This is a genomic window from Escherichia sp. MR (assembly GCF_005280595.1).
Lineage (GTDB): Bacteria > Pseudomonadota > Gammaproteobacteria > Enterobacterales > Enterobacteriaceae > Escherichia > Escherichia ruysiae.
Map to the genome: position 1 here is coordinate 1 of NZ_SZVK01000030.1, position 50,845 is coordinate 50,845.

The 50,845-nt window shown below is 48.8% G+C and carries 45 protein-coding genes and 1 pseudogene; 21 read left to right on the forward strand and 25 right to left on the reverse strand.

The window, feature by feature from the left end; all coding sequences use genetic code 11:
- The 3 genes from FC814_RS23185 to gadW all read left to right on the forward strand — a co-directional run.
- The coding region (locus FC814_RS23185) for a hypothetical protein (RefSeq protein ID WP_250190263.1) at positions 1 to 125 on the forward strand (125 nt) is incomplete at its 5' end.
- A 368-nt stretch (positions 126 to 493) separates the two neighbouring features.
- Positions 494 to 1,294, forward strand: coding sequence for a DNA-binding transcriptional regulator GadX (gene gadX / locus FC814_RS13835; protein ID WP_105290302.1), 801 nt, complete (start codon positions 494 to 496; stop codon positions 1,292 to 1,294).
- A gap of 382 nt (positions 1,295 to 1,676) precedes the next feature.
- Positions 1,677 to 2,405, forward strand: a complete 729-nt coding sequence (gene gadW, locus FC814_RS13840) for an acid resistance transcriptional activator GadW (protein ID WP_000951545.1) — start codon at positions 1,677 to 1,679, stop codon at positions 2,403 to 2,405.
- Positions 2,406 to 2,769: 364 nt separating this feature from the next.
- Here the strand turns inward: gadW and mdtF are convergent, their stop codons facing one another.
- Both mdtF and mdtE read right to left on the reverse strand, forming a co-directional pair.
- Positions 2,770 to 5,883, reverse strand: coding sequence for a multidrug efflux pump RND permease MdtF (mdtF, locus tag FC814_RS13845; RefSeq protein ID WP_000024839.1), 3,114 nt, complete (start codon positions 5,881 to 5,883; stop codon positions 2,770 to 2,772).
- A gap of 24 nt (positions 5,884 to 5,907) precedes the next feature.
- Positions 5,908 to 7,017 (reverse strand): multidrug transporter subunit MdtE, encoded by a 1,110-nt coding sequence (gene mdtE, locus FC814_RS13850; RefSeq protein ID WP_367643732.1) that lies wholly within the window; start codon positions 7,015 to 7,017, stop codon positions 5,908 to 5,910.
- 107 nt (positions 7,018 to 7,124) lie between these two features.
- Here mdtE and FC814_RS23525 point away from each other — a divergent pair.
- Positions 7,125 to 7,391: pseudogene (locus tag FC814_RS23525) on the forward strand (hypothetical protein).
- A gap of 37 nt (positions 7,392 to 7,428) precedes the next feature.
- Here the strand turns inward: FC814_RS23525 and gadE are convergent.
- Both gadE and hdeD read right to left on the reverse strand, forming a co-directional pair.
- Entirely contained in the window at positions 7,429 to 7,956 is a 528-nt protein-coding gene (gadE, locus tag FC814_RS13860) for an acid resistance transcriptional activator GadE (RefSeq protein WP_000576683.1), read from the reverse strand.
- A gap of 732 nt (positions 7,957 to 8,688) precedes the next feature.
- Complete coding sequence (gene hdeD, locus FC814_RS13865; RefSeq protein WP_000965661.1) at positions 8,689 to 9,258, reverse strand: acid-resistance protein HdeD; 570 nt, start codon at positions 9,256 to 9,258, stop codon at positions 8,689 to 8,691.
- A gap of 254 nt (positions 9,259 to 9,512) precedes the next feature.
- Here hdeD and hdeA point away from each other — a divergent pair, with 254 nt between their 5' ends.
- From hdeA to FC814_RS13880, 3 genes are all read left to right on the forward strand, one after another.
- Complete coding sequence (gene hdeA / locus FC814_RS13870) at positions 9,513 to 9,845, forward strand: acid-activated periplasmic chaperone HdeA (protein ID WP_137326061.1); 333 nt, start codon at positions 9,513 to 9,515, stop codon at positions 9,843 to 9,845.
- Positions 9,846 to 9,961: 116 nt separating this feature from the next.
- Positions 9,962 to 10,288: an acid-activated periplasmic chaperone HdeB gene (gene hdeB / locus FC814_RS13875; RefSeq protein WP_016158878.1), complete on the forward strand. Its 327-nt coding sequence runs from the start codon at positions 9,962 to 9,964 to the stop codon at positions 10,286 to 10,288.
- A gap of 63 nt (positions 10,289 to 10,351) precedes the next feature.
- Entirely contained in the window at positions 10,352 to 10,999 is a 648-nt protein-coding gene (locus FC814_RS13880; RefSeq protein WP_024165148.1) for an MgtC/SapB family protein, read from the forward strand.
- 52 nt (positions 11,000 to 11,051) lie between these two features.
- Here FC814_RS13880 and FC814_RS13885 read toward each other — a convergent pair whose 3' ends face one another.
- Genes FC814_RS13885 through shuT form a run of 6 tightly spaced genes read right to left on the reverse strand, consistent with a single transcriptional unit; the run spans position 11,052 to position 16,273 of the window.
- Positions 11,052 to 11,822, reverse strand: a complete 771-nt coding sequence (locus FC814_RS13885; protein ID WP_000622313.1) for a heme ABC transporter ATP-binding protein — start codon at positions 11,820 to 11,822, stop codon at positions 11,052 to 11,054.
- Positions 11,819 to 12,811 (reverse strand): heme ABC transporter permease ShuU/ChuU, encoded by a 993-nt coding sequence (gene shuU / locus FC814_RS13890; protein ID WP_000910410.1) that lies wholly within the window; start codon positions 12,809 to 12,811, stop codon positions 11,819 to 11,821. Before shuU ends, FC814_RS13885 begins: the two co-directional genes overlap by 4 nt.
- A 51-nt stretch (positions 12,812 to 12,862) precedes the next feature.
- On the reverse strand, positions 12,863 to 13,486 hold the full coding sequence (gene chuY / locus FC814_RS13895) for an anaerobilin reductase (RefSeq protein ID WP_137326062.1): 624 nt from the start codon (positions 13,484 to 13,486) through the stop codon (positions 12,863 to 12,865).
- The gene (gene hutX, locus FC814_RS13900; RefSeq protein ID WP_000020032.1) at positions 13,486 to 13,980 is read right to left on the reverse strand and encodes a heme utilization cystosolic carrier protein HutX; all 495 of its coding nucleotides are present in this window, start codon (positions 13,978 to 13,980) and stop codon (positions 13,486 to 13,488) included. The genes chuY and hutX overlap by 1 nt, the downstream gene beginning before the upstream one ends.
- A gap of 12 nt (positions 13,981 to 13,992) precedes the next feature.
- A complete protein-coding gene (gene hutW, locus FC814_RS13905) occupies positions 13,993 to 15,330 on the reverse strand; it encodes a heme anaerobic degradation radical SAM methyltransferase ChuW/HutW (RefSeq protein WP_137326063.1) in 1,338 nt (445 codons plus the stop codon).
- A 19-nt stretch (positions 15,331 to 15,349) separates the two neighbouring features.
- The gene (gene shuT / locus FC814_RS13910; RefSeq protein WP_024165147.1) at positions 15,350 to 16,273 is read right to left on the reverse strand and encodes a heme ABC transporter substrate-binding protein ShuT; all 924 of its coding nucleotides are present in this window, start codon (positions 16,271 to 16,273) and stop codon (positions 15,350 to 15,352) included.
- 775 nt (positions 16,274 to 17,048) lie between these two features.
- Between shuT and chuA the strand changes: the two genes are divergently transcribed.
- The gene (gene chuA / locus FC814_RS13915; RefSeq protein WP_307723224.1) at positions 17,049 to 18,938 is read left to right on the forward strand and encodes a TonB-dependent heme/hemoglobin receptor ChuA/ShuA; all 1,890 of its coding nucleotides are present in this window, start codon (positions 17,049 to 17,051) and stop codon (positions 18,936 to 18,938) included.
- A 48-nt stretch (positions 18,939 to 18,986) separates the two neighbouring features.
- Positions 18,987 to 20,015 (forward strand): hematinate-forming heme oxygenase ChuS, encoded by a 1,029-nt coding sequence (chuS, locus tag FC814_RS13920; RefSeq protein WP_085461366.1) that lies wholly within the window; start codon positions 18,987 to 18,989, stop codon positions 20,013 to 20,015.
- A gap of 61 nt (positions 20,016 to 20,076) precedes the next feature.
- Here the strand turns inward: chuS and FC814_RS13925 are convergent, their stop codons facing one another.
- The 5 genes from FC814_RS13925 to arsR form a co-directional block, all read right to left on the reverse strand.
- Positions 20,077 to 20,607, reverse strand: a complete 531-nt coding sequence (locus FC814_RS13925; protein ID WP_000478613.1) for a helix-turn-helix transcriptional regulator — start codon at positions 20,605 to 20,607, stop codon at positions 20,077 to 20,079.
- A gap of 142 nt (positions 20,608 to 20,749) precedes the next feature.
- Positions 20,750 to 21,316 (reverse strand): outer membrane lipoprotein Slp, encoded by a 567-nt coding sequence (gene slp / locus FC814_RS13930; protein ID WP_001044201.1) that lies wholly within the window; start codon positions 21,314 to 21,316, stop codon positions 20,750 to 20,752.
- Between the two features lie 389 nt (positions 21,317 to 21,705).
- The gene (gene arsC / locus FC814_RS13935) at positions 21,706 to 22,131 is read right to left on the reverse strand and encodes a glutaredoxin-dependent arsenate reductase (protein ID WP_137326064.1); all 426 of its coding nucleotides are present in this window, start codon (positions 22,129 to 22,131) and stop codon (positions 21,706 to 21,708) included.
- Between the two features lie 12 nt (positions 22,132 to 22,143).
- Positions 22,144 to 23,433 (reverse strand): arsenite/antimonite:H(+) antiporter ArsB, encoded by a 1,290-nt coding sequence (gene arsB, locus FC814_RS13940; protein ID WP_137326065.1) that lies wholly within the window; start codon positions 23,431 to 23,433, stop codon positions 22,144 to 22,146.
- A 54-nt stretch (positions 23,434 to 23,487) separates the two neighbouring features.
- Entirely contained in the window at positions 23,488 to 23,841 is a 354-nt protein-coding gene (arsR, locus tag FC814_RS13945) for an As(III)-sensing metalloregulatory transcriptional repressor ArsR (protein WP_032226715.1), read from the reverse strand.
- Between the two features lie 739 nt (positions 23,842 to 24,580).
- On the opposite strand from arsR, the gene dinQ reads away from it, so the two are divergent.
- Positions 24,581 to 24,664 carry a damage-inducible type I toxin DinQ gene (gene dinQ / locus FC814_RS13950; protein WP_001295215.1) on the forward strand — a complete coding sequence of 28 codons (84 nt, stop codon included), beginning with the start codon at positions 24,581 to 24,583 and terminating at the stop codon, positions 24,662 to 24,664.
- 53 nt (positions 24,665 to 24,717) lie between these two features.
- Here the strand turns inward: dinQ and gorA are convergent, their stop codons facing one another.
- Positions 24,718 to 26,070, reverse strand: coding sequence for a glutathione-disulfide reductase (gene gorA, locus FC814_RS13955; protein ID WP_137326066.1), 1,353 nt, complete (start codon positions 26,068 to 26,070; stop codon positions 24,718 to 24,720).
- Positions 26,071 to 26,141: 71 nt separating this feature from the next.
- Entirely contained in the window at positions 26,142 to 26,984 is an 843-nt protein-coding gene (rlmJ, locus tag FC814_RS13960; RefSeq protein ID WP_032226712.1) for a 23S rRNA (adenine(2030)-N(6))-methyltransferase, read from the reverse strand.
- 262 nt (positions 26,985 to 27,246) lie between these two features.
- Here rlmJ and prlC point away from each other — a divergent pair, with 262 nt between their 5' ends.
- A complete protein-coding gene (prlC, locus tag FC814_RS13965) occupies positions 27,247 to 29,289 on the forward strand; it encodes an oligopeptidase A (RefSeq protein WP_032226711.1) in 2,043 nt (680 codons plus the stop codon).
- A 7-nt stretch (positions 29,290 to 29,296) separates the two neighbouring features.
- Positions 29,297 to 30,049 carry a 16S rRNA (guanine(1516)-N(2))-methyltransferase RsmJ gene (rsmJ, locus tag FC814_RS13970; RefSeq protein ID WP_032226709.1) on the forward strand — a complete coding sequence of 251 codons (753 nt, stop codon included), beginning with the start codon at positions 29,297 to 29,299 and terminating at the stop codon, positions 30,047 to 30,049.
- 48 nt (positions 30,050 to 30,097) lie between these two features.
- Here the strand turns inward: rsmJ and dtpB are convergent, their stop codons facing one another.
- Together dtpB and uspA are read right to left on the reverse strand one after the other, a co-directional pair.
- Positions 30,098 to 31,567, reverse strand: coding sequence for a dipeptide/tripeptide permease DtpB (dtpB, locus tag FC814_RS13975; RefSeq protein WP_032226708.1), 1,470 nt, complete (start codon positions 31,565 to 31,567; stop codon positions 30,098 to 30,100).
- Between the two features lie 312 nt (positions 31,568 to 31,879).
- On the reverse strand, positions 31,880 to 32,314 hold the full coding sequence (uspA, locus tag FC814_RS13980) for a universal stress protein UspA (RefSeq protein ID WP_000323571.1): 435 nt from the start codon (positions 32,312 to 32,314) through the stop codon (positions 31,880 to 31,882).
- Positions 32,315 to 32,704: 390 nt separating this feature from the next.
- On the opposite strand from uspA, the gene uspB reads away from it, so the two are divergent.
- Positions 32,705 to 33,040 (forward strand): universal stress protein UspB, encoded by a 336-nt coding sequence (uspB, locus tag FC814_RS13985; RefSeq protein ID WP_000626187.1) that lies wholly within the window; start codon positions 32,705 to 32,707, stop codon positions 33,038 to 33,040.
- Between the two features lie 245 nt (positions 33,041 to 33,285).
- Here the strand turns inward: uspB and pitA are convergent, their stop codons facing one another.
- Positions 33,286 to 34,785, reverse strand: a complete 1,500-nt coding sequence (pitA, locus tag FC814_RS13990) for an inorganic phosphate transporter PitA (protein WP_000902771.1) — start codon at positions 34,783 to 34,785, stop codon at positions 33,286 to 33,288.
- 230 nt (positions 34,786 to 35,015) lie between these two features.
- Between pitA and FC814_RS13995 the strand changes: the two genes are divergently transcribed.
- Positions 35,016 to 36,215 carry an NAD(P)/FAD-dependent oxidoreductase gene (locus FC814_RS13995; protein ID WP_137326067.1) on the forward strand — a complete coding sequence of 400 codons (1,200 nt, stop codon included), beginning with the start codon at positions 35,016 to 35,018 and terminating at the stop codon, positions 36,213 to 36,215.
- Positions 36,216 to 36,282: 67 nt separating this feature from the next.
- On the opposite strand, the gene FC814_RS14000 is transcribed toward FC814_RS13995, so the two are convergent.
- The gene (locus FC814_RS14000; protein ID WP_137326068.1) at positions 36,283 to 37,170 is read right to left on the reverse strand and encodes a LysR substrate-binding domain-containing protein; all 888 of its coding nucleotides are present in this window, start codon (positions 37,168 to 37,170) and stop codon (positions 36,283 to 36,285) included.
- 133 nt (positions 37,171 to 37,303) lie between these two features.
- Here FC814_RS14000 and FC814_RS14005 point away from each other — a divergent pair, with 133 nt between their 5' ends.
- From FC814_RS14005 to FC814_RS23190, 6 genes are all read left to right on the forward strand, one after another.
- Positions 37,304 to 38,314, forward strand: a complete 1,011-nt coding sequence (locus FC814_RS14005) for an aldo/keto reductase (protein ID WP_137326069.1) — start codon at positions 37,304 to 37,306, stop codon at positions 38,312 to 38,314.
- Between the two features lie 19 nt (positions 38,315 to 38,333).
- Positions 38,334 to 39,131, forward strand: coding sequence for an SDR family NAD(P)-dependent oxidoreductase (locus FC814_RS14010; protein WP_000762716.1), 798 nt, complete (start codon positions 38,334 to 38,336; stop codon positions 39,129 to 39,131).
- 25 nt (positions 39,132 to 39,156) lie between these two features.
- Positions 39,157 to 39,573 (forward strand): SRPBCC family protein, encoded by a 417-nt coding sequence (locus FC814_RS14015; protein ID WP_001140837.1) that lies wholly within the window; start codon positions 39,157 to 39,159, stop codon positions 39,571 to 39,573.
- A 157-nt stretch (positions 39,574 to 39,730) separates the two neighbouring features.
- The gene (locus FC814_RS14020; protein ID WP_000848789.1) at positions 39,731 to 39,943 is read left to right on the forward strand and encodes a DUF1471 domain-containing protein; all 213 of its coding nucleotides are present in this window, start codon (positions 39,731 to 39,733) and stop codon (positions 39,941 to 39,943) included.
- An 18-nt stretch (positions 39,944 to 39,961) separates the two neighbouring features.
- Positions 39,962 to 41,059, forward strand: coding sequence for an alkene reductase (locus FC814_RS14025; protein ID WP_137326070.1), 1,098 nt, complete (start codon positions 39,962 to 39,964; stop codon positions 41,057 to 41,059).
- Positions 41,060 to 41,227: 168 nt separating this feature from the next.
- Complete coding sequence (locus FC814_RS23190) at positions 41,228 to 41,359, forward strand: hypothetical protein (protein ID WP_274541215.1); 132 nt, start codon at positions 41,228 to 41,230, stop codon at positions 41,357 to 41,359.
- A gap of 466 nt (positions 41,360 to 41,825) precedes the next feature.
- Here the strand turns inward: FC814_RS23190 and FC814_RS14035 are convergent, their stop codons facing one another.
- Both FC814_RS14035 and FC814_RS14040 read right to left on the reverse strand, forming a co-directional pair.
- A complete protein-coding gene (locus tag FC814_RS14035; protein ID WP_137326071.1) occupies positions 41,826 to 47,684 on the reverse strand; it encodes a DUF3320 domain-containing protein in 5,859 nt (1,952 codons plus the stop codon).
- A gap of 575 nt (positions 47,685 to 48,259) precedes the next feature.
- Positions 48,260 to 49,258, reverse strand: a complete 999-nt coding sequence (locus FC814_RS14040; protein WP_000464434.1) for a permease — start codon at positions 49,256 to 49,258, stop codon at positions 48,260 to 48,262.
- A gap of 105 nt (positions 49,259 to 49,363) precedes the next feature.
- Here FC814_RS14040 and FC814_RS14045 point away from each other — a divergent pair, with 105 nt between their 5' ends.
- Complete coding sequence (locus FC814_RS14045; RefSeq protein ID WP_000418114.1) at positions 49,364 to 49,660, forward strand: helix-turn-helix transcriptional regulator; 297 nt, start codon at positions 49,364 to 49,366, stop codon at positions 49,658 to 49,660.
- A 42-nt stretch (positions 49,661 to 49,702) separates the two neighbouring features.
- Here the strand turns inward: FC814_RS14045 and FC814_RS14050 are convergent, their stop codons facing one another.
- Positions 49,703 to 50,755, reverse strand: coding sequence for a DUF2776 family protein (locus FC814_RS14050; protein WP_105290305.1), 1,053 nt, complete (start codon positions 50,753 to 50,755; stop codon positions 49,703 to 49,705).
- Positions 50,756 to 50,785: 30 nt separating this feature from the next.
- Positions 50,786 to 50,845: IS1 family transposase (locus FC814_RS23530; protein WP_071528444.1), on the reverse strand; the 60-nt coding region annotated here is incomplete at its 5' end.

The window sequence follows — 50,845 nt, forward strand, 5'->3', positions numbered from 1 at the left end:
GTCGTGGTTTCGAAATGGACTTCGCTGAACTGTTGCTGGAAGACTACAAAGCCTCCCTGAAATATCTCAGCGATCACTCGAAACTGCAGGGTATTGCCCAGCAGAACAGCTTTAAACATACCTGATAACAGGATGTTATAAGGAATCTCAGCCCCGGCTAGCAAGCCGGGGCTGAGAGTTCGACCAGAATATAACCCGGAAATATTGGTTTATATTCATATTGTTATTAAGTTGTATAATGTATGAATGTTTATAAATTATAATGATATAAGTGAAATATCACCTTAAGATATTATTCGCCTGGTATTCATTATCTTGCATTTTTATCTATTCATTTTTTGTATTATAAACACCATAATTCTGCGTAATTTATTCCACTCATTATCATTTTTCTCACCGCTTCGTTTAAATTTATATGCCAGTAAATTTGACTTAGATATAATGCGTGCTACATTAATAAACAGTAATATGTTTATGTTATATTAAGTCAACTATGCAATCACAACATGGCACTTGTCTCATTGCGTACGCAAGACATAAATATATTCTCACCATGGCTGATGGTGAATATCGCTATTTTAATGGCGGTGATTTGGTCTGCGCGGATGCAAATCATGTTTTAGTTTCTAATTCCTTAGAAAATATAGTATTTGTCACGAAGGAAACGCTTTCATTATTCCTCCAGATTCTCAAGGAGGAGGCGTTAAATTTTCATGCTCATAAAAAAGTACCTTCGTTAATTATTCACCACTGTGCCAGAGAAATTCCATTTTTTCAGGAAGTTATGCAACTCTCGCAGCAAACTAATCTCCGCTATGGTGAGGTATTGCGCAAAAGAGCATTAATATTTGCATTATTGTCCGTTTTTCTTGAGGATGAGCAGTTTATACCGCTACTGGTGAACATATTACATCCCAATACGCGCACGCGAGTTTGTACAGTTATCAACAATAATATTGCTCATCAATGGACATTATCACAGATCGCCAACGAGTTACTGATGAGTCAGAGTCTGTTAAAGAAAAAATTGCGTGAAGAAGATACGTCTTATTCACAACTGCTCACCGCATGTAGAATGCAGCGTGCATTACAACTTGTTGTAATGCCTGGTATTCCAATAAAACGCGTGGCAATGTCCTGTGGCTATAACAGCATGTCATATTTTATTTACGTTTTTCGAAATTATTATGGGATGACACCCACAGAGTATCAGGAACAAATAGCACAAGGAAAGTTCAATGGCGACTCAATGACAAGACTTGTTACAGAAGAAAATTTTAGAGTTCGGCTGTAAGAATAAGATTACAACGTCTGCCCGAACATAAAAAAAACCCGGCATAGGGGACCGGGAAGAGGATAGTCTGCCGTCTCCAGACTAATAAACCGTTATAACACTCCCTGTTGGCACGGGAAACTTTTGTGCTCTCAGTAAGTTAAATATAACGTTTGCTGGAGATAAGATCAGCCAAATTTTTATAAACATAGGCTATACGATTTTTAAAAATATATTATTATTGTATTTACTTATTTCTAATTAACTGTTATGCAAATTTGCGTAATAGGTAAAGTATGATCCTACTAAATATGGCAGTTTTAGTCCTGAAGAACAGTCAGGCATCATTTCATCAGTATACTGAAATTGAAATAATCGCAGTAATGGAATATAAGGGATAGTCATGGCTCATGTTTGCTCGGTGATCCTCGCCTGCCGTTCGTTTGATATTTATCATGAACAACAAAAAATATCGTTGAACAAAGCGAGTATTCTACTACTGGAGAAAAATTTGGCAGACGATTTTTCGTTTTGTTCACATGATACGCGACGTTTGGATATCGATGAGCTGACGGTTTGTCATTACTTACAAAATATTCGTCAGGCACCACATAATTTGGGGCTACATAACAAAAATCGTTTATTAATTAACCCAGAACCGCCAATGCCTCTGGTGATAGCGATTTTTGATAGTTTTGCTAAATCCGCTGTAAATTCTCCTATATTGAGCAATATGCTCTATCTTTCCTGCTTATCAATGTTTTCTCATAAGAAAGAGCTTATCCCTTTACTTTTTAACAGTATCAGCACTGTATCGGGGAAAGTTGAACGTATTATTAGCTTTGATATAGCCAGGCGTTGGTATCTGCGTGATATCGCAGAAACAATGTATACCAGTGAGAGCTTAATCAAAAAAAAGTTGCAGGAAGAAAATACTTGCTTCAGTAAAATATTACTCGCCTCGAGGATGTCGATGGCCAGAAGACTACTTGAGTTACGGCAAGTTCCTCTACATACCATTGCTGAAAAATGTGGGTATAGCAGTACGTCGTACTTTATAAATACATTTCGACAATATTATGGCGTCACACCACATCAGTTTGCACAGCATTCGCCGGGAACCTTCTCCTGATTGCATATCTCATTTGGGTATTGGTCAGGATCTCATACTCGCTGCATGTAAAAATCTTTCCTGATTATCTCTGCCGGAACCAACGGCAAGTTCTCTTTGGCAGTTCGCAAACGGGTATTAGTATTTTCAGGAGGAAAAGACGCGGCATGTTTGGGATTATTAAGCTAACAATTCATATAATTACGGGAATGCTGGTCTGTATTGTGCTGTTCAAATTGATGACCAATGGCTGGAGTGGTTTCTACTTTCACTGCTGTTTGTTAAGTCTGGTATTCCTCACGATTAGCTGGTTGTTGAGTAGTGAGTGGTTGCGAGGAAAGAGTAAGGCTGAACGCTCATGTTCAACCTTACTCTCATTCATACGTTACGCTTTTTTAAAGCGGGCAAAGAGATGTTCCACAACGACAAAAAAGACGGGAACGAAGTAAATTGCCAGCACAGTTGCTGCAAACATCCCCCCCATAACGCCTGTACCTACCGCGTTTTGTGCGCCGGAACCTGCGCCATGACTGATAACCAGCGGCAGTACGCCGAGAATAAAGGCCAGAGAGGTCATGAGGATTGGGCGTAAACGCATCCGCGCCGCTTCGATAATCGCTTCTACCGGTGTTTTGCCTTCTTTCTGCATCATCTCAACCGCAAATTCGACGATCAGGATGGCGTTCTTGGCGGAAAGCCCGATAGTGGTCAGCAACCCGACCTGGAAGTAGACGTCATTGCTTAAGCCGCGCAGGTCAGTTGCCAGTAATGCACCAATGACACCCAACGGTACAACTAACATCACCGAGAACGGAATTGACCAGCTTTCATACAGCGCGGCGAGGGCGAGGAACACCACGACCAGTGAAATGGCATACAGTGCGGGTGCCTGGTTGGATGATAACGCTTCCTGATATGACAACCCGGTCCAGGAGTAGCCGACGCCCGCCGGAAGTTTAGCGACCAGATCCGCCATAAATTTCATTGCGTCACCGGTACTTTTCCCTGCAGCGGCTTCCCCTAAAATCTCCATCGACGGAATGCCGTTGTAACGTTCCAGTCGCGGCGAACCGTAGGTCCATTCTGTTGAAGAATAGGCAGAAAGCGGCGCCATCGTGCCAGAGGCGTTGCGTACATACCATTGGTTGATGTTGTCCGGCAGCATACGGAACGGCGTTCCTGCCTGGACATACACTTTTTTCACACGCCCCTGATTGAGGAAGTCATTGACGTAGCTACTGCCGAAGGCGGTAGAGAGGGTCTGGTTGATATCAGACAGTTCCACGCCCATCGCTTCGGCTTTCGCGGCGTTGACGTTCACTTTGAACATCGGTGTATCTTCCAGGCCGTTCGGGCGAACCGCTGTTACCTGATCGGGTGATTGTGCTGCCAGCGACAACAACTCGTTTCTCGCCTGGGTCAGCTTTTCGTGCCCCAGGTTGCCGTTGTCCAGTAGTTCCATATCAAAACCTGATGCTGTACCCAGCTCCGCTACCGCAGGTAAGTTGAACGGGAAAATCATCGCTTTATTGATACTGCTCAGAGCCACCATTGCCCGCTGAATGATTGCGGTCACTGAGTTTTCCTCGCCGACACGTTCAGACCACGGCTTGAGGCTGATAAACGCCAGACCGTTGTTTTGCCCCTGACCGCTGAAGCCAAAGCCGCCAACGGTAAACACCGACTGGACATTATTTTTCTCTTTTGTCAGATAGTAATCTGTCACCTGTTGCAGCACTTTCGTGGTGTTAACCATGGTGGAACCTGACGGTAACTGCGCGGTGGTCATAAAGACCCCCTGATCCTCTTCCGGTAAGAAAGAGGTCGGTGTACGCAGGAACAGCACCGCCATCCCCGCACAAATCAGCAGGTAAACCACCATGTAACGACCAGTGCAACGCAGCAGTGAGCGGGTGCTGTCGGTATAGTGCTGAGTCGATTTTTCAAACAGATGGTTGAAGCGTTCGAACAAGGCGTTCGGTTTGTGACCACCTTCCGGTGCGGCTTTCAGAATGGTGGCGCAAAGTGCTGGGGTCAGGCTCATCGCCACAAACACCGAAAGCAACATGGATGAAATCAGCGTAATGGAGAACTGGCGATAAATTTCCCCGGTCGCGCCGCTCATAAAGGCCATTGGCATAAACACGGCGGACAGAACAACGGCAATCCCGACCAACGCACGCTGGATTTGCCCCATCGATTTATGCGTCGCTTCCTGCGGCGGCAGTTTATCTTCCGCTATCACGCGCTCGACGTTTTCCACCACCACGATGGCGTCATCTACCAGAAGCCCTATAGCTAACACCATCCCGAACATGGTGAGGGTGTTGATGGTAAAACCGACCGCCGACAAAATCGCGAACGTACCGAGAATAACCACCGGCACGGCGATAGTCGGGATAATCGTAGCGCGAATGTTTTGTAAAAACAGGTACATGACCAGGAAGACGAGGATGATCGCCTCAACCAGCGTTTTGAAAACTTCCTGAATTGAAATTTGGATAAACGGTGTGGTGTCGTAAGGATAAACCGTCTTCAGGCTGGCGGGGAAATAGGCTGATAAGCGGTTGAGTTCTGCTTTTACTGCCCGCGAGGTATCGAGCGCGTTTGCCCCGGTAGCCAGTTTGATGGCGATACCGGCAGCAGGTTTGCCGTTATAGCGCGCCACGGTGGAATAATCTTCCGCCCCCAGCTCGACGCGAGCAACGTCGCGCAGCAATACTTGCGAACCATCTTGCTGAACTTTTAGCAGGATTTTGCCAAATTCTTCCGGCGTTTGTAGACGCGTCTGCACAATGATTGAGGCGTTCAGTTGCTGGTCTGCCGCCTGTGGCATCCCCCCCAGTTGACCGCCGGAAATCTGGTTGTTTTGTACTTTGATTTGGGAAATAACATCAGAAGGAACGAGATTGTATTTATTGAGTTTTTGCGGATCCAGCCAGATACGCATGGCGTACTCTGAACCAAAGAGCTGTACGCTACCGACGCCTGCGGTACGGCTTAGAGGGTCTTTAATATTAGACGCCACATAGTCCGCGATGTCGTACTGGTTGAGGCTGCCGTTATCAGAGATAAACGCCGCCACCATCAGGATATTGCTGCTCGATTTATTGACGCTAATTCCTTGTTGCTGTACCGCTTCGGGGAGCGATGGCATGGCGAGTTGCAGTTTATTTTGTACCTGAACCTGCGCGATATCGGGCGATGTTCCCGTCTCAAAGGTCAGGGTGATGGATGCATTACCTGCTGCATCGCTGGTTGATGACATATACATCAGGCCATCAAGCCCATTCATATTTTGCTCAATCACCTGAGTGACCGAGTCTTCTACTGTTTGCGCATCAGCGCCCGGATAGGTGGCGCTGACGGTGATGGTTGGCGGTGCAATCTGCGGATATTGCGCAACCGGTAAGTTCATGATCGCCAGACCGCCTGCGAGCATCAAAATAATGGCAAGTACCCAGGCAAAAACCGGGCGATCAATAAAATAGTTAGCCATGAAAGTCCCCTTAAGCCTGCAACGTTATTGTTTCGATTCGGTGCTGGCGTTTTCCTGGCTGGAGGAAATTGCGCGTGCTTTGATACCCGGATGTATGCGTTGCAAACCGGAAACGATCACCCGATCGCCAGCTTGCAAACCAGAGGTAACAACCCACTGATTTCCGATAGCTTTGGTAGCGTTAATTTCGCGTAACTGCACGACATCGTCTTTATCCAGAATGAGTGCCGTCGCTTTACCCTGAGCGTTGTGAGTAACGCCTTCCTGCGGCACCAGTAACACATTCTGGCGACTACCTTCATCCACTAACGCTGTGACGTACATGCCTGGCAGTAAGTCACCATTTGGATTGGGGAAGATCGCGCGCAACGTGACGGAACCCGTGGTTTCATCTACTGTCGGGTCGGAAAATTTCAGCGTGCCGGTCTGGCTGTAACGTTTGCCATTTTCCAGATTAAGCTGCACAGGCGTACTGCCCTGAACCTGCTTGATCTGCCCACTGGCGACCTCTTCTTTCATGCGCAAAAAATCCTGCACCGACTGCGTGAGATCGACATAAATCGGATCCAGACGCTGCACAGTGACCAGGGAATCAGCTTGATTAGCAGTAACTAATGCGCCGACGGTTACCGACGATTTTCCGCTGACGCCCGTAATCGGCGAGGTGACATTCGCGTATTGCAGATTGATCGTCGCCTGCTCAACAGCCGCTTTGGCGACGGTGACATTGGCTTCTGCCTCATTCAGTTGGGTGCGCGCGGTGTCGTAATCCTGACGGCTAACGTAGTTGGTCTTCAGCAACAATGCCTGGCGGTTAAAGGTGATGCGGGCATTGCTGGCGGTGGAGAGAGCTTTCGCCAGCGAACCTTTGGCAGAGTTCAGCTCTGCCTGTAAGGGTGCAGGATCAATCTGATACAGCGAGTCGCCCTGGTTAACTTTATCGCCTTCGATAAAGTTGCGTTTAATGATAATGCCGCCCACCTGGGGACGTATCTCAGCAACTTCATAAGGAACTGTTCTGCCGGGCAGTTCGCTCATCACATTGACCGAACCGGGAGAGAGTGTCACCACACCCACTTCAGGTGTCATGGCGGCGGCATTTTCCGTCGATTTGTCATCGCAGGCGGTGAGTATCGCGCCGCAGAATAACAACGGTATTAACAGTATTGTTTTTCTGTTCATTTTAGTCCCTGAAAACTCGTGAGAAATAACGGTTCTTTGAATTACGCGTGGGGTGAGGTATGAGGGATTTACAGACCAGCGGCATAATGCAAGTCATGAGGTTGTAAGCCAGCGAGGAAGCATGTAGGCAGAGTGACCAATATTGTGACGTTAATGGCAAAAAAAATGTTGCCGTTCTGCCGACAGTCTCTGTCTGCATCCGGGCAACGAAGGTTTCTACTGGTGGATACATAAACCAGGGGAATAAGTTCGTTTTCGCTTCTCCTTGGGTTATCACCGGGAGTAATGGAGTCAGCATTTGCATCCCTCGTCATGCCAGCCATTAATTTCAGACAATTATCGCTGGGTCACATCGGCTCCTTATTAAAAATAAGAAGAAATTCCCAGAGTCACGATGTCGCTCATACGTCTCAGTTTCAGCTTGTACATGATATTGAATTTCTGGATCTTTAACGTTTGCTGCGAAATATTCAGTGTTGATGTGATATTACTTTCATTTTTGTTTTTCAGAATCAGTTGCATAATTTTGAATTGATTATGCGAGAAACATAATTGAGAATTCTTATGGGGTAAGTGTTTTCCATAAGTAATATCAATCAGGTTTTTAATACTTTCTTTGCGGCTGATAAAATAAATAGGCGACTGACTTTTCAGTTTACTGATGTGATAAGGTGCCAGAACAATGATTCTTTCGGCATCTAATTTCTCAAGAAACTTAATAGCTTCTTCATCAAGGATATGATTATGATAGGTATCAATGATCACCTTGAATGGTTTGTTGCCTATGCTTTTGAGCTCTGACAGGGAATTGATTTTTATCATTTCGTGATTATCTTTCAACTGCAAAAAGCCCTGTAAAAGAAAAGAATCCTTCGTCATGAGAAAAATCATAACTTGCTCCTTAGCCGTTATCGTTTCGAACATGTTGTCCCTTTCATTATTTACATCCATGTCCGAATATGGTGTTCAATATAGTAAACGCCTATAAGAACCTTGCCCTTCGTGAACTAATACGTCTATTAACACTAATCAAAACTTCAGATTTAGCCATCATCTGGTCCATATATTGATCCTAGGTAAGATTCCTGGTTGTTATTGATTTGTAATTAATAAACAAAACATTAACATGCTGCGGACTTCTACCCAAGAATAAGTTATAAATAATCCATTTGTGATCTCTGAAGAATATTACTAAAGTTAAAGTGTAATCCGATTTAAATATTGAGTCTCCTTGTTTCTATTTAAGCTGGCAATTGGATTGCCAGCTTTCTTTTAGCGCATTGATAGTGAAAAAATAAACTCTGGAATATTTGTTTATCTACCCATAGCATCGATGTTTATGGAACCTTCAGTTCACTTTCTCACAGCACTTCTAAAACATTAAACCTGACAACGAAAAATATCAGCCATGATAATGTTTGAAATGGCTAATTCGCCGTAAAATAAATAAAAAAAACAAAAATTTCAGATAGTTGATTTAATCGCTGTGCGCGATTTATTTCAATGATAGTACGTGTTTTATCAAGGTAGCCATGCGGTGGTGTAGGTGTTAGCTGCCTCATAATCATTGTGCGTAACTATGAGGCAGGCTAAAAAATAGAGCGGAGATACGTCGGCTAGTTATTATTTTTTAACGAACAAACTAGCAAAACTGAACAGGCTGGCGGCGCTAAATATGAGTTCGATCCCTACCAGCGTAGATACCAATGTCACAGAAACCATCGGTGTTGCGCCAAGGAATATCCAGGCAATGACGATATCCAGCACACCAATAACGAGTTGTAGCCAGCTACCTTTCATTGAACGCTGACGATACCAGCTCATCAGGCGAATAACCCCTGCGACGCAGAACAGACCCGCAATAAACGCTGCAATGGCGAAAATCCCTAGTTCCGGTGCGCGGATAAAGAAATAGCCGATCAATAAATAGGCTACAGCCACGAGGAACCCCGATAATACAGGCCAGAAATTATGACTGCGGTTGCTGAATAATCCAACAATAAGTGCGATACCCGAGCAGATTAATAATACGCCAACTACCGTGCTTAGAATATCACCAGAAACAAACGGGAAACTGATACACAGTAAACCGACGATGAATAGCAGTACAGCAATAAACTGGATCGCTCTACGATGCTTCTTAAGCATATCCAGATCAAACTTCAAAATTGTTGCCTTATCTATATATAACATAGAACCACCCTATAAATTTAAGAAGGAAAACCCCTGCTATCAATCTATGCCAAAAATGCATCTGAGAATGCAGTTGATTTAATAAAAATTTCCTAATTACCGTGCGTGATGACCATGTAACCTATTGTATTAGAATAAAAATATCTGATTTTGATATTTTGTCTCAACATGACATACCCAGAAAACCAGGTTATAACCTCAATGTCGAAATTGATTCGTGACGGCTCTTTCACTTTATAGTTGAGGATATTACGATGAAAAAAGTATTAGGCGTTATTCTTGGTGGTCTGCTTCTTCTGCCAGTAGTGAGCAATGCAGCGGATGCACAAAAAGCAGCTGATAACAAAAAACCGGTCAACTCCTGGACCTGTGAAGATTTCCTGGCTGTGGACGAATCCTTCCAGCCAACTGCAGTTGGTTTTGCTGAAGCACTGAACAACAAAGATAAACTAGAAGATGCGGTTTTAGATGTTCAGGGTATTGCAACCGTAACCCCAGCTATCGTTCAGGCTTGTACTCAGGATAAAAAAGCCAGCTTTAAAGATAAAGTTAAAGGCGAATGGGACAAAATTAAGAAAGATATGTAATTACGGGAATGCGTTACATCGTATTTCCTTAAATATTGAACAGGCCGGAATATCTTGTTTATAAAGCAGGTAATCCTCCTGTTCATATATCAATTATTTATTGAATGGGTTGTAAAATGAATATTGCATCTCTACGTAAAGCCATTGTTTTCGTTGGCGCTGTAGCGGCACTGTCACTGGTTAATGCGCAATCTGCGCTGGCGGCTAATGAATCTGCTAAAGATATGACTTGTCAGGAATTTATTGACCTGAATCCGAAAGCGATGACACCTGTTGCATGGTGGATGCTGCATGAAGAAACGGTTTATAAAGGTGGTGATACTGTAACCTTAAATGAAACCGACCTGACTCAGATTCCTAAAGTGATTGAATATTGTAAGAAAAATCCGCAGAAAAATTTGTATACCTTTAAAGATAAATTGGCAAATGTCCTGCCGAATTAACAGGAATAAAGCAAAAAGGAGTAGCAAGCCGAGCCATCTTGCTGCTCCTTTTTGCGTTTTTATATGACTACCGAATTTATTATTCGTTTGATCCTGACCGCAATTGCTTGTGGTGCTATTGGCATGGAAAGGCAAATGCGCGGCAAGGGGGCTGGTTTACGTACCCATGTCTTGATTGGTATGGGCAGCGCGCTGTTCATGATTGTGTCGAAATATGGTTTTGCTGATGTGCTGGCGTTGGATCATGTCGGTCTTGATCCCAGCCGTATTGCCGCCCAGGTCGTCACTGGCGTCGGATTTATCGGTGCGGGGAACATCCTCGTTCGCAATCAAAATATTGTCGGTTTAACGACCGCTGCGGATATTTGGGTAACGGCAGCCATCGGTATGGTGATTGGTAGCGGCATGTATGAACTGGGGATTTACGGTTCCGTGATGACCTTGCTGGTGCTGGAAGTCTTCCATCAATTAACCTTCCGCCTGATGAACAAAAATTACCATTTACAGCTGACGTTAGTGAACGGTAATACGGTATCAATGCTCGACTGGTTTAAGCAGCAAAAAATAAAAACAGATTTAGTTTCGTTGCAGGAAAATGAAGATCATGAAGTGGTTTCCATTGATATCCAGCTTCATGCCACGACATCGATAGAAGAGCTGTTGCGATTATTAAAAGGCATGGCAGGGGTGAAAGGCGTTTCAATTAGCTAATCTGTATCGTTATTTATTCGGCAGGAGTACCAGAGCGGTACTCCTGTTGGTTTTAATGATCGAGGACGATCAGTGGTGAATGGTTAGCCGGATCTTTTAGCACGGTAATATCCGCGCCATAGAGCATTGTCAGCGCCTGCTGTGTCAATACGTCCTGCGGTTTGCCATTTGCAACAACCTTTCCTTTTTGCATCAAAACAACACGGTCAGCATAACGGGCTGCAAGATTAAGATCGTGCAATACGCAGCAGACGTTAAATTGCCGTTCGCGAACCAACTGGCGTAATAAACGAAACAGATGTTGTTGATGGTGAATATCCAGCGCCGACGTTGGTTCATCAAGGAATAACCATTTCGGTGAGGGGACTGGTTCCCAGAGTTGCACCAGCAGGCGAGCCAATTGCACACGCTGTTGTTCACCGCCGGATAATTGCCGGTAGTCGCGGTTAGCGAGTGCCTGACAGTCGCATAACGCCATAATCTGCACCGTTTCACCGCTCTGATTGCCGGTACGATGTGGATGCCGCCCCATCTGGATCACTTCCTTTACGCTGAATGGAAACGCCATGTGGCTATTTTGACGCATCACGGCCCGGTGTTTCGCTAGTTCGGTGATTGACCATTCATTTAATGGCTTATTAAACAACCGGCATTCGCCGCTATCTGGTTGAAGATAGCCGGTTAGCTGGCGAAGCAACGTGGATTTTCCCGCGCCATTAGGGCCGAGAATGGCAACAATTTCTCCGCCGGGAAAAGTCAGCGAGACATTGTCAGTCAGACGTCGTCCCTGAAGGCTATAAACCAGGTTCTGGGCGCTGATCATGTGATCCTCCGGTTGCGCAGAATCAACCACATAAAATAAGGGCCGCCAAGCAGGCTGGTTAATAATCCCACGGGCATTTCTGCTGGCTGTACTAGCGTGCGGGCAAGTGTGTCTGCCATCAGCAATAAACAGGCGCCGGCGAGGGCGGAACAAGGGATTAACCAGCGGTGATTTGCCCCGGTCGTCATGCGAATCAGATGTGGGATCACCAGGCCTATAAAACCGATAATTCCGCTTACCGATACGGCAGCGCCAACAAGCAGTGAGCTAATCAACAGTAATTGCTGGCGTTTACGTTTAACGTTCACGCCGAGGTAGTGGGCTTCTTCATCACCAAGTTGCAGCAAATTTAGCGTTCCGGCGAGACAGGTTGTCGCGATAATGGCTGGCAGAATGAATGAACTGGCGACCAATAACGTCGGCCATTGCGCCTGTCCAAGATTGCCCATCATCCACAGTGTGAGTTGTCGTAGCTGCTGTTCATCGCCGATATAGCTCAGTACGCCAATCGCCGCACCGCACAGGGCGTTGATGGCGATCCCGGCCAGTAACAATTGCATCATGCTGCCATCGCGATGGCGCTGCGTGATGAGAAAAATGATGGTGCAGACCACTAAACTACCGGCGATGGCAAATACCATTTGCTCATAGAGCACCAGCATCACCGGGAAGGAAAAGGGCAGCACAATAGCCACGCCAACCATTAATGCCGAACCGCTACTGACGCCGAGTAATCCAGGGTCAGCCATGGGGTTGCGAAAAAGCCCCTGCATAATCACCCCGGCGGTTGCCAACGCTGCGCCTACCAGCACTGCCAGTAAAACGCGAGGCAGGCGAATATTCAGCCAGATATCGCGGTATTCCTCATCAAAAAGGGCATCAAAACTGATCTTTAACGCTCCCTGACTGGCGCCGAACAGCACCAGGGCAAGCAATAAGAGTGATAGCCCCATAAAGACACTGGCGGAAGACAATGAATCCTTGAGCACGCAAAACTCCATTACGACATTACGGCGCGGATATTCCGCGCCGGGAGGGGATTACGCCGGTTTCAGATCTGGTTCAATCAGACTGTAGATCTGCTTGTTGAGTGTCGGCTGACTGGCCAGTTCAGCAATATGTGTAGCGACATCGGCACGGCGGACAAAACCATGACATTCCTGATTTTGTATCCGTAACGCTTTGCCCGTTGCTGCGCCATCAAGCAGACCGCCTGGACGGAGAATGGCGTAGTCAAGTTGGCTGGTTTGCAGCCAGCTTTCCGCCAGCGTTTTTTCCCGTACCGCCTGACCAAACGCGGCTTTGGCGCGATCTGATAAAAACGGCCAGCTATCTCCGCATCCCAAAGAGGTCACCAGAATCATGCGCTTGATACCGGCTTTTTCGGCCTCATCAATCACTGTTCTGTGCGCCAGATAATCCTGTTCGCCGCCCATTGTTGAGATGATAAGCGCATCCGGGCCAGCCGCGCGGCAAGCAGCCGCAACTACGCTGGCATCACAGGCGTCGCCTGTAAAAACCTGCACACCTTGTTGTGCCAGTTTCTTGGCTGCATCGGCATGACGAACGACAGCAACGACCGGACGTTGTTCCGCCAGCGCCAGTGCAAGCGTTCTGGCTCCAACTCCCTTTCCGCCTGCGCCAAAGAGTAGCCACGGCGTCATCAGGCATGTTCCTTCAGAGATGCCGCCAGAGCATGGAAGGCGCTGACTTGTTCGCTCAGGAGCTGACGATGGTCATCCCTGCCGAGGAAGATTTTCAGCATGGCGCTGCCTTCCTTATTGAAAAAGAGAATAGAGGCGGTGTCCATGCCCATGAATTTACGTTCGATCAAGGCAATATGTGTGCAGTTTTCTGCTTTGATATGCCCGGACATGCCGTGCTTTCCGCGTAGGTTGAAATAGCCGTGACGATGGAAACCCGAAGGCAGTTCGCCGCTAAATTCGAGGATCACATCGGCAGTATGCACCAGCGTGGTGACGTTGCCCCATTCGCAGACGGTATCCCAGACAGTATCGAATTTATCGCCTGACACGACCGTCGGAGAGGGCAGATTTTTCACTACCTCCAGCAGTGTGGTGTTGTATTGTTCGGCGATCGCTTCCAGCGTACCGTCTGGCTCCGTTTTCAAAAATTCCTGTAACGAGACATGGCTCATAAATCACTCCTGTTATGGTTTTCCACGCACAATCGCTGGCGCATTAAGTACCTGAATCAGTTCATTAAGAGACTGCAAAATATTGCTTGCCCAGAAACGACCTTCATTAGTCAGCCGCAGGCAAGTTGAAGCATCGCGGCTTAAGCCTTTTTGGTGCCACTGAGCCAGTAACGGCGCGAGTTTTTCGGCATGTGGCGTAAGTTCGTCCAGTGATACACGCGCCGTTTCAATGCCCGACTGCAAGGTATGACGCCACTGCGCGTTACGTTCGGCGTTACGCATGATCATCATCAGCGGTTTTTTGCCTGCCGCGACGGATTCATGCCAGGTCTGAAGGTTGCGTTCGTTCATCCAGGAGTAACCATTAATCGAACCGCCTGCGCCAGAACCAAAGGCCAGACAATCGGCACCCTGTTTAATCAGCAGGTTATAGAGATTACGTTCGCGTGTAGTACGACCCCAGTGGCTGTTACTGATGCAGCGCCAGCCGGCATCGTCCATGAAGTCACACCCTTGCAGATAGAGATCGCGACGTTCTGCCGGAGAGGGCACGGTAGTGCGCCCATTTTCCACGGCTTTGCCCAGCGGCGTGTTGGGCAGGACATTGAGCGCATAGAGATCAACGCCATCGAGACCGATATCGCGGGCAATAGTCAGATCTTCTCCCCAGGTTTGCGCATCCTGACCTGGCAGGCCGAATAACAGATCGCACACCACCGCAGCACGGTCGCGTTTGACCAGGCTTTCCATAAACGCAATGGCGGTCGGACCATCAGAGGTGCGTGCCATTTTTTTGCGGATGTTGCTGTTAAATGACTGAATACCAATAGAAAAGCGATTTGCTCCTGCGTCAAGGCAAGCGTCGATTCGGTCAGCGTCAAAATTCAGTACCCGGCCTTCAATGGTGATTTCACAATCGGGTGCCAGCGGTAATTTCTCTCGTAGTGTGGTGATGATTCTGGACAAATCGCGCGCAGAGAGCGCAGAAGGCGTGCCACCACCGAAATAGACTGCGTGGATGGGCGCGGACTGATGCAATACACTGTCCGCCTCCAGCTCGATTTCTCGAATCAGGGCATCGGTATAATGAGCGTACGCATCTTCGTTAAAACGATTCTGATAAAAACCACAAAACGTGCAGTGTGTCGCGCAAAAAGGAATATGCAGATAAACCAGTCGCTTACGAGGTGAAGTCGTTTGACCGATCATCTCTTGCCAGGTTTGTGCCAGTTGTTCTTTGGCGACCGGAATGGCTCCACGAAATGGCATCATGGCGCGCCTGTCTTTAAATGGCTGGTCTCCGTCTAAAGCAAAATGTGGCGTGAGATCCAGGGTGTTTTTCATGTTCATACGTCTGATTTAAATCCGTTTATTGCGGCCAAAGCTGCTGGTGTAAAGACTCAACGACATCAGCAATACGCGGGCCCATTCCCAGAATCAGGTTTTGATCAACGGTGATAATGCGCTGGTTTTTCCATGCGGCGGTGTGGGTAATTCCGGCAATAGAACGCAGCCGATTAATATCGCCATCGACCATTTGTGAGGTGACGACAATCACTTCAGGGTTAGCCGCAATCAGCGATTCCGCGCTGTAGCTTTTGTACTGCTGGTGGGTAGCGACGTTTTCTGCACCGGCAAGTGACAGAATAGCGTCTGCGACGCTGCCTTTACCGGCAACCTGTGGCGCACTGCCGCCTGCGGAGAGAATAAACATCGCTTTAACCGGGGCTTTTTTGGCCGCCACGTTTTGCTGTACTCGCTCCAGGCGTTGGTTGATCTGTGTCACCAGCGCGTCGCCTTGTTCAGGAACCTGTAACGTTTTCGCCAGTTGACGAATGTTGGCGTACATCTGCTCAAGGGTGGCAGGCACTCGCGGCAGGGTGACGACGTTGACTTTCTGCGCCCGTAGTTGGTCGAGCACAATTTGTGGCCCGGCATCCTGCCAGGTAATTACGCTATTCGGGCGAAGTGACAAAATGCCTTCGCTGCTTAGTTGTTTCCAGTAACCAATATGCGGCAGTTTGGCGGTTTCTGGTGGATAAGATGTTGTTTCATCGACACCAACCACGCGGTTACCAGCACCCATCGCGTAGATCAGTTCCGTCAGTGACCCTCCAGCAACCACGATACGTTCGGTCGCCGTTGCGCTAAAAGCCCAGCTAAGAGCCAGTACTGCCATAAACAGTTTTTTCATGGAACTTCGTTTTACCGTGGTCTTCGCGGCAGAGGCCACGGCTGAAATGCATAACGTTAGTGGGGAACAAAGACACGGCCTGGTGGTGATCCTTGGCATCATATTGAGAACTCTTATCAAATTGAGAATGATCATGATTATCATTTGAGTTATATATGAAATTCCACCACCGATTCAATACGCAAGGCGTTACAAGCGTATTTATTTTTGATTTTTATCAAGATGATTCGTCAGCTAACGTTCTTTGCAACGGCTGAATTTCGGGGCGAGAAAAAGGTGCAACTCCAGCAATGTCGCGGGTTGTAGGGCAAAAAAATAGAAAAATTATTGCAGTTAACGACAAAGATTTGTTACGGCACGGTGGGACGAATTGTGACAAGGACGCTGCGGTTGATGAGAGATAAACAGATTCTTTAACCCCCTGTTTAGTGTGTTAATAGCGGTTAAAAAAAGCTTGATCATAAAAAAATGATCGATAATAATTCTCATTATCAAGTTGGTATTTAACAAAATATGATCATATGGATAATGAAATTATAACTTTCGTGAGGGATAACGCACGGCACTCTTCACTTCAGACGTGGTGTACCACCCGGCCTGATAAGAGGGCTTGTATTTGCGCAATTGTCAGAAATACCAGGTAATTTCACGGGATATAAACGCCAATTAACTCACCTGGCTAATACTATCGCCTTGAATCGTAAATAAATTTATTTTCGCCAGCCACCCCGGTTTTTACCTAGGCAGCCAGCATTTTTTATTTTCCTCATGGAGAATCGCTATGTCACGTCCGCAATTTACCTCGTTGCGCTTGAGTTTGTTGGCTTTGGCTGTTTCCGCCAGCTTGCCGACGATTGCTTTTGCTACTGAAACCATGACTGTTACTGCAACGGGGAATGCCCGCAGTTCCTTCGAAGCGCCAATGATGGTCAGCGTTATCGACACTTCCGTCCCTGAAAACCAAACGGCCACTTCTGCCACCGATCTGCTGCGCCATGTTCCTGGGATTACTCTTGATGGTACGGGACGCACGAATGGTCAGGATGTGAATATGCGTGGTTATGACCATCGCGGTGTGTTGATCCTTGTCGATGGTGTTCGTCAGGGAACCGATACTGGACACCTGAATGGTACTTTCCTCGATCCGGCGCTGATCAAACGCGTTGAGATTGTCCGTGGTCCTTCGGCATTACTGTATGGCAGTGGCGCGCTGGGAGGGGTTATCTCCTACGATACGGTCGATGCAAAAGATTTATTGCAGGAAGGACAAAGCAGTGGTTTTCGTGTCTTTGGCACTGGCGGCACGGGAGACCATAGCCTGGGATTAGGCGCGAGCGCGTTTGGGCGAACTGAAAATCTGGATGGTATTGTGGCCTGGTCCAGCCGCGATCGTGGTGATTTACGCCAGAGCAATGGTGAAACCGCGCCGAATGACGAGGCTATCAACAACATGCTGGCGAAAGGAACCTGGAAAATTGATTCTGCCCAGGCTCTGAGCGGGTTAGTGCGTTATTACAATAACGACGCGCGTGAACCAAAAAATCCGCAGACCGTTGAGGCTTCTGATAGCAGCAACCCGATGGTTGATCGCTCAACGATTCAACGTGATGCGCAGCTTGCTTATAAACTCGCTCCGTTGGGCAACGACTGGTTAAATGCCGATGCAAAAGTTTACTGGTCGGAAGTCCGTATTAATGCGCAGAACACGGGGAGTTCCGGCGAGTATCGTGAACAGACGACAAAAGGTGCCAAACTGGAGAACCGTTCCACTCTGTTTGCCGATAGTTTTGCCTCTCACCTGCTGACATATGGCGGTGAGTATTATCGTCAGGAACAGCATCCTGGCGGTGCGACGACGGGGTTCCCGCAAGCGAAAATCGATTTCAGCTCCGGTTGGCTGCAAGATGAGATAACCTTACGCGATCTGCCGATTACCCTGCTTGGCGGAACCCGCTATGACAGTTATCGCGGTAGCAGCGACGGCTACAAAGATGTTGATGCCGACAAATGGTCATCTCGCGCGGGGATGACTATCAACCCGACTAACTGGCTGATGTTATTTGGCTCATATGCCCAGGCATTCCGCGCCCCGACGATGGGCGAAATGTATAACGATTCTAAGCACTTCTCGATTGGTCGCTTCTATACCAACTATTGGGTGCCAAACCCGAACTTACGTCCGGAAACTAACGAAACTCAGGAGTACGGTTTTGGGCTGCGTTTTGATGACCTGATGTTGTCCAATGATGCCCTGGAATTTAAAGCCAGCTACTTTGATACCAAAGCGAAGGATTACATCTCCACGACCGTCAATTTCGCGGCGGCGACGACCATGTCGTATAACGTCCCGAACGCCAAAATCTGGGGCTGGGACGTGATGACGAAATATACCACTGATCTGTTTAGCCTTGATGTGGCCTATAACCGTACCCGTGGCAAAGACACCGATACCGGTGAATATATCTCCAGCATTAACCCGGATACTGTTACCAGCACCCTGAATATTCCCATTGCCCATAGTGGCTTCTCTGTCGGTTGGGTCGGTACGTTTGCCGATCGCTCAACACATGTCAGCAGCAGTTACAGTAAACAACCGGGCTACGGCGTGAATGATTTCTACGTTAGCTATCAAGGACAGCAGGCACTCAAAGGCATGACCACCACTCTGGTACTGGGCAACGCCTTCGATAAAGAGTACTGGTCGCCGCAGGGTATCCCGCAGGATGGTCGTAACGGAAAAATTTTCGTGAGTTATCAATGGTAATCATCTGCCCCGATATTTCGGGGCGTTTATCTGGAAGGAAGAGAGACAATGAACCACTACACACGCTGGCTTGAGTTAAAAGAACAAAATCCCGGAAAGTACGCGCGTGACATCGCAGGTTTAATGAATATTAGCGAAGCAGAACTGGCATTTGCGCGCGTCACGCACGATGCGTGGCGGATGCGTGGCAATATTCGTGAAATTCTGGCAGCACTGGAAAGCGTTGGCGAAACCAAATGCATTTGCCGGAACGAATATGCTGTTCATGAGCAGATTGGTGCTTTCACGAACCAGCATTTGAACGGTCATGCCGGATTAATACTCAACCCGCGCGCGCTGGATTTACGACTGTTTCTCAATCAGTGGGACAGTGTTTTCCATATAAAAGAAACCACGACTCGCGGCGAACGCCAGAGTATTCAGTTCTTTGATCATCAGGGCGATGCGTTACTGAAAGTTTATGCCACCGATAATACCGACATGGCGGCATGGAGCGAGCTTCTGGGGCGTTTTATCGTCGAAGAGAATACGCCGCTTGAGTTAAAAGCCGTTGATGCGACTGCCGCACAAACCGACGTAGATGCCAGTGTGGTCGAGCAAGAGTGGCGGGCGATGACCGACGTTCATCAGTTTTTTACGTTGCTCAAGCGCCACAACCTGACTCGCCAGCAGGCGTTTAATCTGGTGGCAGACGATTTGGCCTGCAAAGTACCCAATAGTGCGCTGGCGCAGATACTGGAATCTGCCCAGCAAGATGGTAATGAGATCATGGTATTTGTTGGCAACCGTGGTTGCGTACAGATCTTCACCGGTGTGGTTGAAAAAGTGGTGCCGATGAAAGGCTGGCTGAATATTTTCAACCCAACGTTTACTCTTCACCTTTTAGAGGAGTGCATTGCTGAAACCTGGGTAACTCGTAAACCCGCCAGTGACGGTTATGTGACCAGTCTGGAATTGTTTGCCCATGACGGTACGCAGATTGCGCAGCTCTATGGTCAACGTACAGAAGGCGAACAGGAGCAAGCGCAATGGCGTAAACAGATTGCGGCATTGACGCAGGAAGGTGTTACTGCGTAAAGCGTAATTGTGCGGAGGTCTGGCGGTCGCCGGGCCTCTTTATAAATATCGGCTGGCGAGTTCAGACCAGATAATCAATATGTTGATGACGTACCAGTTCGTTGATCCGCTTAAGGTTGAGAATCATCATAATATTGTGTTTATGGCAGTAGAATGTTTTCAGCGAAATTTTTAATTTTCCCAGAATATCTTCTGTCGTCATTTGATTAGCAATGCAGGTCAGAACTTGATGTTGTTTGCATGAGAGTGACACATCCGCTTCTGGCACAGAACAGTAACTGCCATTAAGCAGCGCGACAAAGTCAATAATCGTAATATTTCTCTGGACAAAAGTTACCGGGACTTTTCCCAGACAGCGTTTAATATTAAACGGTGAGAAAACAATGACATGAACAGGTTTCAGATGTTCAATTTTGTTGAGTATTGAAGAATGAAAGACATTATTCATTAACGTGTCAATAATCACTAAGGCATTCTGATGCAATGTTAAGTCGATCTCCTCTTCGTTCTGTATATGAACGACATTACCCTTACTTAAAATATTTTTCATCGCGGTGAAAAACATTGTATCCCTGGTAATTATAAGAAACATAACCGACTCCTGTTGCGGACATTAACTTTATAATCAGGTCGCCAAAGGTAATAAATAGAGAGGATATTATAATTATTGTTATATATAAATATTCATACTAAAGATGCAGATATTTGAAAAATATCTGCATCTTTAAACTAAATCATTTCACCAGTTCTGGCGTTACCTGGCTAACCGCATTAGTGTAGTAAGGTGCGCCCCAGCCTGGTTCAGGCCAGAATGCGCCGTAGCCGTAATCCCACAGGTTGTAGGTGGTGTTGACCACTTCTCTCAAATGCCACACCTGAATACCTTGTACATTCACGTCAACGAAGTTATATGGGACTTTATTGATAAATCCAGGTTGTTCTCCCTGAATTGTGCCGAGAACAGTAACAAAGTGATTACGATAGTTCACTGGGTCAAGGAAGCCATTTTGTCTGGCGAGCAGGCGACCTTGATAGTTGGCTTCAATGTCAGGTTTGGCATAGCTATCCAGCGGTAATACGGCGATTTCTAACAACGTATCAGTTTTGCCGTTAATAACGTTGATAACCTTACCGCCAAAGCGTGCCTGTTGCCCAACATACAAATTCGGTTGGTTATGAACAGCAACAAAACTTTTTTGAATATCAGGTTGATTATTGCCTTTAATATTTTGCGGAATCGAACTACATGCGGCAAGAAAAAATGAAAGGCTGAAGATGAGTGCACCTTTTGTCTTGTTCATGTTACTATCCTTATCAACAAATGTTAAAACCATAATAGATATTTCTTTATAGTTTTCATCCGATTCTTAGGCGATATGCCTGATAGTAACGTAAACCTGTCTGATATTTATATCCTTGAATATTAGTCCCGGATAGCATTGACATATGATGTTATTATCCGTCTCCTCGTAATATTAGTTCTTTATTTAATTATTATAATGAGTTTATTTTTTATCTCATGTTACATGGAGTGCTAATTATTAGCATTATGGTGATAACCATTTATTAAAATGGAAACTATTTATCTTCGAGGGCAGGAAGCGCAATTTACTGAGATTGCACGATCTCGCATCCGGTAAGAAATGATACGCGTTCGTCAGAGATTGGGGGCACAGCCACCCCCCTTTGTTTATTTTAATCGTTGACCCGAATCATCGACCACTTTCTCACCGTCTTCCTTGGTAAACGCCCCTTTCTGAGTATCTGGCAGGATCTCCAGCACCACTTCCGAAGGACGGCACAGCCGGGTTCCCAGCCGCGTTACCACGATTGGGCGGTTAATCAGAATCGGGTGTTGCAACATAAAGTCGGTTAACTGATCGTCAGTAAATTTATCTTCTGCCAGACCCAGTTCCTCATACGGTTCAACGTTTTTACGTAGCAGAGCGCGAACAGAAATTCCCATATCAGCAATGAGTTTTACCAGCTCATCACGCGTCGGTGGGTTTTCCAGATAATAGACAATGGTCGGTTCTGTACCGCTGTTGCGGATCATCTCCAGCGTATTACGCGACGTGCCGCAGGCCGGGTTGTGATAAATGGTAATGTTGCTCATATCAGTATCTCATTACAAAGTGAAAGAGAGGCGTAGCACCAGCGCCACCAGCGTTACAAACAGTACCGGCAGGGTCATGAGAATCCCTGTGCGGAAGTAATATCCCCAGGTAATCGTCATATTCTTCTGCGAAAGTACGTGCAGCCAGAGCAGCGTCGCCAGGCTACCAATTGGGGTGATTTTCGGCCCCAAATCGCAGCCAATCACGTTGGCATAAACCATCGCTTCTTTGATCACACCAGACGCCGTGCTGCTGTCAATAGACAACGCGCCAACCAGTACCGTAGGCATATTGTTCATGGTTGAAGAGAGGAAGGCGGTGAGGAATCCGGTGCCCAGCGTCGCGGCCCACAGGCCGTTATCCGCCAGCACGTTGAGTACGCCAGAAAGATATTCCGTTAACCCGGCATTGCGCAGGCCATAAACCACCAGATACATACCGAGCGAGAAGATGACAATCTGCCAGGGCGCACCGCGCAGCACTTTACCCGTATTGATAGCATGACCGCGTTTAGCGACTACAAACAAAATCAGCGCACCCACCGCCGCAATGGCGCTTACCGGAATGCCGAGTGGTTCCAGGACGAAAAATCCCACCAGCAGAAGCAGTAAAACAACCCAGCCAGTTTTGAAGGTGGCGGGATCTTTAATTGCTTCTGCCGGTGCTTTCAGCAGCGCCATATCGTAGTTCTGCGGAATGTCTTTGCGAAAGTAGAGATGCAGCATCACCAGCGTGGCCAGTATCGCGGCGATATCCACCGGCACCATTACCGAAGCATATTCGCGAAAGCCAAGACCAAAGAAATCTGCCGAAACGATATTCACCAGGTTGGAGACGATAAGCGGCAGGCTGGCGGTATCGGCAATGAATCCGGCTGCCATCACGAACGCCAGCGTAGTGCCTTTGCTGAACCCTAACGCCAGCAGCATGGCGATGACAATCGGCGTTAAAATAAGCGCCGCACCATCATTGGCAAACAGGGCAGCAACGGCAGCGCCGAGCAGGACAATCCAGGTAAACAACAGGCGACCGCGTCCATTGCCCCAGCGTGAAACGTGCAGCGCCGCCCATTCGAAAAAGCCGGATTCATCCAGCAGCAGACTGATGATAATAACGGCAATAAACGCCGCCGTCGCGTTCCAGACGATATTCCACACCACCGGAATATCGCCCGGATGAACCACGCCTGTAACTAACGCCAGTATTGCGCCCAGCGTCGCACTCCAGCCGATGCCTAAACCTTTCGGCTGCCAGATAACCAATACGATGGTCAGGACAAAGATAGCGCCTGCCAGTAACATAATGCCTCCCGGATAAAACACATGCGAAAATCCATATGTGTTTAGCTAAATTTTTTAACTGCAAATGTTCTTACTGTCTACGGAACAATTTTGTCGAGCCAGGTTGCGGACAATCGCCTGAACCTTTTCCTGTTCACATCGCCAGGCCTCATCAATAATTTTCGCCGCCCATGCTGGAATATGCGGCGATAGGCGGTAATGAACCCACTTACCTTGCTTGCGATCCAGCAATAAACCGCTTTCCCTCAGCAATGCCAGGTGGCGTGAGATCTTGGGCTGCGACTGATTCAGGGCAGTACAGAGATCACACACGCATAACTCACCCATCTCACTGAGCAGTAATACGATGCCCAGGCGGGTCTCATCGGCAAGAATTTTGAAGAGTTGGATGGGTAACAGAATTGACATATTGCGCTCCTGATTGTTGCAGGTAGTGTCTCTCTTCGAAGCGGATAAGTCAAAAACATATATGTTTTAACGGATGCGTAGGTGCAGAGGAAGGTAATAGGTGTGAATTTTGAGTTGGCTATTCATTCGAAAGGAGGTCTGAATCAGGACGTAAAAAATCCGACTTTGCGTCGGTTTTTTACTTTCCAGCCCTGAGTTGGTGGCTCTGGCTGGAGTGAGAGAGCTCTTATCTAACAGCTCAATACTATTAGCCAGTGGCTAACATTGCAAGAATTAGCAATTTCTTCAGCTGGCGGAGGGGGCACTTCGGTATATATCGCAGTGACGATTTATATACTTTCACTGGGTCATCGTCATATTAAGCCTTGTCCGAATCCGGATGTAAAAAAACCGACTTTGCGTCGGTTTTTTACTTTCCAGCCCTGAGTTGGTGGCTCTGGCTGGAGTGAGATAGTCATCATCTAACGCATCAATGCTAATACCATACTGAAACTATTGCAAGGACGTGCTGGTTTTATAACCTGTATGTACTGTATGATTATCCAGTTGGCTCTGAGACATTTTCACTCTGACAATGCGCATAAACGCTTTCAAAGTCCTGGTCAGAAGTACGGGTGGTGCCGTTAACTGATGCTCTGGCCGGAGTGAGATAGTCGTCATCTAACAATGGGACATGCGCCGTGACAGGCAGTGGATGAGTAAGCGGATGCATTCTCACTCCATCGCATGGAGAAAACGGGTGATTGATAAAGCAATCATCGTTCTTGGGGCGTTAATTGCGCTGCTGGAACTGATCCGCTTTCTGCTTCAGCTTCTGAACTGATAGCGGAAACGTAACTAAGGGCAAAGAGCACACCACTCTTTGCCCTTTAACATTTAACGCATGGTGACGAACTCTTCTGCCGCCGTCGGGTGAATGGCAACCGTGTTGTCGAAGTCTTTTTTTGTCGCCCCCATCTTCAGTGCCACCGCGAAGCCCTGCAACATTTCGTCCATACCAAAACCAATGCCGTGAATACCGACAATCTTCTCTTCCGGTCCAACGCATACCAGTTTCATGCGGCACGGCTGGCGGTGAGTGGTGACGGCGGTATACATGGCGGTGAAAGAGGATTTATACACTTTCACCTGATCGTCGCCGTACTGCTCGCGCGCCTGCGGCTCCGTTAAACCAACAGTACCAATCGGCGGATGGCTGAAGACCACGGTCGGAATGTTGCTGTAATCCAGATGCTCATCCGGCTTGTTATTAAACAGGCGTTCAGAGAGACGGCGACCCGCTGCAACTGCTACCGGTGTCAGTTCCACTGCACCCGTGTTATCACCCACCGCGTAAATACCTTCAACGTTGGTATTTTGATATTTATCGACGACGATATAGCCTTTTTCGTTAGTTTTAACGCCAGCGGCTTCCAGGTTGATGTTGTCATTGGCAGGCTCGCGACCAATCGCCCAAATCAGGCAATCTACCGTTTCACTGCGACCATCTTCCAGCTCCAGCGTCAGGCTGCCATCGGCATTTTTCACCACCGCTTTCGGGATTGCATTGGTGTGCAGCTGCGGGCCTTCAGAGTTCATCACTTCGACCAGCGTTTCGGAGATCATCGGGTCAAAGCTGCGCAGCGGCGCGTGTTTACGCACAAACAGATGCGTCTTCGCGCCGAGGCCGTTAATCACGCCAGCCAGTTCAACGGCGATGTAACCCGCACCAACAACCGCTACACGCTCTGGCAAAGCGGGTAGGGCAAAGAAACCATCGGAATCAATGCCGTATTCCACGCCCGGAATATCCGGGTGGCTTGGACGACCACCGGTGGCGATCAGAATATGATCGGCCGTGATGGGTTCGCCGTTTACCTCCAGCGTTTTGGCATCAACGAAGCGGGCAAAGCCTTTGATTACATCAACGTTATTTTTACCGAGCACGTTTTCATAGGAGGTATGAATACGGTCGATATAGGCGGTACGGCTGGCGATCAACGTTTCCCAGTTGAACTTATTGATGGTGGTATCGAAACCATAATCCGGGCCGTACATGTGGATCGCTTCACGGATTTGCGCCGCGTGCCACATCACTTTTTTCGGCACGCAGCCGACGTTCACGCAGGTGCCGCCCAGTTCTTTGGCTTCAATCAGCGCGCATTTCTGACCGTACATAGCCGCGCGGTTGATGGAGGCGATACCGCCGCTGCCGCCGCCGATGGCGATGTAATCATAGTGTTTAGTCATGACATATTGTCCTTATCGTTGATTACCGCGATTGTAGCGCGAGACGTAATAGGTGCCAGCAATGGCTGCAATTACTCCGGCACGATCCAGCTTACGGTGGCGTGCCCGGTGCCTGCCGGAACCAGTTTGCTGTGCAGCCACGGCAGCACGTTATTCATCTGCTGTTCCAGCTTCCACGGCGGGTTAATCACAATCATGCCGGAAGCGGTCATACCACGGCGGTCGCTGTCCGGCAGCACCGCCAGTTCAATTTGCAGAATTTTGCGAATGCCGGTCGCTTCTAGGTCGTGGATCATGCGCTTGATCTGCTGGCGCAACACCACCGGATACCATAATGCGTAAGTGCCGGTAGCGAAACGTTTGTAGCCTTCTGCTATCCCGCTGACCACCGCCTGATAGTCGGTTTTCATTTCATACGGTGGGTCGATAAGGATCAGGCCACGACGGGAAACTGGCGGCAGTTTTGCTTTCAGTTGCAGGAAGCCGTCGGCTTTTTCTACGCGCGCACGGCTGTCTTTCTGAAATTCAGAACGCAGCAACGGGAAATCGCTCGGATGTAGCTCGGTCAGTTGCAGGCTGTCTTGTTCACGCAGTAACTGACGGGCAATCAATGGCGAACCGGGGTAGTAACGCAACTGTCCGCTACGGTTGAAGTGTTTTACCACATTGATGTACGGCTCCAGTTCTGCGGGCAAATCGTCCTGCTGCCAGATACGGGCGATGCCTTCGAGATATTCGCCAGTACGCTCGGCGTGTTCGCTGCTTAACTGATAACGCCCGGCACCCGCGTGGGTATCGAGATAGAGAAACGGTTTATCTTTCTCTTTCAGCGACTCGATGATCAGGCTCTGAACGGTATGTTTAAGGACGTCGGCGTGGTTGCCAGCGTGAAAGCTGTGGCGATAACTGAGCATGGGTAAAGGTGTTCCGGTAAGTAAAAATCGGCCCGTATTTGGGGCGCACAAAAGCATATCAGGACAGTATACCGAAAAGAGGACGTCGCCGCGAAAGCGTAACGTTTCTCATTGAAATTCACTACACTTAACCCCATGCTATTACCCATTACGCGTCGGATGGCATCGGCCTATTAACGTAGGCCGGATAAGACGTCTGCGTCGCCTCCGGCGAAAGCGCCTGTGAGCGTTTCGTTCCCTCTATTTAACCAGGACTGTACCTATGACGAATCCGTTACTGACTCCCTTTGAATTGCCTCCGTTTTCTAAAATTCTCCCGGAACATGTCGTTCCTGCCGTGACTAAGGCGCTGAACGACTGTCGCGAAAATGTGGAGCGCGTGGTAGCGCAGGGGGCACCGTACACCTGGGAAAATCTCTGCCAACCGCTGGCAGAAGTGGACGATGTGCTGGGACGTATTTTCTCCCCGGTCAGCCACCTGAACTCGGTGAAAAATAGCCCGGAGCTGCGCGAAGCCTACGAACAAACGCTGCCGCTGCTGTCAGAATACAGCACCTGGGTAGGGCAACATGAAGGGCTGTATAAAGCGTATCGCGATCTGCGCGATGGCGATCATTACGCCACGCTGAACACGGCACAGAAGAAAGCGGTTGATAACGCACTGCGTGATTTTGAACTGTCGGGCATCGGTCTGCCGAAAGAGAAACAGCAACGTTACGGCGAGATTGCCACCCGTCTCTCCGAGCTGGGCAACCAGTACAGCAACAACGTCCTCGATGCGACGATGGGCTGGACTAAACTCGTTACCGACGAAGCTGAGCTGGCGGGTATGCCAGAAAGCGCGCTGGCTGCAGCAAAAGCCCAGGCCGAAGCGAAAGAACTGGAAGGCTATCTGCTGACGCTGGATATCCCAAGCTACTTGCCGGTAATGACCTACTGCGACAACCAGGCTCTGCGTGAAGAGATGTATCGCGCTTACAGCACCCGCGCCTCCGATCAAGGCCCGAACGCCGGTAAGTGGGACAACAGCAAGGTGATGGAAGAGATCCTCGCGCTGCGTCACGAACTGGCGCAATTGCTGGGTTTTGAAAACTACGCCTTCAAATCGCTTGCCACTAAAATGGCAGAAAATCCGCAGCAGGTGCTTGATTTCTTAACCGATCTGGCAAAACGCGCGCGTCCGCAGGGTGAAAAAGAGCTGGCGCAACTGCGTGCCTTCGCCAAAGCCGAATTTGGTGTGGATGAGTTGCAGCCGTGGGATATCGCTTACTACAGCGAAAAACAGAAACAGCACCTCTACAGCATCAGCGACGAACAACTGCGTCCGTACTTCCCGGAAAACAAAGCGGTTAACGGCCTGTTTGAAGTGGTGAAACGTATTTACGGCATCACCGCCAAAGAGCGTAAAGATGTTGATGTCTGGCATCCTGATGTGCGTTTCTTCGAACTGTATGATGAGAACAACGAACTGCGCGGCAGCTTCTACCTCGACCTGTATGCCCGTGAGAACAAGCGCGGCGGGGCGTGGATGGATGACTGCGTAGGCCAGATGCGCAAAGCCGACGGTTCGCTGCAAAAACCGGTCGCTTATCTGACCTGTAACTTCAACCGCCCGGTGAACGGTAAACCGGCGCTGTTTACCCATGACGAAGTGATCACCCTGTTCCACGAGTTCGGTCACGGCCTGCATCATATGCTGACCCGCATCGAAACCGCCGGTGTTTCCGGTATCAGCGGTGTGCCGTGGGATGCGGTCGAACTGCCGAGTCAGTTTATGGAAAACTGGTGCTGGGAGCCGGAGGCGCTGGCGTTTATCTCCGGTCACTATGAAACCGGCGAACCGCTGCCGAAGGAGCTGCTGGATAAAATGCTGGCAGCGAAAAACTACCAGGCGGCGCTGTTTATTCTGCGTCAGCTGGAGTTCGGCCTGTTCGATTTCCGTCTGCACGCGGAGTTCCGTCCTGAACAAGGTGCAAAAATCCTCGAAACCCTGGCAGAAATCAAAAAACTGGTTGCCGTGGTGCCGTCTCCGTCATGGGGCCGTTTCCCACATGCATTTAGCCATATCTTTGCTGGTGGTTATGCAGCAGGTTACTACAGCTACCTGTGGGCTGATGTGCTGGCGGCGGATGCTTTCTCGCGCTTTGAGGAAGAGGGGATTTTCAACCGTGATACTGGACAGTCGTTCCTCGACAACATTCTGAGCCGTGGCGGTTCAGAAGAGCCGATGGAACTGTTCAAACGCTTCCGTGGTCGCGAACCGCAACTGGATGCGATGCTGGAGCACTACGGCATTAAGGGCTGATCATTCAGTGAAAATCTGCTTAATTGATGAATCGGGCGCCGGAGACGGCGCCTTATCTGTTCTGGCGACCCGCTGGGGGCTGGAGCACGATGAAGACAATCTGATGGCCTTGGTGTTAACGCCAGAGCATCTGGAACTGCGTAAGCGTGATGAGCCGAAACTCGGCGGCATTTTCGTTGATTTTGTCGGCGGGGCAATGGCGCACCGACGCAAATTCGGCGGTGGTCGCGGCGAAGCGGTAGCAAAAGCGGTGGGCATTAAGGGCGATTATCTGCCGGATGTCGTCGATGCGACCGCAGGATTAGGTCGTGATGCCTTCGTGCTGGCTTCTGTCGGTTGTCGTGTACGGATGCTGGAGCGTAATCCGGTAGTTGCCGCGCTGCTCGACGATGGCCTGGCGCGTGGCTATGCCGATGAGGAAATTGGTGGCTGGTTGCAGGAACGGTTGCAGTTGATTCACGCTTCCAGTTTGACGGCGCTGACCGATATTACTCCGCGCCCGCAGGTGGTCTATCTTGACCCGATGTTCCCACATAAGCAGAAAAGCGCGCTGGTGAAGAAAGAGATGCGAGTGTTTCAGTCGCTGGTGGGGCCGGATCTCGATGCCGATGGGTTGCTGGAGCCTGCGCGGCAACTGGCGACCAAACGTGTGGTGGTAAAGCGCCCGGACTACGCGCCGCCGCTGGCAAACATTGCCACACCGAACGCGGTTGTCACCAAAGGACATCGCTTTGATATTTATGCGGGTACGCCGGTGTAAAAGTGAAAACGGGTAGCGTTATAGCTACCCGTTTTTCTGCAAGAATCATCAATGGCTTTCCGGCGTCTCAATCATTCGTTTCAGCCAGGGCACCATCATCAGCATCACTACTGCAACGCCCAGCGTGACCAGACCAATCTTACCAAACACGTTGGTGTAGACAGGTAACGTCTCAAGCGGATCGGTAATGTTGTCTGGCACTGCGGTAAATGTTGCCACATAGCCGCCGAGCAAGAACGCGGCAGCCTGCGTCAGAAACCACATTCCCAGAATAAAGCCCATCAAATGCTGTGGCACCAGAGCAGCAACCATCGCCAGACCCAGGGCGCTAATAAACAGTTCACCCAGGCTCTGGAACAAGTAAACCAGCACGATAAACCACGGCGATGTCAGCCCCTGCGCATCAGCAAACCACATTCCCGCAGCGGCGGCAGTCAGAAATCCCAGCGAGCACATAAACATGCCGAGAGTAAATTTCATCGGCATCGAGAGGTCTTTGCCTTTGTTACCCAGATGCGTGTAAATGCCCGCCAGTATTGGGCTGGCGAGTACCACCCAGAACGGGTTAAGCGCCTGGAAGCTGACCGGGTTGATGGAAAAACCGAGAATTTCATGATGTACGTTGTTGATGGCAAAGAAGTTCAGCGACGTTGGCATCTGGGCATAGAGGATGTAAAACACCACCGCTTCGAGCATCAGGACAAAGGCGACAAACATTTTATTGCGCCCGGTTTTATCCAGCTTGAATGCCTGACGGAAGAAGATAATGGTGACGACGATGGAGAGGGCGATCAGCACCAGATTGGCGACTTCTACGTTGTGCATCAGCCATGCACAGACGAAGATCATCACTACGCTGCCAATCAACACGTACAACAGTTTGCCGAAGTTCAGTGGTCGGAAGTCAGGATCTGAACCAATATCTTGCACCATCCCGCGACAGGCGATGTAGACCAGTAGCGCGACAATCAGACCTGCCCCGCACAGGTTATAGGTTACGGAATAACCAAATCTATCGGCAATCACGGGTGCCAGCGACAACGCCACCAATGAACCAATATTGATCGACATGTAAAACAGTGTGAAAGCACCATCCAGACGCGGATCTTTCGGTGGATAGCATTTAGAAAGCAGGCTTGCCGGGTTGGCTTTAAACAAGCCGTTACCGACGGCAATAGTCCCCAGGGCGATGAAAATCAGATCAGGCTTAAGTAGTGACATTCCGGTCATGAAGTAGCCAATCGCCAGCACAATAGCCCCAAGAACAATGGTGCGTTTAGTCCCAAGCAGGTGGTCGCCGACATAGCCACCAATGGAGATAAGTCCATAGACCAGCGCAGCAAAAGCGCCAAAGGTAACAAAGGCCTGCTCTTGTGAGAATCCGAGCTGTTTAACGAAGAAAACCGCCAGCACGCCTTGCACGCCGTAGTAGCCGAATCGCTCCCATAATTCGACAAAAAAGATCATGAAAAATGGGCGAGGTTGTTGCAGCATCCCAGTGGGTGTTGTTGTATTCATATTTATTAACCTTCCAATACCATCCTGAAAAGTATGAACGCGTAAGTGGTTGCACGCGAAAGATTTTACAGATGTCTAAGATTTTTAATATTGATGTGGTAAATAGTTATATGCACTATTTCGACAGAAAGTAACCAGCTAATCATGCTGGTTGTTTGAAGTGAGATGGTTTTACATTCTGATTTTTGAGATGCTGAAAATTTGGATAGCCCTGGGTATCTATGAGCCTGCTGGCCGCATCTGGAAAACAGGAGAGCGCAAAAGCAGAACGCCCGCATAAGCGGGCGTCGGGGGCAAGTCGGGAGGGGATGATTATTCTTCTTCGTCGCGCAGCGGAACAATCAGCATATCAACGTGAACGGTGTTGATAAGTTGACGCGCGGAAGACATCAGTTTGCTCCAGAAGTCCTGGTGATGACCACAAACAACCAGATCCATATCGTATTTCTTGATTGCATCCACCAGAACCTGACCCAGATCGCCGCTGCCGCTCAGGGTTTCAGTGATTGGGTAACCTGCGTTGGTAGAGAGCTCGGTCAGCGCGTGATGCGTCTCTTCGGAGATGCGTTTCTGCATATCACCCAGATTCACATCAATAAGCCCGGTGTATAGGTCAGAGTAGTTTACATCTACGTGGATCAGAGAAACCTTCGCATTGTAGGGGCGAGCCATAGAGACTGCTTTCTCTACCAGAACTTTGCTTTCCGGGGAGAGATCGACCGCGATGAGAATGTGTTTATAAGCCATAGTGTTACTCCTTCCATAAAGTTGTCGATGACTGGCCAGCTAGCGTTTCTTGTGCCGTTACGTCACCCGCGTCCTGCGAACTACGTGCGCGGGGCTAACCCAGCCGTAAAGATTCAGTGTTAAGACCATCCTTACCTTATAGCGACCCAGATGATCCGTCAATCCGCCTTGCTTACCAATCAGATAATCAAATTTTCGAGATGAATATATTGATAGTGGTTAACCTTATGGAAAAAAAACAAGCTGATCTCCTACACTATCTATAGAGCCGCTCGGATGTGTGTCACGACAAAAGCGGTTTCTCCAGGACCTGGTGTTAACTGATTGGCAGCGTATCGGGAGCGGTAGCCCCGGAGTGGAACTCCGTGGGCAGGTCGCCGGGGAGGAGGTATGATAAGCACCGTCGCATTATTTTGGGCTTTATGTGTCGTTTGCATTGTTAACATGGCGCGCTATTTCTCATCACTACGCGCGTTGTTAGTGGTACTGCGTAATTGCGATCCATTGCTCTATCAATATGTAGATGGAGGGGGCTTTTTTACCTCACATGGCCAACCTAACAAACAGGTGCGTCTCGTCTGGTATATCTATGCTCAGAGGTATCGCGATCATCACGATGATGAGTTTATTCGTCGCTGCGAGCGTGTGCGTCGGCAGTTTATTCTGACCAGCGCATTGTGTGGTCTGGTCGTGGTAAGCCTGATTGCATTGATGATCTGGCATTAAGTACCACAGCAATAACGCATAAAAAAAGCGGGTCAGAAAACTGACCCGCTCGTGACTTATGACAAACGCAAAATTGCCTGATGCGCTACGCTTATCAGACCTACATGATCTCTGCAATTTATTGAATTTGCATGTTTTTGTAGGCCGAATAAGGCGTTCACGCCGCATCCGGCATGAACAAAGCGCACTATGTCAACAATCTGAAGCGGGTCATTCAGTTGACCCGCTCGTTTTTCTGCGTGCGATTACAGGAACTGCAAGGAGATCCAGTACAGCCCGCCGGAGAGCAGTATCGCAGCCGGGAGGGTAAACACCCACGCCATCAGAATGCTGGTTACTGTTTTACGCTGTAAGCCGCCGCCATCAACAACCATCGTCCCCGCTACGGAAGAGGAGAGTACGTGAGTGGTGGAAACCGGCATCCCGGTATAACTCGCCAGGCCGATAGACACCGCAGCCGTCATCTGGGCAGACATCCCCTGAGCGTAGGTCATGCCTTTCTTACCGATTTTCTCACCGATAGTCGTTGCCACACGACGCCAGCCAATCATCGTACCGATACCTAATGCCAGCGCGACCGCCATGATGATCCACACCGGAGCGTACTCGATGGTACTCAGCATATCGGACTTCAGTTTCTTCAACAGACGCTGATCATCTGCTGTGACGCCAGGCATTTTCACCACTTTGTCGATGGTGTCAGATACGCACAGCATAATGCGGCGCATCTGGCTACGTTGGTCAAGCGACAGCTTGTCGTAGCTTTCCACGTCAGCAGTCAACATGCCTTTCAGGCGATTGAGCGCGTTAATGGTATTCGACGGATGGCAATGGAACTCCGCAGGTTGTGTTGCGCCTGCTTCCGGAGTCGGTACTAACTGATCAGCACCGGTCGCCTGTTTCAGCAGTGCAGGGTGTTGCTCAAAGTAAGCTTCCACGTTGTTGATTGCATCACGGGTACGAGTGATTTCGTAGCCTGAGGCATTCATATTAACCACGAAGCCCGCTGGTGCGACGCCAATCAGCACCAGCATAACCAGACCAATGCCTTTCTGACCATCGTTCGCACCGTGAGAAAACGCCACGCCGACAGCGGAAAGGATCAGCGCGATACGCGTCCAGAACGGCGGCTTTTTCTTACCGTCTTTCTTTTCACGCTCCGCTGGGGTCAGGTGGATACGGGCGCGTTTCTTAGTGCCGCTCCAGTAGCGACGCAGCAAGAAAATCAGACCGCCAGCAAACACCAGGCCGACAATAGGGGAAACGATCAGAGATGCGAAAATACTTAATACTTTCGGGATATTGAGTGCATCCACCACTGACGTACCGGTCATCAACGCATTGGTTAAACCAATACCGATGATTGCGCCAATCAGCGTATGAGAGCTGGATGCAGGTAAACCAAAGTACCAGGTACCCAGGTTCCAGATAATCGCCGCCAGCAACATAGAGAACACCATGGCAAGGCCATGAGACGATCCCATATTAAGCAGCAAGTCTGTCGGCAGCATATGCACAATGGCATAGGCAACACTCAGACCACCCAGCAAAACACCCAAAAAGTTGAACACTGCCGCCATAACCACTGCGAGCTGAGAACGCATCGCGCGGGTGTAGATGACAGTTGCCACAGCGTTGGCTGTGTCATGGAAACCATTAATGGCTTCGTAGAACAGCACAAAAGCCAGTGCAAGCAATAATAACAGCCCGGTATGCAAATCCAGGCCAGCAAACAAATGTAGCATAGGACGTTACGCCATTTTGAGGACATGAACGCGGCGCATTATCAGTGACTTTCGCGGCGCGGGCAAAGTGAAATATAGATTTTTTTGATTTGCCTCCTGTATGATTTTTGCTCAAAAAATAATTATCTTATATAATTCAGGTAAATACTTCCCCTAAGTAATATTGATGCTGGTGCGACCACTGAGGAATCTTTACAATTCACGCCCGTTTTTTCTAAGAGGAGCGCAACGTGGAAAGGTTTGATGCCATTATTATAGGCGCTGGTGCGGCTGGTATGTTCTGTTCTGCGCTGGCAGGTCAGGCGGGACGCAGAGTTTTGCTGATTGATAATGGTAAAAAAACGGGGCGCAAAATCCTCATGTCTGGCGGTGGACGCTGCAACTTTACCAACCTTTATGTCGAGCCTGGCGCCTATCTGAGCCAGAATCCGCATTTTTGTAAGTCTGCACTCGCGCGTTTTACCCAGTGGGATTTCATTGATCTGGTCAATAAACACGGCATCGCCTGGCACGAGAAAACGTTAGGGCAACTCTTCTGTGATGACTCTGCACAGCAGATTGTCGACATGCTGGTGGATGAGTGTGAAAAGGGTAATGTGACCTTCAGATTGCGCAGCGAAGTGCTGAGTGTGGCAAAGGATGAAACGGGGTTTACGCTTGAACTGAACGGTATGACCGTCGGCTGCGATAAACTGGTCATTGCCACCGGAGGCCTCTCGATGCCTGGTCTGGGCGCATCGCCGTTCGGTTATAAGATTGCCGAACAATTTGGCCTCAACGTGTTGCCCACCCGCGCTGGCCTGGTGCCATTCACTCTGCATAAACCGTTGCTGGAAGAGTTACAGGTGCTGGCAGGCGTGGCGGCGCCTTCGGTGATCACCGCTGAAAACGGCACCGTATTCCGCGAGAACTTACTCTTCACTCATCGTGGCTTATCCGGCCCTGCGGTATTACAGATTTCCAGCTACTGGCAGCCGGGAGAATTTGTCAGCATCAATCTGCTACCGGATGTGGATCTCGAAACCTTCCTTAATGAGCAGCGTAACGCACATCCAAACCAGAGCCTGAAGAACACCCTGGCGGTTCATCTGCCGAAACGGTTGGTTGAACGGTTACAACAACTCGGGCAAATCCCGGATGTCTCGCTAAAACAGCTCAACGTGCGTGATCAACAGGCGCTGATTACCACATTGACCGACTGGCGCGTACAACCTAACGGCACCGAAGGCTATCGCACCGCCGAAGTGACGCTCGGCGGCGTGGACACCAACGAACTCTCTTCACGGACAATGGAAGCGCGCAAAGTGCCGGGGCTGTACTTCATTGGTGAAGTGATGGACGTCACCGGCTGGCTGGGGGGCTATAACTTCCAGTGGGCATGGTCGAGTGCGTGGGCTTGTGCGCAGGATTTGGCGGCTGTGAATAAATAATAAAAATTCGGCGCCGTTATCAACATCAAGGCCGGGAAGCGGGAACTAATGGTTCCCGCTTAATGTTTTATTCACCGCGCAGAATCTGGCGGAAATGGGAAACCAGCGGACGTTGGTTGGCTTTATGCCATGCTGCCCATAATTGCGTTGAATAATTCATCCACGGCAATTCACGTAATACCACCCCTTCCGGCGCATTATGACGCAGACTATGTTGAATTAAGGCCAGACCTAATCCCGCAGCGACCAGACCTAATGCCGTGAGTGGTTCACCCGCTTCCAGGCGAATATCAGGATTAAACCCAGCGTTAACACAGGCTGCGACAAAATGATCGCGAGAATGCGCATCGTCGTTATGAATCACCGCAATCCACTGCTCATCGCCAAGTTGCGACGCGACAAGGTTTTCCTCCTGCGCCAGAGGATGATTTTGCGGTAAGGCCAACAACATTCGATCATCCAGAACCTGAATATATTCCAGATCCTGCTCGCTGTTGGCGGGCGGCGTATCGACCAGAGAAAAATCGAGACTGCGCTGGCGCAGGCCTTCAATCTGGGTAGCCGGTGGTTGGCTGTAAAGAGCGATATGCACATTCGGACGCGATACACGTAACGTACGTAGCGCCGTAGAAAGCACACCGGAATGCATGGCGTTTTCAATATAGCCAATACACAAGCCACCATCTTCACCACGCCCCAGGCGTTTGCCTAACGACTCCAGACGGTTGGCGTGTGTCAGCAACGAACGTGTTTCAGCAAGGAATGTCTGTCCATCAGCGGTCAGGCGAATGCGCTGCTGATTACGCTCAAACAGCATCAGTCCCAGCCGTTCTTCCAGTTGTGCAATCTGGCGGCTCAGCGGTGATTGCGAGATATGTAATCGCTCGGCTGCGCGTCCCACGTGCTCTTCTTCTGCGACCACCACGAAGTACTTCAGTTGGCGTAAATCAATCATGTTAGACCTCAAAGGACTTAAGTCAGACTAATTATGTCCTATCAAGTCACAACCTCGCAAGGTAATGTGATCCACGTCACAGGGCGATAGCAAAAAAACGCCCGAACCCAAACCGAATAATTGAGGACATCTTATGAGCATCAAAAATTTACTTCCCGGCAAAATTAGCTTAGGCGGCGCACCGCTCGGCAACATGTTCCGTGCCATTCCGGAAGAAGAGGCCCACGCCACCGTGAGCGAAGCCTGGAACCTGGGCGTGCGTTACTTCGATACCGCGCCGCTGTACGGCTCTGGCCTTTCTGAAATCCGCATGGGTGAAGCGCTGTCTCAGTATCCACGCGATGAATACGTTCTGAGCAGCAAAGTCGGCCGCATCATGCTGGACGAAATGGAAGATCCGGCAAAACGTGATTTCGGTGAAAAAGGTGGCCTGTTCGAACACGGCCTGAAAAACAAAATTCTGAATGACTACTCCGCTGACGCCACGCTGCGCTCGATTGAAGACAGCCTGAAACGCCTGAAAACAGACCGTCTGGATATTGTCTGGATCCACGACCCGGCGCAGGACTTCTACGGTGACAGCTGGCTGGAGCAGTTCAACATTGCCCGTACCGGTGCGTTTCGTGCGCTGACACGTTTGCGTGACGAAGGTGTGATTAAAGCCTGGGGACTGGGTGTGAACCGCGTCGAACCTTGCGAACTGACGCTGGCGCTGGACGAACCGAAGCCAGATGCGTTCCTGCTGGCGGGGCGTTATTCCCTGCTTGATCACGAACGTGCGCTGCAACGCCTGATGCCAGAAGCACTGGAACAGAATGTGGATATCGTTGTGGGTGGTCCGTACAGCTCTGGCGTACTGGCAGGCGGCGAGCACTTTGAATATCAGAAAGCCTCTGCGGCCATTCAGCAGAAAGTGGCGCAAATTAACGCCATTGCCACACGTTTCAATGTGAACGTTAAAGCAGCTGCGCTGCAGTTCGCGCTGGCAAACCCGGCCGTTGCGGCGGTTATTCCTGGCTCCAGCCGTCCTGGCCGTATGGCAGAAGATCTGGCTGCACTGAATGCGCCTGTTCCGGCTGAATTCTGGGCAGAAATGCGCCGTCAAAATCTGGTTGCGGAAAACGCTCCGCTGCCGACCCGTTAATCAACCTGGTGAGAAAACGATGAAACTGGATCTGACAGGTAAAGTCGCGGTGGTCAGCGGCTCAACCTCCGGCATTGGGCAGGGTATCGCCGCCGGACTGGCAAAAGCAGGCGCAACGGTGGTTGTCGTCGGCCGTAAACAGAGCGGCGTTGATGACGCCATGGCTGCGATTGCGGCACAAACTCCCACAGCGTCACTTCGCGGCGTGGTGGCCGATCTCAGCACCGAAGACGGCGTGGCTGCGCTGATCGCTGCAGTCCCAACGGCTGATGTGCTGGTCAATAATCTGGGTATTTTTAACGATAAAGATTTCTTTAGCGTTCCGGATGATGAGTGGATGCACTTCTATAACGTCAACGTCCTCTCCGGCGTTCGTCTGGCGCGTCACTATGCGCCAGGCATGACGGAACAGGGCTGGGGGCGGATTATCTTTGTCTCGTCTGAATCCGGCGTGGCAATCCCTGGCGACATGATCAACTACGGCGTCACCAAAGCCGCGAATCTGGCGGTCTCTCATGGTCTGGCGAAACGACTGGCGGGAACCGGTGTGACCGTCAACGCCATTCTGCCAGGGCCAACCTTTACCGATGGCCTGAAAGAGATGCTGGCGGATGCCGCTGCACAGTCGGGACGCAGTGCGCGTGAACAGGCCGATGAGTTTGTTAAAACCTCGCGTCCGAGCTCCATCATCCAGCGTGCGGCGGATGTGGAAGAAGTGGCGAATCTGGCGGTTTATCTCGCGTCACCACTTTCCTCGGCAACCACAGGGGCAGCCCTGCGCGTCGATGGCGGTGTCGTCGACACCCTGACTATGTAACCCTATAAATTAAGAGAAAATTATCATGGCTAAAACAACTGTATCGATCGAAATCCCGGCTTCTGCCGACGCCGTATGGCAATTGATGGGCGGCTTTGATGCGCTGCCAGACTGGCTGCCATTCATCCCGAAAAGCGTGGTGACAGAAGGTGGTCGCGTTCGTTCGCTGACAACCTCTGATGGCGGCACTGTGGTTGAACGTCTGGAAGCGTTTGATAACCGTCAACGCAGTTATACCTATTCCATTATTCAGGCACCGTTTCCGGTGGTGGATTACCTCTCCACCATTACCGTTCATGAAACCGCCGACAGCCAGGTTTCCCGTGTGGAATGGTTCGGTGAATTCACCCCAGTGAATATGACGAACGAAGAGGCCGAGGCGCTGTTTACCGGCATCTATCGGGATGGTCTCAAGGCGCTGAAGGACAACTTTGTTGCCTGATGCGATCGACAGGCGTCGGAATGTCCGGCGTCTGATTATTAACAAAAACAGAATAGTCTATTGTTATTTGTATCATTTATGTTATCAGGCAGCAGGCGTATTCTCTCCCCATCGCGTTAATAAACGCCAAACAATTAAGACACTCTGGAATATAAACATGAAAACGATCATCGCAATTTTTACGGCTTCTCTTTTCTCTGTAGCGGCGTTTAACGCATCGGCGCAAAGCGTGACAGCAACCGGTAAAACACTGGATTCTGCGGAAGCGGTTATTGCGCAGAAAGCGAAAGAGATGAACGCCTCTGAATACAAAATTACCAGCGCTCGCATGGGCAATACCGTCACCATGAGTGCCGAACTGTATAAATAATCGCGCGAGGAACCCATTATGTTATTTGCTAAATATGCGCTGAATGCGTTGCCATTAAAAAACCGTATTGTAATGCCACCGATGACGCGTTCCCGCGCCGGTGCGGGTGACGTTGCGACTGACATGATGGCGGACTATTACGCGCAGCGCGCCAGTGCTGGACTTATCATCAGCGAAGGTACGCAAATCAGCCAGCAGGGGCAGGGTTATGCCTGGACGCCGGGTATTTATTCTGAGGCGCAGATTGCTGGCTGGAAAAAAGTGACCGATGCGGTGCATCACGCAGGTGGTAAAATTTTTGCTCAGCTGTGGCACGTCGGTCGCGTGTCTCATACCGTGCTGCAACCGAACGGTGCCGCACCGGTGTCTTCTTCGGCAATTCAGGCCGAAGGGGTAAAAGTGTTTGTCGATGTGGAAGGCCGTGGTCCGGAGAACGGCGTTGGCGAGATGGTTCAGCATGACATGCCACGTGCACTGACGCTGGAAGAGATCCCGTCAATCGTTGATGACTATGCACAGGCGGCGCGTAATGCGATTGCCGCTGGCTTTGACGGTATTGAGTTGCACGGCGCGAACGGCTATCTCATTAACCAGTTCATTGACTCGCAGGCCAACCTGCGTGATGACGAATACGGCGGCTCGCTGCAAAATCGTCTGCGCTTTATGAAAGAGGTGGTGGAAGCTGTCTCTTCGGCGATTGGTAAAGAGCGTGTAGGAATTCGTCTCGCGCCGCTGACTACGCTGATGGGCTCCATAGACGATACGCCGGAAGCGACCTACCTCGCGGCGGCAAGCGTACTGAACGAGCTGGGGATTGCCTATATCCATATTGCCGAAGCCGACTGGGAAGATGCGCCGGTGATGCCTGCGGCCTTTAAAGAAGCGCTGCGCATAATTTTCCATGGCACGCTGATTTACTCCGGTAAATACACCAAAGCGCGCGCCGAAGAGGCGCTGGCTAACGGCTGGGCTGATCTGATTGGTTTTGGTCGTCCGTTTATTGCCAACCCGGATCTTCCGTATCGTCTGGAAAACGATTTACCGCTGAATGCGCCCATCAAAGAGAAATTCTTTGGCGGCGGTAAAGATGGATATCTGGATTATCCGGTTCTCTGAATTTGAATGGCTCGATTATACGGGGTACTTACACATCCTTCCTGGCAATGGCCGTCCTGCCCCGTGGTCATTTATGGAACAAACCCGTGAATTCAGAATTGAAACCCGCAGCCGGTCTGTCGGGAAGATTATCTTGCGACCCTGACGTTAGTTAAAAACGGCGCAGGTGTGATGCAGGTTTACCGCTTTATCGTCGAGGATGAGTTAAAACGCGGAGAGCTGATTGAGCTATTACCTGTCTTTGCAGGCACCTCCCGACCTTTTATGATTGTTTATCCCTATAAGCGTCAGGTACTTTGACAAAATCGATAAACGCTCACACTGGCGGCTCAATTGACTGCCGTCACGCGGCTGTTCGCGGGGCTCGATATGCCGAATTTTCTCACAGTAAGTTTTAGCAATGACTGAATCGCAACAGATAAACCAGACCCCATCACGCCTTTTCTCCACACCGAACTTCCGCTTCTCGCTTACATCGGACTTTCAGCCCAATGAGCTTGCCTACTCCGTGTTAATAGCGAACCTTGTAAAAATCGATCCCTGCTAGCCAGCAGGGAGCAGGTCAAGGTGGATAGTTATGTGATAAATATCGTTATATATCAATTTGTTGTGTTTTTAGTGACATTATTTTCATGTCAAATATTGAATTAGTAGCAGAACTTTTTTAACGCTACACTGAGTAGTATGAAAATGATGCCCCGCTTTTGCACTGCAAACAGGGCTAGTTGTAACCATTCCGGGATATTCCTCCCGGAATGGTATGATTTTAGATAACCAACTCCAGTCGTTGTCTGGCCTGACTGGTTAGTCGTTTTATTCCCAGAGATTTAGCCATTTCCATGATCTTATTTTCCTCTTCAAGGCTTAACGCTAATGCGCGTAATTCTTCACTAGGTATCGCATCAACCTGACGTATATCCTCGTCAGTCGCTGGCAGGCGGAAGGAATTCCAGTCTGTTCTTTGCGTTTCTGATAGCCAAACAAAATCTTCGCCAGAATGGTCAGTTGCGACGTGATAATTTTGATCGACAATCTCCATGACGCGTTCGCGAATGAGCCTGCCTGCTCGAGTAAATCCATGAATGCGCGCAATACGCTGAACGAGTGTGGTGTCAAGAAGAGGAGATTCGACTTGAACAACATCGGCAATCAACGCTTTTAAAGTGTCATCATATTCAGAGGTATAAAATTTCTCTGAGTCGGTTTTACCTTGCCAGTCAATCAAATTATTCGTGACATAGGTGCCGGTGTTAGTTGTACTGCACATCTCCAGTACCGTGTTATTGGCATATTTTAGTTCAGATAACGGTTCCTCTTCAGGCACCATCGGATGTTCACTCTGAATTAATGAGGATAATTTTTCATCATTAGCGACAATGTGAGCTTCTGTTTCTAAATTCTTATCTGAGTTGCCATTTTCTACTGGGGCGGTTGCTTCCTGTTTTTGCGTTGCAACGTTAGCAGCTTCCTTGGCCCTCGAAGCTTCTAATAAGTTACTTATCGCAGCATCAAGTCGCTCAAGCGCACCTTCTTTGTCGATCCACCATTCAGTTGACCAAAGGCGAAGAAGCGTCCAGCCCAGTCCTTGCAGTATGGCGCTACGAACTTTATCCCGGTCACGTGCTGTGGCGGCGCTATGGTAGGTTGCACCGTCGCATTCAACGCCAACAAGGTAGTCACCCGGTTTATCAGGATGAACGATACCTAAATCAATACGGAAGCGTGAAACGCCGATCTGTGGAACAACTTGCCAGCCTTTTCTGCGTAAGCCGTTTGCTACAGCCTCTTCGAAGGGGGAGTCATACCCACCGACAGAGCCACGAACTGCCTGTGCCAATGCCAGTGGTCCGCGCTGAGCAAACTCGATAAAGTGCTTGAGGTCAGCAACAGCACGCGCGCTTGTGCGGTTAAGGTCGATAAAGGAAGGTTCAAATGAGCTGAACACTATCATTTCCTGGCGGGCGCGAGTCACGGCAACGTTCAGTCGACGCCAGCCGCCTTCGCGGTTTAATGGGCCGAAGTTCATCGACATGGTATTGGCTCCGGGTTCCGTTGGACCATATCCGATGCCAAGCATGATCAAGTCTCGCTCATCCCCTTGTACTGTCTCAAGATTTTTAACAACCACGGGTTCTTCCTGTTCTGACTGGAAGAAAGGCTCAATCTCAGGATGATGTTGGCGGGCGCGATCCAGTAAATCACTGATAAGATTTTGCTGCTCTGTATTCAGGGTAATAATGCCAATTGATTTACCTGATGTGACAAAGTTTTTATCGGTCAGACGTTTTACGGTTTCAGCAACAATCGCTTCTGCTTCGGCCTGATTATGACGTCCTTTCCCTTTGGAGTAGACCCCTGATACTTTGCACCACTGAACCGCGCTTTGTCGTGTGACTGGCGCCGGGAAGGTGATGAGATTACTGTCGTAATAGCGATGGTTGGAAAAGGTGATCAGGCTTTCATGTCGGCTGCGATAATGCCAGCTCAGACTGTGGTTATACAGACCCGCAGCCAGACACTCATCAAGAATGCTTTCCATATCTTCTTCGGTGTCATCATCGGTATCACTCGCAGCCCTGTTAAAGAAACTGGTTGGTGGCATCTGGCGAGGATCTCCCGCAATAACGACCTGCTTACCGCGTGCCATTACCCCAATCGCATCCCAGGGAGAAATCTGTGATGCTTCATCAAAAATAACCAGATCAAACAGTGGTTGATCCGAAGGTAAAAATTGTGCAACAGAAAGAGGACTCATCAACATGCAGGGCGCAAGTTTTGACATGGCGTCACCCATTTCTGCCGCCATTTGGCGGACGGGTTTATGGCGTCGGGATTTTTGTAATTCATGTTTAAGTAAGGCAAAACCGCCTTGCCGGGTAATTTCATTTTTAGCAGGTATGACTCCACACAGTTTGGCGCGAATATAGCGAACCGTGAGTTTAGCCAGGCGATCGGTTTGCGTACGGTAAGTCTCGATATCACTGAAATGTTCAGCAGGGACAAAGTTATGTAATAACGACTCAGAATCAATTACCCACGAAGCGAACCAACGACAATAAGCCGTTTCGAATAACTCCGTCGCGCTGATGTCGTCAGAATCAGCCAGGATAATAGAATTAATCAGAGGTAATAAACCTCGGTCGATGGCCTCTTCACGAACGCGGCACCAGTCACTCCAGGCTTTAAGAGCAGTTTGGTTATTAACGATGCCTGATGCACACTCACGTAACTCGGCGATTCCATGCTCGCTCTCTGTCACATTGAGGAGATGACAGAATCTGGTTTTAGTTTCAGTAAAGTCAGAGAGTGAGGTACGTAAATTTTGGCTTAATGCCATCATCATTCCCTGAGGACCGAGTAACTCATTGGCGTGAACAACTAATGTTTCTACGGAGGTTCGGAATTCTGCAAGTTGTTGTGGCGAGGATGCAAAACTTGCAAGTGCCGTACGAATAGATTCCGCTAGTTCCAACGCGTCGCGTAAGCTATTTTGATTGGTATCAAGACCATACCAGCCTGGCTGCGTCGTCATCAAAGGCGCAAGATCGGACAGACGTTGATGTAATGATTGCAGTTTTTCGATAACAGCGAGATCCACCGAGAGGTCAGGTGTCGCGTTTAGCGAATATTGTTGCATCACCCCAGCAATCACGTTTTTGCGTGCGTTCGTCGCAAAGAACCAGAATTTTTTATCTGCCTCAGCAAGTGAATGTTTAATTTGCGAAATATTCACATGTTGCCAGCTATTATCTGGATAAGTTACAGACAGTTGTGCTTTGTTCGATTCGATCTCACAGAGAAGAGTAATTACCGTTTTTGCCGCTTCTATTCGTGAGGCGACATCGGGAGTAAACATAAAACTGAGATCAAGCCCTGCAGCTTTTGACAATAATTCACAGAGGTTGATTAGCTGATGTAATTTCTCTGGATCAGTGGTATCCAGAGAAATCCCTGTTGCTTCAAGTAATTTTTGTGCGGCTTGTTCATAATCATCAATTTTAACGGGGATCGTCTTAGCTTCGGCAATGAGCGAGGATTGCCATCCGTTCGTCCATTCTGTTTGGGCGATAATCCTGAAATGATGACCATGTTGCTTAAAAGCATCGCGATTGAGTTCCAGGCGTCTGGTTATGTCTCTGAACTCCGTCATTTGTTCAACGGTATGTTGAATACCAGAAGACCAAACCAAAGATGGCGTGACTGAACTGGCATCTCTGATAACGCGTCCCATCGCCTGATGAAGCGTCAGCCCGTTTGACCAACGACGATGCAACAAACGGACAATCTGATTTAATTTGTCGCGCAGTCGTTGAACCTTGCTGGCTTCTTCTTCCCATTCACGCGTAGTAAGTATGTCGCGAGCATCCCATGCACGTTCCAGTTGCTTTAAAAAATCCATCTTTGATGTTTTGCTGGAGTGCAGCTCAAGGCAAAACTCTCCAAGTCCCTGAGTTTCAAGTCTACGATAGACCACATCAAGCGCCGCTTTTTTCTCTGCAACAAATAATACACGTCTACCCAACGCCAGATTATGCGCAATCATATTGGCGATTGTCTGAGATTTTCCTGTGCCAGGAGGACCATCCAGAACAAAATCACGACCTTTTGCCGATGCAACGACAGCTGCAATTTGCGAAGAATCTGCGGGTAAGGGGAGAAAAAGCTCCTGAGTATTGACTACAGCATCAAGATCATCAATTTCGACAATTTCCCCGTTTTTTTCCAGAACCACATTCTCCTGACCGCGCTCAATGAGATATTTCACTAAGGGGCTTTGCATTAGCTGTGGTGCTCTATCGATGAGATCTTTCCACATCAGATATTTGGCAAAAGAAAAAGTGCCTATCACAACATCTCGGGTGACTTCAAAGCCAGGTATATCCCGAACGGCACGGCGTACAATATTCCAGATACCATCGACATCAATGCCGCTTTCATCAGTAGGTAATTCACCATCAAGCCCTTTGATCGTCAGAGCAAAATCATTGTGAAGTAGCTCCAGTAACGTGAGGTTAAAGCGGGGTTCTTCTTCCAGCAGGCGCATGGTTACACCGGAAAGGGCGCTTTTACGATCGAGTTGGATGGGCAGAAGAATCAATGGTGCTGAATAACTTTTTGGATCATCGGCAGATTTTTTCCACTTCAGGAAACCCACAGCAAGAAACAGGGTGTTAGCACCACCTTCTTCCAGATCGCTTTTAGATTTACGATACAAATCAATAAGTGTTGCTTCAAGGCGGTCTTTTTCAAGCGGCGATACCACTTCACCCCGATCAAGAGCAAGAAGAGCATATTCTTCGCGAAGGTTTTCATTGGTTTGCTGACGATATAATTCAGTATCGCGGATTCCCATTTCTAGATCGGGTAAAGGCACAATGCGAATTCTTTTGCCTTCAGCGAGTTTATCTTCAAGATTTCCTGGATGAGGGCAAATTAAGCGAATGCCTTTTGCACTTTCAGGTAAATGCAATAAACGGTTTCGTGTCGTTAAATCGAGTAATTTACGTTGCCATTGCACTAAACGGCTGGCGGTGTCCTTTTCATTGTTGGTTTCAACGTCAAGCTCAAAAGAGGGGAGGACTGGCGCATCTTCAAAACCGTGCTGGATTTCTGACTCATCTTCGGGCTGGCAGGCCAGGCGGGAGACTGCCAAAGCCAAAGGGCGAATTTTCTGCATTCGCGCACGCCGGGTATCAATGGCCGCGTGAAAAACATCCTCGGTAAGGTGTTTCAATGCCCCTTCAACTGCCTGACTAAATGAAGGTGGATAGGCTTGCGTGACCAGTGTCGTCTCAAACACAACCATCTCTTGCAAATCAATGCGTTTACGGACTGAAGAGACATCTTCTGTGACGAGTTGTGAAAACTCTTGTGGTTGTAACCAAAATCCCGCAAAAGCATGTCCTTCGCACAGGAATACCAAAGAATTAAGTCCTATTTGTTCCAGTGCAGAAGCGAATAATAAAGTAGTGTCCAGACAAGTCGCTATTTTACCTTCGAGAATAGCGCCGGGCGTGCGGATCTTTTGACCGTTACGCTCAAAACTGGCAGGGGGTAAGGCATAGCTGATATTCAGGTTACAGACTGCGGTCCACAACGCGGAAGCAATCTCCCATACCCGTGTTCTGGACTGAATTTCGTAACCTTCTAAAGTATCGTTTTTTCCAGCGCGGCGTAACACGTCTGATGTCGCCTTTAAAAGACGATCGACTGCGGGGTCATTTGGCATAATGAAAGAAGGCAGCAATTCAAACATTGCTTCTCCGCCCCATTCATTTTTCGCCAGTGCTTCCAGAGGGTAATTAAGAGTGAGAAGCTCTTCGGTTCCCTGTAGCAAACTGAACGAGACTTCACATACGACGCTTTCTGTCAGCTCCGCCAGCCACTCTGCATTGAGTTTTATATCTCGATCGCGAATGTCCACAGAGGAATTGGGAAGCAAGCAATCGATATGCCACTTTTTAGGTTCCAGAACGGTGGGGGAGGTTTGCAGATGTAACGTTAAATCGTGAAAACTTTGGTCTGACTCGTTGTGTAAAACAAACTCACGTAACAGAGGCACGGCATTCTGATGTGAAGTAAATCCCAGCTTACTGGCAATACTTATTTGCGCTTTAATACTCATAAACGCCTCTCCTTTGAGGTAAATTCCTCTGGCATTCAAAGGGTTGCTGAATGGATGTCTAGGCAGACATAAAGGAGAGGAGAAGGGTTGCTATTACACGATGTTCAAAATTGCAGGTCTACTGTATAACCCGATCGCAGGGTATAAGTACAAAGGCAACTAATGAGAAGCAACGACATCCAAAACCGTCCGTCTGGATAAATATCCTAAGAATAGTCTCGATTTTTTTAATACCTTAAATGATTAAGCACCGCTAATCTATAGGCGTTTTTCACTTTCAGTCGTTGTTTTGGGAAGACGCTATTATCTGGGGCGCGGTTTGTATTTCTAGTGACTTAAGTTAACTCCGTGTTAATTATAAGAAACAGAAGTAAATACCCCTGCAATGAGAACCACTTTGAGAAGGGAGCGTACATTTCATGAGCCAGGCTAATCATGCCTCGGTCTGAGGTGCGCTTCCCCCATTACGCCCCTTGGCTTGCCTGGTTTTTATTTATCGTAGAAGTAACAGAAGTTACCAGCTGACTGGGAGTTATGACTTTCAGGGGGCGTGGGCTTGTGCGCAGGATTTGGCCTCAGAATAACGTCTGCGTTACATATCCCATGACCACTGCCATTCCTAAAATTACCATCAGAAAGGCAATAATCATCGGCGTGCGAAACATCGATTTCAGCAAAATAACTTCTGTTAAGCTGGCACCCGCGCTACCGATGATGAGTGCCATTACAGCTCCCATCCCCATGCCTTTGGTCATTAATACCGATGCGAGGGGAATTACGGCCTCTGCACGTATATAGAGCGGGATACCTATAACCGCGCTCAAGGGGATGGCCAGTGGATTATCCGTTCCGGCATGTGCTGCAATCCATTGCGCTGGAATAAAGCCGTAAATAAATGAGCCAATTAGTACCCCAATTAACAGGTAGGGCAGCACTTCTTTAAATTGCAGCCATGCATCCTTTATTGCCTGAGTCAGCAGGCTGGGGGGAGCCGTTTTGGCTGCACTACAGCAATTAACAGCAGGTTTTGCGGTACAGCAAGATGTGGTTTGTGGCGTAAACGTCGAGGAGCGCAAGTTAATAACGGGTTTATCGGACACCGGTTTGCAGCAGCTCGCGTTGCTCGCCTTCGCCGGTATGACGTATCGTTCGAAGCCAACAAAATCCAGTAACAAACTGGCGCTCAGCGAAACACCGCACGCAATAACGGCGTACAGCAACGTTACCTTCCAGCCAAATGTTGCCCACATTAGCCCGACGATAATCGGGTTGAGTAATGGTGAAACAAACAAAAAGGTGAGCGTTGGGCCAAATCCCGCTTTTGCAGAAAGAAGACCGCGAAGCATGGGAATGGTTGAGCAACTGCAAAACGGAGTCACTGCACCTAACATTGCTGCCAGCAAATAACCGCGCCCTTTACGCGCACCCATCATTTTCTGGATCTTATGATCCGGGATTTTCTGACGGATTACGCTGACACCAGCACTGATAAGAAGAAAAAGTAACGATAGCTCTACGGCTAAGAACAGGAACATCCCGGCGGCGTCGCGCAGCCCTGGTAACCATTCAAACATTTTATACCCTCTATAAAACTATATTTCTAAAATTATCGAAATGATGAGCGATGAGCAAGATATTTCTGGTATCATCGAAATATCAATTAACCGGAGAAACTATTTATGGAACTGGAAGATGTCGCTAAGGCACTGAAAGAATTAGGTCATCCGACCCGTTTGTTTATTTTTCGTCATCTGGTCAAAGCGGGAGAGCGCGGGATGCCGGTAGGCGAGTTACAGAAGGAACTTGCGATCCCCGCATCGACCTTAAGCCACCATATCTCGGCGCTGGTCTCCGTTGGTCTGGTTAAGCAAAACCGCGAAAGTCGCACGTTGATGTGTGTCTCGCAATATGATGTTCTGGAAGGAATTATTAGTTTTCTGCGTGAAGAGTGCTGCGTGAATAACGGGAAGTATTAATATTCGCCGGGCTGTAGCATAACCACAACCCGGCGAGAGCCATTATTTTTTCGCAGAACCCGCTTCTAATATAGAAACGATGGAAAACAGTGTAAAACACACTGCACCTAAGCCAACCAAAACTCGCGAGGGAATAAAGTAAGCCATATCGATTTGCGCAATTTCAGCAAGGAACGCCGCGAGGAACAGGCAAAACAGACAGGTAAATACCGGTATCATTGGTATTCTGTTGGTTAACGAACAGGTGCGTCTCCAGACTAACGCCAACAGCCACACTTTGGAGAAAATGCTGTAGCAGATCATCCCCAGACAAATGAGAATAATGCCGGGTGCCAGACGGGCGCTTGCATCTGAACTGATTAATACGTAGATACCCTGAATAACGGTAAGTGAGCCGAGCAAAATAACCCAATAACACCAGAGCCAATGTTCTTTCGCTGAGAATGTGTTCCGCGTTTGATGAACAATAGTGGCGACCAGGCCAATAAGACAAGCGCAAATTGCCGTTAGCCCCAGGAATACATGGCCTGCAACATAATGCGCTGGAATATCTGCACTACGCAAAAGCGCAACTGACCAGAGGAAACCAAAGAGAGTCAGAAGTAGTGGCACGGCAATTAAGCAATTACCAATAAACGAAGAATAAGCCTGAAGCGGAGTTCCATCGCTTTTACTCCCTGCTGCGTTTTTCGGGATGAGCAGAAAATGCCCGGAAGATGCCGCGACGGTTGATACGCAGGCGGCAATCATCCCAACACCAAAAATAACGTGCCCGGCAACAAATTCATCCGCCATCACATTATCACTTGCCAGCAGAGACCATCCCCAAATCATCGTTGCAACGGAACCTGAATAACCAATAATAGGAAATAGCGTGTTGTAGAATTTATTCACACCATGATTTAACTGAGAGATGATAATAAATGCAGTAGTGAACAACGCCAGGCATATTGCAGAAAGAGAAATTAAAACATGCCCTGCAACGAAATATTCACTTTGCCCAGAACCTGCTAATACAAAATCACCTAACGCGATGCATATTATACCCATTATCAAAGGGATTAATTTAAACAACCATCCGATATATATGTTCATCTCAATCTCCATATGGGTAATGACTCTAACTTATTGATAGTGTTTTATGTTCAGATAATGCCCGATGACTTTGTCATGCAGCTCCACCGA

Coding starts and splice junctions, on each gene's coding strand:
- gadX (WP_105290302.1), top strand. CDS start 494: ATGCAATCACAACATGGCACTTGTCTCATTGCGTACGCAAGACATAAA.
- gadW (WP_000951545.1), top strand. CDS start 1,677: ATGGCTCATGTTTGCTCGGTGATCCTCGCCTGCCGTTCGTTTGATATT.
- mdtF (WP_000024839.1), bottom strand. CDS start 5,883: ATGGCTAACTATTTTATTGATCGCCCGGTTTTTGCCTGGGTACTTGCC.
- gadE (WP_000576683.1), bottom strand. CDS start 7,956: ATGATTTTTCTCATGACGAAGGATTCTTTTCTTTTACAGGGCTTTTTG.
- hdeD (WP_000965661.1), bottom strand. CDS start 9,258: ATGTTATATATAGATAAGGCAACAATTTTGAAGTTTGATCTGGATATG.
- hdeA (WP_137326061.1), top strand. CDS start 9,513: ATGAAAAAAGTATTAGGCGTTATTCTTGGTGGTCTGCTTCTTCTGCCA.
- hdeB (WP_016158878.1), top strand. CDS start 9,962: ATGAATATTGCATCTCTACGTAAAGCCATTGTTTTCGTTGGCGCTGTA.
- FC814_RS13880 (WP_024165148.1), top strand. CDS start 10,352: ATGACTACCGAATTTATTATTCGTTTGATCCTGACCGCAATTGCTTGT.
- FC814_RS13885 (WP_000622313.1), bottom strand. CDS start 11,822: ATGATCAGCGCCCAGAACCTGGTTTATAGCCTTCAGGGACGACGTCTG.
- chuY (WP_137326062.1), bottom strand. CDS start 13,486: ATGACGCCGTGGCTACTCTTTGGCGCAGGCGGAAAGGGAGTTGGAGCC.
- hutX (WP_000020032.1), bottom strand. CDS start 13,980: ATGAGCCATGTCTCGTTACAGGAATTTTTGAAAACGGAGCCAGACGGT.
- hutW (WP_137326063.1), bottom strand. CDS start 15,330: ATGAACATGAAAAACACCCTGGATCTCACGCCACATTTTGCTTTAGAC.
- shuT (WP_024165147.1), bottom strand. CDS start 16,273: ATGCCAAGGATCACCACCAGGCCGTGTCTTTGTTCCCCACTAACGTTA.
- chuA (WP_307723224.1), top strand. CDS start 17,049: ATGACTGTTACTGCAACGGGGAATGCCCGCAGTTCCTTCGAAGCGCCA.
- chuS (WP_085461366.1), top strand. CDS start 18,987: ATGAACCACTACACACGCTGGCTTGAGTTAAAAGAACAAAATCCCGGA.
- FC814_RS13925 (WP_000478613.1), bottom strand. CDS start 20,607: ATGTTTCTTATAATTACCAGGGATACAATGTTTTTCACCGCGATGAAA.
- slp (WP_001044201.1), bottom strand. CDS start 21,316: ATGAACAAGACAAAAGGTGCACTCATCTTCAGCCTTTCATTTTTTCTT.
- arsC (WP_137326064.1), bottom strand. CDS start 22,131: ATGAGCAACATTACCATTTATCACAACCCGGCCTGCGGCACGTCGCGT.
- arsB (WP_137326065.1), bottom strand. CDS start 23,433: ATGTTACTGGCAGGCGCTATCTTTGTCCTGACCATCGTATTGGTTATC.
- arsR (WP_032226715.1), bottom strand. CDS start 23,841: ATGTCAATTCTGTTACCCATCCAACTCTTCAAAATTCTTGCCGATGAG.
- gorA (WP_137326066.1), bottom strand. CDS start 26,070: ATGACTAAACACTATGATTACATCGCCATCGGCGGCGGCAGCGGCGGT.
- rlmJ (WP_032226712.1), bottom strand. CDS start 26,984: ATGCTCAGTTATCGCCACAGCTTTCACGCTGGCAACCACGCCGACGTC.
- prlC (WP_032226711.1), top strand. CDS start 27,247: ATGACGAATCCGTTACTGACTCCCTTTGAATTGCCTCCGTTTTCTAAA.
- dtpB (WP_032226708.1), bottom strand. CDS start 31,567: ATGAATACAACAACACCCACTGGGATGCTGCAACAACCTCGCCCATTT.
- uspA (WP_000323571.1), bottom strand. CDS start 32,314: ATGGCTTATAAACACATTCTCATCGCGGTCGATCTCTCCCCGGAAAGC.
- uspB (WP_000626187.1), top strand. CDS start 32,705: ATGATAAGCACCGTCGCATTATTTTGGGCTTTATGTGTCGTTTGCATT.
- pitA (WP_000902771.1), bottom strand. CDS start 34,785: ATGCTACATTTGTTTGCTGGCCTGGATTTGCATACCGGGCTGTTATTA.
- FC814_RS14000 (WP_137326068.1), bottom strand. CDS start 37,170: ATGATTGATTTACGCCAACTGAAGTACTTCGTGGTGGTCGCAGAAGAA.
- FC814_RS14005 (WP_137326069.1), top strand. CDS start 37,304: ATGAGCATCAAAAATTTACTTCCCGGCAAAATTAGCTTAGGCGGCGCA.
- FC814_RS14010 (WP_000762716.1), top strand. CDS start 38,334: ATGAAACTGGATCTGACAGGTAAAGTCGCGGTGGTCAGCGGCTCAACC.
- FC814_RS14015 (WP_001140837.1), top strand. CDS start 39,157: ATGGCTAAAACAACTGTATCGATCGAAATCCCGGCTTCTGCCGACGCC.
- FC814_RS14020 (WP_000848789.1), top strand. CDS start 39,731: ATGAAAACGATCATCGCAATTTTTACGGCTTCTCTTTTCTCTGTAGCG.
- FC814_RS14025 (WP_137326070.1), top strand. CDS start 39,962: ATGTTATTTGCTAAATATGCGCTGAATGCGTTGCCATTAAAAAACCGT.
- FC814_RS14035 (WP_137326071.1), bottom strand. CDS start 47,684: ATGAGTATTAAAGCGCAAATAAGTATTGCCAGTAAGCTGGGATTTACT.
- FC814_RS14040 (WP_000464434.1), bottom strand. CDS start 49,258: ATGTTTGAATGGTTACCAGGGCTGCGCGACGCCGCCGGGATGTTCCTG.
- FC814_RS14045 (WP_000418114.1), top strand. CDS start 49,364: ATGGAACTGGAAGATGTCGCTAAGGCACTGAAAGAATTAGGTCATCCG.
- FC814_RS14050 (WP_105290305.1), bottom strand. CDS start 50,755: ATGAACATATATATCGGATGGTTGTTTAAATTAATCCCTTTGATAATG.